Origin of the sequence: Allobosea sp. LC85, assembly GCF_000735605.1 — a bacterium.
Classification (GTDB): Bacteria; Pseudomonadota; Alphaproteobacteria; order Rhizobiales; family Beijerinckiaceae; genus Allobosea.
This window is the reverse complement of record NZ_JPKG01000052.1, coordinates 1-56,256: the sequence shown is the minus strand read 5'-3', so window position 1 is coordinate 56,256 and position 56,256 is coordinate 1. Positions and strand designations below refer to the sequence as shown.

General features: G+C 64.8%; 54 protein-coding genes (1 of these 54 only partly in view). 15 read left to right on the top strand and 39 right to left on the bottom strand.

Features of this window, described 5'->3' with window-relative positions; translation table 11 throughout:
• Both FG93_RS22785 and hisD read right to left on the bottom strand, forming a co-directional pair.
• A protein-coding gene (locus FG93_RS22785) for an ABC transporter substrate-binding protein (RefSeq protein ID WP_052514071.1) crosses the window boundary here: on the bottom strand, window positions 1-521 show its 5' portion. It extends 532 nt beyond the left edge of the window; the window shows 521 of its 1,053 coding nt (coding positions 1-521); it begins with the start codon at window positions 519-521; its stop codon lies off the left edge, out of view.
• A 124-nt stretch (window positions 522-645) separates the two neighbouring features.
• Complete coding sequence (gene hisD, locus FG93_RS22780; protein WP_043238875.1) at window positions 646-1,953, bottom strand: histidinol dehydrogenase; 1,308 nt, start codon at window positions 1,951-1,953, stop codon at window positions 646-648.
• 138 nt (window positions 1,954-2,091) lie between these two features.
• Between hisD and FG93_RS22775 the strand changes: the two genes are divergently transcribed.
• Window positions 2,092-2,637 carry a cupin domain-containing protein gene (locus FG93_RS22775; protein ID WP_043238873.1) on the top strand — a complete coding sequence of 182 codons (546 nt, stop codon included), beginning with the start codon at window positions 2,092-2,094 and terminating at the stop codon, window positions 2,635-2,637.
• A 491-nt stretch (window positions 2,638-3,128) separates the two neighbouring features.
• On the opposite strand, the gene ehuA is transcribed toward FG93_RS22775, so the two are convergent.
• The 9 genes from ehuA to FG93_RS22730 all read right to left on the bottom strand — a co-directional run bounded on the left by ehuA (window position 3,129) and on the right by FG93_RS22730 (window position 12,243).
• Window positions 3,129-3,908, bottom strand: a complete 780-nt coding sequence (gene ehuA / locus FG93_RS22770; protein ID WP_043238870.1) for an ectoine/hydroxyectoine ABC transporter ATP-binding protein EhuA — start codon at window positions 3,906-3,908, stop codon at window positions 3,129-3,131.
• On the bottom strand, window positions 3,905-4,597 hold the full coding sequence (gene ehuD, locus FG93_RS22765) for an ectoine/hydroxyectoine ABC transporter permease subunit EhuD (RefSeq protein WP_043238867.1): 693 nt from the start codon (window positions 4,595-4,597) through the stop codon (window positions 3,905-3,907). Before ehuD ends, ehuA begins: the two co-directional genes overlap by 4 nt.
• 10 nt (window positions 4,598-4,607) lie before the next feature.
• Window positions 4,608-5,273: an ectoine/hydroxyectoine ABC transporter permease subunit EhuC gene (gene ehuC, locus FG93_RS22760; protein ID WP_043238864.1), complete on the bottom strand. Its 666-nt coding sequence runs from the start codon at window positions 5,271-5,273 to the stop codon at window positions 4,608-4,610.
• Between the two features lie 193 nt (window positions 5,274-5,466).
• Entirely contained in the window at window positions 5,467-6,324 is an 858-nt protein-coding gene (ehuB, locus tag FG93_RS22755) for an ectoine/hydroxyectoine ABC transporter substrate-binding protein EhuB (RefSeq protein ID WP_043238862.1), read from the bottom strand.
• Between the two features lie 104 nt (window positions 6,325-6,428).
• Window positions 6,429-7,442, bottom strand: a complete 1,014-nt coding sequence (gene doeB, locus FG93_RS22750; protein WP_043238859.1) for a N(2)-acetyl-L-2,4-diaminobutanoate deacetylase DoeB — start codon at window positions 7,440-7,442, stop codon at window positions 6,429-6,431.
• Between the two features lie 5 nt (window positions 7,443-7,447).
• Entirely contained in the window at window positions 7,448-8,626 is a 1,179-nt protein-coding gene (gene doeA, locus FG93_RS22745; protein ID WP_043238855.1) for an ectoine hydrolase DoeA, read from the bottom strand.
• Window positions 8,623-9,636, bottom strand: a complete 1,014-nt coding sequence (gene eutC / locus FG93_RS22740; RefSeq protein ID WP_043238853.1) for an ectoine utilization protein EutC — start codon at window positions 9,634-9,636, stop codon at window positions 8,623-8,625. Before eutC ends, doeA begins: the two co-directional genes overlap by 4 nt.
• On the bottom strand, window positions 9,633-10,655 hold the full coding sequence (eutB, locus tag FG93_RS22735; RefSeq protein ID WP_043238851.1) for a hydroxyectoine utilization dehydratase EutB: 1,023 nt from the start codon (window positions 10,653-10,655) through the stop codon (window positions 9,633-9,635). The genes eutC and eutB overlap by 4 nt, the downstream gene beginning before the upstream one ends.
• Before the next feature lie 133 nt (window positions 10,656-10,788).
• A complete protein-coding gene (locus tag FG93_RS22730; protein ID WP_052514070.1) occupies window positions 10,789-12,243 on the bottom strand; it encodes a PLP-dependent aminotransferase family protein in 1,455 nt (484 codons plus the stop codon).
• Between the two features lie 60 nt (window positions 12,244-12,303).
• Between FG93_RS22730 and FG93_RS33325 the strand changes: the two genes are divergently transcribed.
• The 3 genes from FG93_RS33325 (at window position 12,304) to FG93_RS22710 (ending at window position 14,331) form a co-directional block, all read left to right on the top strand.
• Window positions 12,304-12,396: an AsnC family transcriptional regulator gene (locus FG93_RS33325; RefSeq protein ID WP_200878144.1), complete on the top strand. Its 93-nt coding sequence runs from the start codon at window positions 12,304-12,306 to the stop codon at window positions 12,394-12,396.
• Between the two features lie 267 nt (window positions 12,397-12,663).
• Window positions 12,664-12,978 (top strand): hypothetical protein, encoded by a 315-nt coding sequence (locus FG93_RS22720; protein ID WP_043238849.1) that lies wholly within the window; start codon window positions 12,664-12,666, stop codon window positions 12,976-12,978.
• 471 nt (window positions 12,979-13,449) lie between these two features.
• Window positions 13,450-14,331, top strand: a complete 882-nt coding sequence (locus FG93_RS22710; protein WP_152579576.1) for a hypothetical protein — start codon at window positions 13,450-13,452, stop codon at window positions 14,329-14,331.
• 121 nt (window positions 14,332-14,452) lie between these two features.
• On the opposite strand, the gene FG93_RS22705 is transcribed toward FG93_RS22710, so the two are convergent.
• Both FG93_RS22705 and FG93_RS22700 read right to left on the bottom strand, forming a co-directional pair.
• Complete coding sequence (locus FG93_RS22705) at window positions 14,453-16,054, bottom strand: MFS transporter (RefSeq protein WP_043238841.1); 1,602 nt, start codon at window positions 16,052-16,054, stop codon at window positions 14,453-14,455.
• Entirely contained in the window at window positions 16,051-17,085 is a 1,035-nt protein-coding gene (locus FG93_RS22700) for an HlyD family secretion protein (protein ID WP_043238838.1), read from the bottom strand. The genes FG93_RS22705 and FG93_RS22700 overlap by 4 nt, the downstream gene beginning before the upstream one ends.
• A gap of 89 nt (window positions 17,086-17,174) precedes the next feature.
• Here FG93_RS22700 and FG93_RS22695 point away from each other — a divergent pair, with 89 nt between their 5' ends.
• The 3 genes from FG93_RS22695 (at window position 17,175) to FG93_RS22685 (ending at window position 23,613) form a co-directional block, all read left to right on the top strand.
• Window positions 17,175-17,798 carry a TetR/AcrR family transcriptional regulator gene (locus tag FG93_RS22695; RefSeq protein ID WP_052514069.1) on the top strand — a complete coding sequence of 208 codons (624 nt, stop codon included), beginning with the start codon at window positions 17,175-17,177 and terminating at the stop codon, window positions 17,796-17,798.
• A gap of 224 nt (window positions 17,799-18,022) precedes the next feature.
• The gene (locus tag FG93_RS22690) at window positions 18,023-20,359 is read left to right on the top strand and encodes a xanthine dehydrogenase family protein molybdopterin-binding subunit (RefSeq protein WP_200878143.1); all 2,337 of its coding nucleotides are present in this window, start codon (window positions 18,023-18,025) and stop codon (window positions 20,357-20,359) included.
• A gap of 293 nt (window positions 20,360-20,652) precedes the next feature.
• Window positions 20,653-23,613 carry a hypothetical protein gene (locus FG93_RS22685; RefSeq protein WP_052514068.1) on the top strand — a complete coding sequence of 987 codons (2,961 nt, stop codon included), beginning with the start codon at window positions 20,653-20,655 and terminating at the stop codon, window positions 23,611-23,613.
• A gap of 197 nt (window positions 23,614-23,810) precedes the next feature.
• Here FG93_RS22685 and FG93_RS22680 read toward each other — a convergent pair whose 3' ends face one another.
• Both FG93_RS22680 and FG93_RS22675 read right to left on the bottom strand, forming a co-directional pair.
• A complete protein-coding gene (locus FG93_RS22680) occupies window positions 23,811-24,179 on the bottom strand; it encodes a YciI family protein (RefSeq protein ID WP_043238836.1) in 369 nt (122 codons plus the stop codon).
• 143 nt (window positions 24,180-24,322) lie between these two features.
• On the bottom strand, window positions 24,323-25,273 hold the full coding sequence (locus tag FG93_RS22675) for a LysR family transcriptional regulator (protein ID WP_052514067.1): 951 nt from the start codon (window positions 25,271-25,273) through the stop codon (window positions 24,323-24,325).
• Between the two features lie 108 nt (window positions 25,274-25,381).
• Here FG93_RS22675 and FG93_RS22670 point away from each other — a divergent pair, with 108 nt between their 5' ends.
• The 4 genes from FG93_RS22670 to msrA all read left to right on the top strand — a co-directional run bounded on the left by FG93_RS22670 (window position 25,382) and on the right by msrA (window position 28,602).
• Window positions 25,382-26,203 (top strand): SDR family oxidoreductase, encoded by an 822-nt coding sequence (locus tag FG93_RS22670; protein WP_043238833.1) that lies wholly within the window; start codon window positions 25,382-25,384, stop codon window positions 26,201-26,203.
• A 37-nt stretch (window positions 26,204-26,240) separates the two neighbouring features.
• Entirely contained in the window at window positions 26,241-27,542 is a 1,302-nt protein-coding gene (locus tag FG93_RS22665) for an epoxide hydrolase family protein (protein ID WP_043238831.1), read from the top strand.
• Between the two features lie 128 nt (window positions 27,543-27,670).
• Complete coding sequence (msrB, locus tag FG93_RS22660) at window positions 27,671-28,090, top strand: peptide-methionine (R)-S-oxide reductase MsrB (RefSeq protein WP_043238829.1); 420 nt, start codon at window positions 27,671-27,673, stop codon at window positions 28,088-28,090.
• Complete coding sequence (gene msrA, locus FG93_RS22655; protein WP_043238827.1) at window positions 28,087-28,602, top strand: peptide-methionine (S)-S-oxide reductase MsrA; 516 nt, start codon at window positions 28,087-28,089, stop codon at window positions 28,600-28,602. Before msrB ends, msrA begins: the two co-directional genes overlap by 4 nt.
• A 239-nt stretch (window positions 28,603-28,841) precedes the next feature.
• Here msrA and FG93_RS22650 read toward each other — a convergent pair whose 3' ends face one another.
• Window positions 28,842-30,185 carry a sorbosone dehydrogenase family protein gene (locus FG93_RS22650; RefSeq protein WP_081881745.1) on the bottom strand — a complete coding sequence of 448 codons (1,344 nt, stop codon included), beginning with the start codon at window positions 30,183-30,185 and terminating at the stop codon, window positions 28,842-28,844.
• Window positions 30,186-30,446: 261 nt separating this feature from the next.
• Between FG93_RS22650 and FG93_RS22645 the strand changes: the two genes are divergently transcribed.
• Both FG93_RS22645 and FG93_RS22640 read left to right on the top strand, forming a co-directional pair.
• On the top strand, window positions 30,447-30,653 hold the full coding sequence (locus tag FG93_RS22645; protein ID WP_043238825.1) for a CsbD family protein: 207 nt from the start codon (window positions 30,447-30,449) through the stop codon (window positions 30,651-30,653).
• Between the two features lie 193 nt (window positions 30,654-30,846).
• Window positions 30,847-31,296 carry a hypothetical protein gene (locus tag FG93_RS22640; RefSeq protein ID WP_152579575.1) on the top strand — a complete coding sequence of 150 codons (450 nt, stop codon included), beginning with the start codon at window positions 30,847-30,849 and terminating at the stop codon, window positions 31,294-31,296.
• Between the two features lie 269 nt (window positions 31,297-31,565).
• Here FG93_RS22640 and FG93_RS32555 read toward each other — a convergent pair whose 3' ends face one another.
• The 17 genes from FG93_RS32555 to FG93_RS22560 form a co-directional block, all read right to left on the bottom strand.
• Window positions 31,566-31,763 (bottom strand): hypothetical protein, encoded by a 198-nt coding sequence (locus tag FG93_RS32555; protein ID WP_152579574.1) that lies wholly within the window; start codon window positions 31,761-31,763, stop codon window positions 31,566-31,568.
• A 303-nt stretch (window positions 31,764-32,066) separates the two neighbouring features.
• Window positions 32,067-32,483, bottom strand: a complete 417-nt coding sequence (locus FG93_RS22635; protein WP_043238958.1) for a GFA family protein — start codon at window positions 32,481-32,483, stop codon at window positions 32,067-32,069.
• 78 nt (window positions 32,484-32,561) lie between these two features.
• Entirely contained in the window at window positions 32,562-33,026 is a 465-nt protein-coding gene (locus FG93_RS22630) for an SRPBCC family protein (RefSeq protein ID WP_043238821.1), read from the bottom strand.
• Window positions 33,023-33,343 carry a helix-turn-helix transcriptional regulator gene (locus tag FG93_RS22625; protein WP_043238819.1) on the bottom strand — a complete coding sequence of 107 codons (321 nt, stop codon included), beginning with the start codon at window positions 33,341-33,343 and terminating at the stop codon, window positions 33,023-33,025. The genes FG93_RS22630 and FG93_RS22625 overlap by 4 nt, the downstream gene beginning before the upstream one ends.
• 500 nt (window positions 33,344-33,843) lie before the next feature.
• Complete coding sequence (locus FG93_RS22620; RefSeq protein ID WP_161783868.1) at window positions 33,844-34,683, bottom strand: amino acid ABC transporter substrate-binding protein; 840 nt, start codon at window positions 34,681-34,683, stop codon at window positions 33,844-33,846.
• Between the two features lie 209 nt (window positions 34,684-34,892).
• Window positions 34,893-35,795, bottom strand: coding sequence for a ribokinase (locus FG93_RS22615; RefSeq protein WP_043238814.1), 903 nt, complete (start codon window positions 35,793-35,795; stop codon window positions 34,893-34,895).
• Between the two features lie 12 nt (window positions 35,796-35,807).
• On the bottom strand, window positions 35,808-36,254 hold the full coding sequence (rpiB, locus tag FG93_RS22610; RefSeq protein ID WP_043238811.1) for a ribose 5-phosphate isomerase B: 447 nt from the start codon (window positions 36,252-36,254) through the stop codon (window positions 35,808-35,810).
• A gap of 68 nt (window positions 36,255-36,322) precedes the next feature.
• Window positions 36,323-37,090 (bottom strand): transporter substrate-binding domain-containing protein, encoded by a 768-nt coding sequence (locus tag FG93_RS22605; RefSeq protein ID WP_244448703.1) that lies wholly within the window; start codon window positions 37,088-37,090, stop codon window positions 36,323-36,325.
• 50 nt (window positions 37,091-37,140) lie between these two features.
• Entirely contained in the window at window positions 37,141-37,878 is a 738-nt protein-coding gene (locus FG93_RS22600; RefSeq protein WP_043238805.1) for an amino acid ABC transporter ATP-binding protein, read from the bottom strand.
• A gap of 17 nt (window positions 37,879-37,895) precedes the next feature.
• On the bottom strand, window positions 37,896-38,564 hold the full coding sequence (locus FG93_RS22595; protein WP_043238802.1) for an amino acid ABC transporter permease: 669 nt from the start codon (window positions 38,562-38,564) through the stop codon (window positions 37,896-37,898).
• Window positions 38,565-38,569: 5 nt separating this feature from the next.
• A complete protein-coding gene (locus tag FG93_RS22590) occupies window positions 38,570-39,253 on the bottom strand; it encodes an amino acid ABC transporter permease (RefSeq protein ID WP_043238800.1) in 684 nt (227 codons plus the stop codon).
• A 14-nt stretch (window positions 39,254-39,267) separates the two neighbouring features.
• Complete coding sequence (locus tag FG93_RS22585; RefSeq protein WP_348270494.1) at window positions 39,268-40,299, bottom strand: NAD(P)-dependent oxidoreductase; 1,032 nt, start codon at window positions 40,297-40,299, stop codon at window positions 39,268-39,270.
• Complete coding sequence (locus FG93_RS22580) at window positions 40,187-40,927, bottom strand: FadR/GntR family transcriptional regulator (protein WP_043238795.1); 741 nt, start codon at window positions 40,925-40,927, stop codon at window positions 40,187-40,189. Before FG93_RS22580 ends, FG93_RS22585 begins: the two co-directional genes overlap by 113 nt.
• A 720-nt stretch (window positions 40,928-41,647) precedes the next feature.
• On the bottom strand, window positions 41,648-42,859 hold the full coding sequence (locus FG93_RS22575) for an ABC transporter substrate-binding protein (RefSeq protein ID WP_043238793.1): 1,212 nt from the start codon (window positions 42,857-42,859) through the stop codon (window positions 41,648-41,650).
• Between the two features lie 25 nt (window positions 42,860-42,884).
• Entirely contained in the window at window positions 42,885-43,925 is a 1,041-nt protein-coding gene (locus FG93_RS22570) for an SMP-30/gluconolactonase/LRE family protein (RefSeq protein ID WP_043238790.1), read from the bottom strand.
• An 8-nt stretch (window positions 43,926-43,933) separates the two neighbouring features.
• On the bottom strand, window positions 43,934-44,860 hold the full coding sequence (locus FG93_RS22565) for a 3-keto-5-aminohexanoate cleavage protein (RefSeq protein WP_043238788.1): 927 nt from the start codon (window positions 44,858-44,860) through the stop codon (window positions 43,934-43,936).
• 49 nt (window positions 44,861-44,909) lie between these two features.
• Entirely contained in the window at window positions 44,910-45,680 is a 771-nt protein-coding gene (locus FG93_RS22560) for a cyclase family protein (protein WP_043238956.1), read from the bottom strand.
• 103 nt (window positions 45,681-45,783) lie between these two features.
• Between FG93_RS22560 and FG93_RS22555 the strand changes: the two genes are divergently transcribed.
• Window positions 45,784-46,491, top strand: a complete 708-nt coding sequence (locus FG93_RS22555; protein ID WP_052514065.1) for a TetR/AcrR family transcriptional regulator — start codon at window positions 45,784-45,786, stop codon at window positions 46,489-46,491.
• Window positions 46,492-46,615: 124 nt separating this feature from the next.
• The gene (locus FG93_RS22550) at window positions 46,616-47,047 is read left to right on the top strand and encodes a hypothetical protein (protein ID WP_043238786.1); all 432 of its coding nucleotides are present in this window, start codon (window positions 46,616-46,618) and stop codon (window positions 47,045-47,047) included.
• Window positions 47,048-47,392: 345 nt separating this feature from the next.
• On the opposite strand, the gene FG93_RS22545 is transcribed toward FG93_RS22550, so the two are convergent.
• From FG93_RS22545 to FG93_RS33000, 6 genes are all read right to left on the bottom strand, one after another.
• Complete coding sequence (locus tag FG93_RS22545; protein WP_152579573.1) at window positions 47,393-48,292, bottom strand: hypothetical protein; 900 nt, start codon at window positions 48,290-48,292, stop codon at window positions 47,393-47,395.
• A 69-nt stretch (window positions 48,293-48,361) separates the two neighbouring features.
• Window positions 48,362-50,536 (bottom strand): type I secretion system permease/ATPase, encoded by a 2,175-nt coding sequence (locus FG93_RS22540; RefSeq protein ID WP_052514064.1) that lies wholly within the window; start codon window positions 50,534-50,536, stop codon window positions 48,362-48,364.
• 24 nt (window positions 50,537-50,560) lie between these two features.
• A complete protein-coding gene (locus FG93_RS22535; RefSeq protein WP_043238781.1) occupies window positions 50,561-51,985 on the bottom strand; it encodes a TolC family protein in 1,425 nt (474 codons plus the stop codon).
• 350 nt (window positions 51,986-52,335) lie between these two features.
• A complete protein-coding gene (locus tag FG93_RS22530; RefSeq protein WP_043238778.1) occupies window positions 52,336-52,725 on the bottom strand; it encodes a hypothetical protein in 390 nt (129 codons plus the stop codon).
• Window positions 52,726-52,822: 97 nt separating this feature from the next.
• Window positions 52,823-53,140, bottom strand: coding sequence for a hypothetical protein (locus FG93_RS22525; RefSeq protein ID WP_152579572.1), 318 nt, complete (start codon window positions 53,138-53,140; stop codon window positions 52,823-52,825).
• A gap of 147 nt (window positions 53,141-53,287) precedes the next feature.
• On the bottom strand, window positions 53,288-56,256 hold a 2,969-nt coding region (locus FG93_RS33000), incomplete at its 5' end, for an S-layer family protein (RefSeq protein ID WP_043238774.1).

Genomic DNA, 56,256 nt, shown 5'->3' with positions numbered 1-56,256 from the left:
GCGAACTCGAGCGCATATTTCGGGCCCCGGCGCAGGGCGCGCTTGCCCGGAAATTTCTTGGTGTCCCAGAAGTCCGCCCAGGAGGTCGGCGCCGTCTTCAGCTTCTCGGAATCGTAGGAGAGCAGCGTCGACCAGACGATCGCCCCGACGCCGCAATCGCTCACCGCACTCGGCAGGAACTTGTCCTTGCCGCCGAGCTTGCTCCAGTCGAGCTTCTCGTAGAGGCCGTCGGCGCAACCGATGGCGAGTTCATCGGCCTCGACCTGGACGGCGTCCCAGTTCGGCGTACCGGCCTTCACCTTGGCCTGGATGACGCCGACGCCGCCGTCCCAGGATTCGTCGAGGACCGGCTTGCCGGACTTTTCGGCGAAGGGCTTGAAGTAGATCTTGCGCTGCGCGTCCTGGTAGTTGCCGCCCCAGGATACGACGGTGAGATCGCGGGCGGAGGCTGCACCGAGGCCGGCGATGACGAGGCCTGCTGCGAGCGCGGTGCTGCCCAGTATCGACTTCAGAAACGTCATGGATCTTCTCCCTGCTTATGCTGCAGCGATCCCCCGCCCCTCGCGGTTGGGATCGTCGTTGCCCCTATTGGAGCCCCCTTTATCGCGGTGCGATAGAGGGATTCCCGAAAAATTCTCGCGGCGCTCAGGCTCCGATCTCGCGCAGCAGCTGCGCCGGGGCGAGCCGCAGCGCCGCCGCGCGCCTGTGTCCTTCCAGGCCTTCGCTCGCGCTCTGGCGCATGGCCGGCGGGGCCACAGCCGCCACGCCGCGCTCGTCGAGCCATTGATGCGTGCAGGTCTTGAGATAGGAGCCGACCCAGAGACCGCCGGTATAGCGCCCGGCCGCCATGGTCGGCAGCGTGTGGTTCGTGCCGCAGCACTTGTCGGAATAGACCACGCTCGCGGCGACCCCGATGAAGATCGAGCCGAAATTGCGCAGCTTCGCGGCCGTGGCATGCGCGTCGCGCGTATGCACCTCGAGATGCTCCGCGGCGATATGGTCGGAATAGGCCAGCATGGCGGCCTCGTCGGCGCAGACGACGATCTCGCCATAGTCGCGCCAGGCGGCGGCGGCGACCGGCGCGGTCGAAAGGTTGCCGAGCTGCCGCTCGATCTCGACGAGCACCTTGTCCGCCAGGGTTCGGTCCGTGGTGATCAGGCCGACGCGGGTGCGCACGTCATGCTCCGCTTGCGCCAGCAGGTCGACCGCGATCGTCACGGCATCGCCGGTCTCGTCCGCGACGACGAAGATCTCGCTCGGGCCGGCGAGCTGGTCGATGCCGACGAGCCCGAAGACCTGGCGCTTGGCCTCGTTCACATAGGCGTTTCCCGGGCCGACGATCTTGTCGACCGCCGGAATGCTCTCCGTGCCGAAGGCCATCGCGGCGATCGCCTGCGCCCCGCCGACGCGAAAGATCCGGTCGGCGCCGGAGAGATGACAGCCGGCGATCATCGCCGGATGGGCCGCGGGCGGCAGGCAGGCGATGACCTCGTCGCAGCCCGCGACCTTGGCCGGCACGATCGTCATGATCGGCGCCGAGAGCAGCGGATAGCGCCCGCCCGGCACATAGGCGCCGACGCGGGCGATCGGGATGATGCGGTGGCCGAGATGCAGGCCGGGCAGCGGCTCGATCTCCAGGGGCAACAGGGTCTTGCGCTGCGCCTCGGCGAAGGCCCGCACGCGCTCGATCGCGAACTCGGTATCGGTGCGGGTCTGCGTCTCCAACCCGTCCAGCGCGGCGGCGCGCTCCGCGGCTGTGACTTCGAAGGCGTCGAGCTCGAGCTTGTCGAACTCGCGGGAATAGTGCCGTACCGCCGCGTCGCCGTCCCGCCGCACCGCCTCCAGAACCGCCTTCACCGTGGTCTCGACCGGGGTGTTGTCGCTCCAGGCGCTGCGCTGGGGCGCCTTGATGCGCGTGAGCCGGGCTTCCAGGGCGGGGTCGGATTTGGACATGCAGGACATTCCGGTGAGCGGGAGAGAGCTGGCCAAGCTTCTGCGCCACGCGGCGGCAAGGCAAGGAGGGCCCGCGGAGGCGTTGAAGATATTCACCAGCTGGGCTCAGATGCAGCTCTCGCGTGAAGGAGGCCCTCCATGAAGATCGGCGACCGTTTGAGGGAGCTAAGGCTCCGCCGTCAGCTCAGCGTCCGCGCCGTCGCCTTGCGGTCCGGCATTTCCCATTCCTCGATTTCGCTGATCGAGCGCGACCTGATCAGCCCGTCGCTCGACACGCTGCATGCCGTGCTCGATGCGCTCGGCACGACGCCATCGGGCTTCTTTCTGGACTTTCACGCCGTCTCGCCGCCAAATCCCTTCTGCCGGGCCGCTGAAATGACGGAGATCGGCCGGGCTGACGCCATTTCCTATCGTGTCATCGGAACCGGCTTTCCCAACCGCGCGATGCTGATGCTGCACGAGACCTACGCGCCGGGCGCCGATACGGGCGAGGCCTTCTCCCACTCGGCCCAGGAAGGCGGCCTCGTCATCCGCGGCGCGGTCGAGGTCACCGTCGGCGGCCGGACATCGATCCTGCAGCCCGGCGATGGTTATTATTTCGACAGCCGGGAGCCGCACCGCTTCCGGAACGCCTCGAACGAACCGAGCGAAATCGTCAGCGCCATCACGCCTCCGACCTATTGATCCCAGGACGGTGCGCTCCGATGGCGGAGGCGTGGTTCCGTAGCAGGCGCTATCATTGGGTCGGCCTGCTTCCGCTCCCGCCCCTTAGCTGCCCCTTCCGTTTGCGCAGAGGCGAAAGCCCAGATCGTCCGGAAGCCGGGGTGGCTTCGACGGCGATTGGTTACCAGGCAACCCGCGCCGCAACGTGCGAGACGAGCGTCCCCGTTGGGAAGACGTCGCCTCCGGGAGCCGCTGTCCAGCGCCCGTCGATATAGGCGTCCTGTCTCAGCAATCAGCGATCGGCGAGGCGCGACAGGCCCGGATGCTCGGCTGTGGCGCCCGCCTGTTCGCGCTCCCGGTTCGCTGCGCCCATCACTGCGTTCATGACTATCCTTCCGTCGGCTGATGTCGAGCCTAGGGGGAACGCTGGCGAGACCGGTTTCGAAGAACCGGCCTCGCGCCGTGGGGATCTCGGAAGATCTGGGCGGGGCCGATAGATTTTCGGATCGGTTTCATCGCAGCACCGATGCCAGGAATTCGCGCGTGCGCGGCTGCTCGGGCGCACTGAAGATGCGCTCCGGTTCGCCCTGCTCGCAAATCCGGCCCTTGTCGAAGAAGCAGACCCGGTCGGATACCTCGCGGGCGAAGCGCATCTCATGGGTGACGAGCAGCATGGTGAGGTCATGCTCGCTGGCGAGGCCGCGGATGACCGAGAGGACCTCCCCGACGAGCTGCGGATCGAGCGCGGAGGTCGGCTCGTCGAAGAGCAGCACGCGCGGGCGCATGGCCAGCGCGCGGGCGATGGCGACGCGCTGCTGCTGGCCGCCGGAGAGCTGCGCGGGATAGTGGTCTTTCTTGTCGGCGAGACCGACCATGGCAAGCAGATCGACGGCCCGGCATTCGGCCTCGCCGCGCGGCAGCCCGAGCACCCGCACGGGCGCCTCGACGACATTGCGCAGGACAGTCATATGCGGGAACAGGTTGAAGCTCTGGAAGACCATGCCGACATGGCTGCGGATCTGCCGCAGATGCCGGTCGGAGGCCCTGAAGGGACCGCGTTCGCCCTTTTCGTGATAGGGCATGCCGGCTAGCGTCAGCACCCCCTCCTGGAAGGGCTCCAGCGTCATCAGGATGCGCAGCACCGTCGACTTGCCCGAACCGGAGGGGCCGATCAGTGTGACCTTCTCGCCCTGCGCAACGCTGAAATTGAAGTCGTCCAGAACGGTCAGCGCGCCGAAGCGTTTGACGACGCTGGAGAACTCGATGATGGGCGCCTTGACGGATTCGGTCATCGCAACGGGATCCCTGCTTTTGGCAGCGCCTTTTGCAGCCGGTGCAGGCCGGCCGAGCAGATCAGCGTGAGGAGGAGGAAGATCAGGCCGACCAGAGTCAGCGGGACCAGGTATTCAAAGGTGCGCTCGCCGATCATGTTGGCCAGCCCCATCATCTCGAGGACGGTCACGACGGAGAGCACTGGCGTCTCCTTGATCATCGCAACAAGATAGTTGCCCATGGCTGGCAGGATGCGCGGCACGATCTGCGGCACGACGATGTCGCGGTAGGTCTGCAGGCGGCTCAGGTTCAGCGCGGTGGCCGCCTCCCATTGCCCGCGCGGCACGGCGTCGATGCCACCGCGGTAGACCTCCGAGGTATAGGCCGAATATTGCAGCCCCAGCGCGATCGCTCCGGTGAGGAAGGCCGGCAATGTGACCCCGTAGTCCGGCAGGACGTAGTAGAGGAAGAAGAGCTGCACCAGCAACGGCGTGTCGCGGAGGAATTCGACGACGATCGCCGTGGTCCAAGACACGCTCACGAAACGGCTGCGGCGCAGCAGTGCGAAGCCAAGGCCGAGCACCAGCGCGATCGCAAAGCCGGCCGCGGCCGCCTGCAGCGTTACGGTGAGCCCGATGAGCAGGATAGGCAGGATCGATGATGCGTAGGTCAGCGGCGTCGTCGTATCCCATTCGAACCCGTACATCATGCCGGGCGCCTCACGAATGGGCCGCGCGCGGAAAGGCCGCGCCGCGCCGGGCCAGTTTCTCGATCAGCCGCATGACCAGCATCAGGACCAGCGACATCACGAAATATCCGACGAGCGTCAGGCTGTAGACGCCGGCGCTGTCGAGGGTGAGGTTGCGGATCGATTGCGCGCGGAAGGTGAGGTCGGCGATCGAGATCAGCGAGACCAGTGACGACAGCTTCAAGGTCTCGATGGCGAGATTGCCGAAGGCCGGCATCATCTCGACCAGCGCCTGCGGCAGGGAGATATGGAGGAGCGTCTGGACGCGACCGAAATTCAGCGCGCGCGCCGCTTCGTGCTGCTGCGCGGAAACCGATTGCAGCGCGCCGCGCACAATCTCGGAGCCATAGGCGCCGACATGGAGGGAGAGCACGAGAATTCCCGTGGCGACGGGCTCGAAGCTGACGCCGACGAGCGGCAGGGCGTAGTAGAACCAGAACAGCTGGACGAGCAGCGAGGTGCCACGGAAGAGCTCGGTATAGCAGAGCGCGATCATCGCCAGCACGCGCCCGCCCTCGACGCGGGCGATGCCGGCAGCGAAGGCGGCGACTGCGCCGATCGCGATCGCCGACAGCGTGATGGCCGCGGTGACGAGTGCGCCGCGTGAGAGCGCAGGCAGATAGGACAGCCACTCCATCCAGGACTCCCCGAAAGCGTCGAAACGGGCACAGGGTTCTGCCCGCCGGTCGGGCGGGCAGAACGACATCGTCTGGCGCGCCTGTGATTCAGCCGGACCTCGCTGAACGGAAGACGTCGCTCCAACTCACCAGCTCAGGGCATGGTTTCGTGGCCGACGGGGCACATACCGCGGCGGACCATGTTCCGGTGCCTCATTTGCCGGCGCAAAGGTCCTCGACCTTGCGCTCCGCCGCCGCCTTGATGCTTGCCTCGGACAGCCCGTAATTGCCGAGGATCTTCTTGTACTCGTCCGTCGCGCGGAATTCGACGAGGGCGGCGTTGAAGGCGTCGCGCAGTTCCTTGTCCTCGGGCCGGAACGCGAAGCCGCCGAAGTTGCGGACCGGCTTGCCGTTGACCACCGGGTCGGTGAAGGGCGCAACCTGCTCGACATTGGCCTGGCCCTTGGCGAGCGAGGCGACCGTGAGCTCGGTCGCGGCATAGGCGTCGGCACGGCTCTGCACGGTCGCGAGCGCATCGGCATTGGCGGTGATGAAGATCACCTGGCTGTCCTTGACACCGACCGCGCGCAGGAAGTCGATATTGTTCGCGCCGGACACGACCGCGACCTTCAGCGACGGGTCCTTGGCGATGTCGGCATAGGTCGTGAGCTTCTTCGGATTGCCCTTCTTCACCAGCAAGCCCTCGCCATAGGAGGAGTTCGGCTCGGAGAAGGAGACCTGCTTGCAGCGCTCCGGCGAGATGTTCTGCTCGGCGGCAACGAAATCGAAGCGCTTGGCCTTGAGGCCAGGGATCAGGGTGCCGAACGGCGTGACGGACCAGTTGGCCTCGGCGACGCCGATCTTCTTCAGCACGGCATTGGCCACGTCGGGCCCGATGCCGGCCGAGGTGCCGTCGTCCTTCATATACGAATAGGGCACCTCATTGGCGGTCGCGACCCGGATATAGCCCTGGTCCTTGACGTCCTTCAGGCTGGTGGCGCCGGCGGCGGAAAGGCCGATGGCGACAGCGACAGCGAAAGTGGACACCCCGGCAATTTTCAGAAACGGCATGTGCATTCTCCTCTGGTTGATGTTTTTCCGCATGCCGATTGCCTCGGATCTCTGGCGTCTTCGCGCCGGCGGATGGGTTTGGGCCGGTCGCCCGGCCGAACGGATCACGGCGCCTCCTTCAGCACGGCGAGGACCGAGAGGCAGTCGCCCGCCTTGATCAGCCCGGGGACGTGGCGCGCGGCGAGGACACCGTCCATGGCGGCCCGGTACTCGGCCGGGGCGAGCCCGGTTTTGCCCACGGGGTAGAGTCGCGCGATCGTCTCGCCGGCGCGCACCTGATCGCCGAGATCGCGCTCGAAGACGATGAGCCCATCATCTTGCGCGAAGGCGAAGCAGTCGCCCGAGGGCATGTCCAGCCAGCGGGTCGGTGCCATCTCGGGCGGTCCGGCGAGGATGCCGGCATGCTTGAGCAGGTTGCCGGCGCCGCGCCGGGCGATGTCGATCGTCCGGGCACTCGCCGTTCCGGCCCCGCCGAGCTCGGTCGTCACGAAGACCTTGCCCATCTCCTCGACGGTGGTGTCGAGCATGCCGACGGCGTCGATCTCGATCATCTTCATCGAATAGGGAGCGGAGAAGGCCGCAACCGCCGCAAAGCAGCGCGCCTCCTGCGCCTTGTCCGGCAATTCATGGGCCGCGGCATAGGGCAGGAAGTCGAGCGTCTTTCCGCCCGAATGGTAGTCGAGCACGATGTCGGCGAGCGGGACGAGATGGCGTGTGACGTAGTCTGCGATCTTCTCGGTCACGCTGCCATCCGGCCGGCCGGGGAAGCTGCGGTTGAGATTGCCCTTGTCGATCGGCGATGTGCGGGTCCCGGCCCGGAAGGCCGGATAGTTGAGCGCCGGCACGATGATGACCCGGCCCGAAACCGCTGCCGGATCGAGCGTGCGCGCCAGCTCGAACAGGGCTGCCGGACCCTCATATTCGTCGCCATGGTTCGCGCCGGTCAAAAGCGCCGTCGGGCCAGCGCCGTTCGCGACGACGCAGATCGGGATCATCACCGAGCCCCAGGCGCTGTCGTCGCGGCTATAGGGCAGGCGCAAATGGCCATGCTGGACGCCGCGCGCCGACAGATCGACCGTGGGGGTCACCGGCGAGGAGCGCGGAGAGGCGGTCAACATGCGATTCACCCCTTGACGAAGAGCTGGCGTGGCACGTTCGACAGGCATTCGACGCCAGTCTGCGTGATCGCGATGCTCTCGGTGATCTCGAGCCCCATGTCCTCGAGCCAGAGGCCGGTCATGAAATGGAAGGTCATGCCGGGCTTGAGCTCGGTCCGGTCGCCGGGGCGCAGGCTCATGGTGCGCTCGCCCCAATCGGGCGGATAGGACAGCCCGATCGGGTAGCCGGTGCGGTTGTCCTTGATGATCCCGTATTTTTTCAGCACCGCGAAGAAGGCGTTGGCGATGTCCTCGCAGGTGTTGCCGGGCTTTGCCGCGGCGAGCCCGGCTTCCATGCCTTCGAGCGTCGCCTCCTCGGCGTCGAGGAAGGCCTGCGTCGGCTTGCCCAGGAAGACGGTGCGCGACAGCGGGCAATGGTAGCGCTTATAGGCACCGGCGATCTCGAAGAAGGTGCCTTCGCCGATGCGCATCGGCTTGTCGTCCCAGGTCAGATGCGGAGCAGACGCGTCCGCTCCCGAGGGCAGCAGCGGCACGATCGCCGGATAATCACCGCCGAATTCGGGCGTGCCGCGGATGCCGGCGTCATAGATCTCGGCGACGAGGTCGCATTTGCGCATGCCGGGCCGGGCAACCTCGACGATGCGCTGGTGCATCAGCTCGACGATGCGGCCGGCCTTGCGCATATAGTCAAGCTCGGTCTGGCTCTTGACCGCGCGCTGCCAGTTCACCAGGCCGCCAGCATCCTTGAAACGGGCATTCGGCAGATGCGTCTGCAGCGAGGCGAAGGCCGCCGCCGAGAAGTAGTAGTTGTCCATCTCGACCGCGATCGGGAGCTTGTCCCACCCTCGTTCGGCGATGATCTGCGCCAGCAGGTCCATCGGATGGCGCTCGGTCGATTGAACGTAGTGGTCGGGATAGCCGATGATGTTGTCGTGGCCGAGATAGGCGGTGCGCTTCGCGCCATTCCCATCCTGCTTGCGGCCGTACCAGATCGGCTCGCCCGAGGGCGGCACGATCACGCATTGGTGGACGTAGAAGGACCAGCCGTCATAGCCGGTGAGCCAGTGCATGTTTGACGGATCGGTCACGATCATCAGTTCGACGCCGGCCCGCTCCATGGCGGTACGGGTCTTGGCGAGGCGCTCGGCGTATTCCTCGCGCGTGAAATTCAAGATTACGGTCACGCGGCGTCTCCCGCTTCGGCTTTGGTGTCGATGGTGTGCCCGGCGCCGGCAGCGCGGGCGCGGGCGACGGCGAGATTGGCGATCGCCGTGTCCTGCACCCCGGTCCCGGTAAGGTCCACCAGGGTGATCTCGTCAGCCCTTGTCCGGCCGGTGCGTTTGCCGGCGATCACCTCGCCGATCTCGGCGAAGGCCTGGTCGGCCGTCGCGGCGCCGGCGCGGATCGCGGAGGCCAGCTCGCCGAGACGCCGCGTCTGGGTGAGACGGTCGGCGACATAGCTTGCGCGGGCGAAGATCCCGGGGTCGATTTCGTTCTTGTGTTCGCTGTCGGAGCCCATTGCAGTGATGTGCTGGCCGGGCTCGAGCCAGTCCGCCATCAGGATCGGCTGTTCGGCGGGCGTCGTGGTGACGATGACATCGGCGCCCCTTGCGGCGGCTTGCGGATCGCTGACGGCGGTGACGACGAAGCCGAGCCGCCGAGAGAGCTCGGCAGCGACCTTGTCGGCCTTTTTCGCGTCGCGCGCCCAAATCCGCGCCTCGCGGATCGGGCGGACCAGTGTCAGCGCTTCGAGCTGGAGCCTTGCCTGCATTCCGGCGCCGAAAACGGCGGCGACCGCCGCATCCGGTCGGGCGAGATGGCGTGCCGCGACCGCCCCGGCGGCCGCGGTCCGCACATCGGTGAGATAGCCGTTGTCCAAGAGCAGCGCCTCGACCAGCCCGGTCCTGGCACTGAACAGGATCATCAGCCCGTTCAGGCTGGGCAAGCCGAGTTTGGGATTGTCGAAGAAGCCGGGGCTGACCTTGATCGCGAAACCGTCGAGGCTCGGCACATAAGCCGTCTTCACGTCGACCTCGCCGCGATGTTCGGAGATGTCGAGCCGCAGGATCGGCGGCATGACGACGGCTTTGGTCGCGAGCGCCCCGAAGGCCTCCTCGACACAGGCGATCGCGCTCAAGTCGAGCCTGACGACGCGGCGCAGCTCGGCTTCGGTGAGGATGAGCATGCGGCTCATCCGGCGGCTCCGGAGATGATGCGCCGGTGTACGGCTTCGTCGATATTGCCGCCCGAGACGATGATCGCCGTCGGGCCGTGCGGGCTGACCTTGCCGGCAAGCAGCGCCGCGATACCGACCGCGCCGGCGCCCTCTACGACCTCGCCCTCCTCGCGCGCGGCGTGGCGGATGCCCGCGGCGATCTCCGCCTCGCTCAGCAGCACGATCTCGTCGAGCAGGTCACGACACAGCGCGAAGGTGACGCGATTGGAAAGGCCGATGCCGCCGCCAAGCGAATCCGCCAGCGTTTCCGTTTCGACCACCGCGACGGGCCGGCCGGCCGCGACGGAAACTGCCATGGCAGCCCCTCGTTCCATCGAGATGCCGACGACGCGAACCTCCGGGCGCCATGCCTTGACCGCGGCGGCGATCCCGCCGGCAAGCCCCCCGCCCGACAGGGGCACCAGCACCAGCGCGAGCTCGGACAGGTCCTCGACCAGTTCGAGGCCGATCGTGCCCTGGCCCGCCACGACATCGGGATTGTCGAAGGGCGGGATCGGGGTGAGTCCGTGCTCGGCGACCAGCCGTTCGACCTCAGCCTGCGCATCGTCCTGCGAGCGGCCGACAATGCGGATCTCGGCGCCGAGCGAGCGGATCGCTTCGACCTTGTTCGCCGGCACCAGCGCCGACATGCAGATCGTGGCGCGCAGCCCGAGCTGCCGGGCGGCGTAGGCGACCGCGCGGCCATGATTGCCGGTGGATGCGGTCACCAGCCCGTGCCGGCGCCGGTCGTCCCCGAGCGCCAGCACCGCGTTCATCGCGCCGCGGAGCTTGAACGCGCCGATCGGCTGGCGGGTCTCCAGTTTGAGGTGGACAGGCTGCCGGCACAGGCGGCTCAAGCTCGGCGAAACGACGAGCGGCGTGTGCGCCACCTTGCCGGCGATGCGCGCCGCGGCGGCCTCGATGTCCGACAACGCGACCGGCACCGGCGGCTCGGCCGGTCGATCTGCTGCAACATTGGCGAGATGCGGTTTTGTCACCGTGGCCCCTCTCGCTTGTCATGCTGCGAGGGGGAAAAATTCATGTCAATTATTATATTGTCATGATCCAATCATGACGGATGAACTGCAGATCGCGAAGGGGGAAGGCCACCCGCCCGAGGTCACCCGGCTCTCAGCCGATGGCGCCGATGTCGAAGACCGACGGAAGCTGCTCGAACGTCTGCCGCACGCTCGTCAGCGTCCGGGTCAGCAGCTCATGGCTCAACCGCCCTCCGAGGCAGATTCGGATGCCCCCGCCATGGCCGGCGCCGGCTACGAAGGGATCGGACGGTGTCACGGCGATGCGCCGGTCGGCGAGTGAGCGGACAAGGCTATCCTCGGTCCAATGGGCCGGCACCCTGAGCCAGGCGCAGAGCGAGAGCGGATGACTCGACGCGACATGAATCCCGAGCGTATCCGCGACGATGCCCTGCCGTGCCCTCGCCTCCTCGCGCTGGATCGCGAGCAACCTCTGCGCCGTGCCGTCCTCGACCCAGCGCGTCGCGATCTCGGCCGGCAGATAGGTGCCGCTCCAGCTCGTCACACGCAGGATCGAGGTCGCGCGGATCGAGTATTGCGGCGGCACGACCAGATAGCCGACGCGCAGGCCGGTCAGCACCGTCTTGGTGAAGCTCGTGAGGAAGAAACCGAGATCGGGCAGCATGGACGTGATCGAGGGCAACGGCTCCTGGATCAGCGGCTTGTAGACCTCGTCCTCGACGACGAAGACCCCATGGCGCCGCGCGATCTCGGCGATGGCGTGGCGGCGCTCGGGACCCGCGACATGGCTCGTCGGATTGTTGAGGGTCGGGATGAGGACAAGCGCACGCACACCGCCGGCACGGCAAGCCGCCTCGAACGCATCGGGGCGAATTCCCTCCTCGTCGGTCGGCAGGCCCTTGAGGCTGAAGCCGAGGACATTGGCGAGGCCGATGACGCCGTGATCCGTCAAATTCTCGGTCAGCACGAGGTCGCCGGCGCGTATCACGCAGGCCAGAGCCAGGAAGAGCGCATGGGCGGCGCCGTTGGTGATCAGGACGCGCTCGGCGGAGGTCTCGACTCCGAGCGGGCCCAGCCAGAGGCGTGCGGCTTCGCGGTGGCGGTCGAGACCCGCGATCGGCCGGCAAGGCCGCATGAAGGCGCCGTTGTCGTCCTCGGCCAGGGCCGCCAGTGCCTGCCGCGAGGCCGCCTCATGCGCGTCGAGATAGACCCCGCGCACGATCGAGAGGTCGACGACCTCGGACGAGCTTCGGTCGAGCATCAGGCGCCCCGCCTGCTCGGTGACGCGCAGCTTCACGAAAGTCCCGCGTCCAACCTCCCCGCCAAGATAGCCCAGGCGCTCGGCTTCCTTGTAGCTGAGGCTGACGGTCTGCACCGAGATGCCGAGCTTGCGGGCAAGGTCGCGATGCGTCGGCATCCGGTCCATCGGCTTCAGAACGCCGGCGTCGATATCGGCGATGATCCGCTCGGTGAGCGCGCCGTGCTTGGTCTCGCCCTTTTGCTTCGTCAGGGTCGGGCGCCACTCGACGGCCTTCCCCAGAGCCGGAGAAAGCCGGTTGTCAGGGGGCCGCGCGGCTTGACGGAGCATATGATTGTCTCGTTCTTAGGAGGCATCGTTCATGACATTATGCACGCACGGCCAGCGAAGATGAAGCTCGATACCATCGACCTGAAGATCGTCGCCGCCCTGCGACGCGACGGCCGCATGACCAAGCTCAAGCTCGCCCAAAAGGTCGCATAGTCGCCGGCCGCCGGCTGGGAGCCGCTGCGCCGTATGGAAGAGAGCGGCGTGATCAAGGGCTACACCGCGATCGTCGATCTGCAGCCCGACGCGCCGCGCACCGCGGTGCCCGGGCATCTTGCGCGGGCCCTCGCCTCCCGGTCGCGGCGGAGTTCGCGGCAGTCCCTTCCCCGGGGACGTTCTGGCTCGCCTTTCTGATTCGTTGGACTCGTCAAGCCATCTTTTGGTCGCTAGCGTACGAGCGTGGATCCTGAACGGGAGGTGGCTATGCCGAACGCCGACACCGTGCTGATTTGCTCGTACGAAGAACGCAAGGCCGCCGTTTTGAGAGCCGCCCAGTTGCTCCAGTACGCAAAAGGCTCCGACGAAGACCGTGAATTCGAGATGCTGACCGAGGCCATTGCCGAGTTCGACATCCTTCAGGAGTCTCTCGGGCCGGTCGAGATCCCGCCCGCCTTCATGCAGTTCATCCACGGAGCGGGCCGGCGCTCGGCTGCCACCAGCGTTCGTGAGAGATCTCGCCGCCCCCTCCGGATCGCGCCGGTTTCAAGCGGACCCCTGGCGCGCTCGACGCGACGCTGACGCCACAGAGCTTCAGGCAATGTACGGCTGCGGTCGCAGGCATTCGCACCGCCCATGCGCGGCGGCATGGGCGTTTCCCGTACCGACATGTCGCAAGTCCCGCAGGCTCGCCTTGAGTCGCGATCCGAGAATGACTTATTACTCAATGGGTTCGAGGCGCGTCCTGGAGAATAGGTTTAAGGGGATCGCCATCGGCCTCGCGCCAATCTTGGCAGCACGCCGAGGCGATCGAGATCTCGCTCACCTTCCGCACCTAGATCGGCTTTTCCGAAAACCGCAATCCACTTTTCGGGCCGATGCTTTGGGTGCCTAAGGATGTCGTCAATCGCGGCGAGCAGTTGAGCTTGCAGGCTTCGATCAGCGAGGCGATGACTGCCCCGTGCTCGGCGCCACCGCCGGCGCAATTGTCCCGCCACCCGGCGCCCAAGATTTCGTTGGACAGATCAAAGGTCACAGAGACAGTGTAACCGCATGATCCGAGTGCGGGGGCACGTCAAAGTGCAAGTTCGGTCGTTAGCGTCGCATTTCGTGCCGGGGCTTTGTGCCCTTTTGCTTGTCTTGCTGTCATCGGCAAGCGCACCAGCGCAGCAAGCCGATGTGGTGCTGGCGGTCGGCACAATCACCACCAACAACTATCCCGGTCAGGAGTCTGCTGGCAATGGTCTGGGCGAGGTCATCTTGCACCACGTCGTCACCATGCTGGGCGACGGCGAGGACTTTGCCTGGTGCGCGGGAAAGGTCGTCGAATGGCGGCGGATCGACGAGGTGAACAAGGAACAGAAATTTCAGCAGTCGGAATATGCTGACCCGGCCACGGCGATAAAGAAGCTGGGCACCATGGCACCAGACTTTCTGATTGGCGGCAGCATCAGCTTCGGCGCCGGAAAAGCCGACTGGACCATGGAGATCAGAACCAACCCCGGCGGCGAGCTTGTTGACCGCTTCACCGGCTTTGCAGATGACGATGCGGTTGTGGACGAGGCTGCCCGGATTGCCGAACGGGTGCTGGACAGGCTTTGCCCCGGCCCGTGGACGGTCACCGGCGGCGGCGCCCGGATCAAGGTGAGCGGAACCGTGGTGAAATTGAACGAGGCGTTCAAGACCGTCGGCACGTTCCCCGGTGGCACTGCGAATTTCGTGTACTCGCCAACGTCGCGCTCCGGCGGGACGGTGAAATATGTGCTTGCCGGGGGCGGTTTCTCAGGCGCCGGCAGCGGCACCTATACGATCGGTCCGTCGGGCGACGGCTCTACGTTGACGATCAAGCAAACCACGACGGGCTGCATCAACCGCGTACCGGGTTCGTGCAAGACCAACAGCGAGGCGCTGACCCTGACCCCGGTTTCGCGCTGACGGTCCGCTCGGCACCCGACGGTCGACTGTTCGGGTCTTAATATTCGCCGCCGCCCGGCGACAGCAAAGTAAAGCCTTGTCCTCGATCGCATGCGCAGCCCGGACTGACGGATCCGGAGCTTCAGCCTGCCACCGGCAGCCGCGCTGCGCGCGCCTTCGCATATTTGGCGAGGCTGATCTTGACGGTCACCAGCACGGGTGCGGCGACGACGAAGAGCACGGCGACAGCATAGAACGCCGTGTCGAAGGCGATCACCGTCGACTGCTGGGTGACAGCCCTGCCGAGAAGGCTCGTCGCTGCACGGCCGGCCGCCGCAGCCTCCATCCCCCTGCCCGCCAGCATGGCAGCCGTCGCCGTCAGCCGTTCGCTGACGACAGGAGCGCTGGCGGTGATGCTGGCGCCGAGCACGGCGACATTGGCTGCGATACCATGGTCGATCAGCGTCTGGAGCCCCGCCACGCCGATCAGGCCGCCGAGCTGGCGCCCGGTGTTGAAGATGCCGATGGCCGAGGGCAGGTCTTCGCCGTCCAGATTGTCAAAGGCGATCAAGGTAATCGACAGGAACAGGAAGCCGAGGCCAAGACCGCGCAGCAGGACGGCCGCCATCATGTCCTGCGCCCCGCTCTCGCTGGTCGAGCCGGACAGCATCCACATCGCAGCCATCACCATCAGAATTCCAAGGGGGACGGTTGCGACCGGAGGAACGCGGCGGATGCCGATGAGCACGGCTGCAATGACGAGCGCAGCGACGAACAGCGCGCCGCTCGGCAGCAGCAGCTGCCCGGCGGCGGTCGGCGTGAAGGCGAGGACGGACACGGCAAAGGACGGAATCAGGTAGGCACTGCCGAACAGCGCGGCTCCGGCGACGAAGCTGACGATGAAGGCGAAGGAAAAGTCCTGCGAGCGGAACACGCCAAGATCGAGCAGTCCCCGCCCCCCTGCCAGCCATTGCCGGCCAAGGAACGCGAGAAGAGCAGCCGTTCCGATCAATGTCAGCCAGGTGATCCGCGCCTCCTCGAACCAGTCCCAGCGGCTGCCCTGGCTCAGCACATAGGTGAAACAGGCGAGCGCGCTCGAGACGAGCGCAAGGCCCATCCAGTCCAACGAGCCGGGCGCAGTTTTGACGGGCGTCGTGCTGTCGCCGAGCAGTAGAAGGCCGAGCGCGGCCAGCGCCACCGGGATGACACTGAGGAAGATCCAGTCCCAGGATTGGCTGTCGAGCAGCCAGCCCTGGAGGGCCGGCGCGATGGTCGCGGGCGCCACGACGGCGCCCATCGCGAAAAGAGCCTGAAGATACGGCTGGAGGCGCCGCGGATAGGCGAGAAAGAGGAGCGTCTGCCCCGCGACGAGCAGGGTTCCTCCGGAGAGGCCCTGGATGATGCGCAGGGCGACGAGCAGATCCAATCGCGTCGTGATCGCGGCAGCGGCGCAGGCTGCCCCCATCGCCAGGGTCGCAGTCATGACGAGACGGCGCGGATCGATGCGGCCCATCAGGGCGTGGACGGCGAGGAAGCCGATCAGCTTTGCCGTGGTGTAGCCGATATCCAGCCAGGCAAACTCATCGGGCGTTGCGTAGGAGTCGCCGATGATGTCGCCGCGGCCGAGCGACAGCACGGTGCTGGCAATCGCCTCCGTCAGGGTGGCAAGCACGATGCCGGCCATGAGCGCGCCGCCCGCTCCCGCCTGTTCCCGGATAGGGACGTCGAGGGCTGCCGCGGTCATGCGCCGCTCCCGAGATCGATCTCGACACGCGCGGACAGGCCGGGCACGAGACGGCCGGGCAATGGATTACCAAGAAACCGGATCTTCACCGGCACGCGCTGAACGACGCGAACGAAATTTCCGGTGGCGTTGTCCGGCGGGAGCAGGCTGAAGGCGGAGCCGCTGCCCGGCGCAAAGCTATCCACGACGCCCTGGAACGCCTCGTTCGGATAGCCATCGATCCTGATGCGGATCTGCTGGCCGGGCTTGATCTGCTCGATCTGCGTCTCCTTGAAGTTTGCCACGATCCAGAGGTCATCGACCGGGACGAGATCGAGCAGCGGGGCGCCAGGCGCGACAAGCCGGCCGATCCGTGCCTGCCGGTTGCCGACGACGCCGCCGATCGGCGCACGCACCACGGTGTTGTCGAGATCGATCTGGGCGAGATCGCGTGCGGCCTGGGCCTGCGCGACCGCGGCAAGAGCCGCTTCGCGCTGGGTGGCAAGGACGGCGATGCGCTGCCGCTGCGCCTCGACGGTGGCCGTCGCCGCTGCCAGGCCCGCCTCGCCCCGCGACCGCGCCGCGTCGCTTTCATCGAGCTGGGCCTGGCTGATCGCGCCGCGGTGAATCAACTCGCGGCGCCGGTTCGAGGCCCTGACCGCCAGGTCCAGCTCCGCCACGGCCGAACGCTTCTGGGCCTCGGACTGGCGGATGAGCGCGTGCTGGAGCTGAGTGTCGGCGTCGACATTGGTGACGCGGGCCTGGGCTGCCTCGACATTGGCAACGGTCTGGGCGAGCCGTGCGCGGTAGTCCCTGTCGTCGATCCGGAACAGGACGTCGCCGGCCCGGACGGCCTGATTGTCCTCGACCTCGACCGCCGTGACATAGCCCGCGATCTTTGGTGCGAGCGAGGTCACATCGCCGCGGACATAGGCATTGTCGGTCGATGCCCCGCCGGCACGAACATGGGCCCATCCCGCAGCAGCGGCCCCCACGGCCACGGTGCACAACAGCAGGCCGGCGAGCTTTCTGAGTTTTGGGGAACGGGCCACGGCAACCTCCGGTAATGATCGTTACCATTGACCCATATGGTAATAATCGTTACCAGTCAATGGACACGTTCATGGAGGGATAGAGAGCTGTGATCGAGGAGAAGACCCGCAAGCCCGCCAATCGCCGCGACGCGCTGCTGAAAGCGGCGGCCACGGAGTTTCTTGAAAAGGGCTATGTCGCGACGAGCATCGACGCGATCATCGAGAGATCCGGCGGCTCGAAGCGCAACATCTACAATGAATTCGGCAACAAGCAGGGGCTGTTCCTGGCCATCGTCAAACACAATGTCGACGAGATGCTGGAAACGCTCTCGGTCGACGACATCGAGATGCACGATCTGCGGGAGACGCTGACGGTGTTCGGCGAACGCCTGATGAAGGTCTACATGTCTCCGACCTTGATCGGGATCTATCGCACTGTCGTCACCGAGGCCTCTCGGTTCCCTGAGCTGATGAAATCCTTCTACGAGCAAGGCCCTGCCCGGACCACGCTCCGGCTTGCCGAGGTTCTCGAGGCGGCCAGGGCGCGCGGCGAAATTCGCGGGGATGATTGCCTGCGGCTGGCCGGGCACTTTGTCGGCATGATCCGCGATAATCTCCATCTGCAGGTCATTCTCGGGGTGCGCCCACCACCATCGGACGACGAGGCGCGAGCGGCGGTCGCCTCCGCCGTCGAAGTCTTCCTGAATGGCGCAGGACGCGGCAGGCCGTGAGCGCATTGCCCTTCTGACGATACGGCCCCAGGCGCAGACGGTATCCGGAGTATGTTTCGACGTTCCACCTCGGTCGGATGGGACCGGCCAGGGGTGGACATCTCTAAACGTGGGCGGTCATGCTCGTTCCAGCGCCCGTTGAAGGGGTACCCTGAGCATCGCCGGGGCAACCCCGCAGGTCCACACTTCAGCTGGACGGGAAGGCTGGGAGTTGGCGAGACGATATGAACGATACCGGCGTGGCGACAATCGGCATGGTTTCACATGCAGCAACAGATTCGAGATCGCTGCGTCGTTTCGAAGATGAGCGCTTCCTCACGGGCCGGGGACGCTACCAGGACGATGAGCAGGTGCCCGGGGCCTTGCACGCCGTGGTGCTGCGCTCACCCCATGCCCATGCCGCGATCCTTGCGGTCGATGCCGAGGCGGCGAGGCGCCTGCCGGGTGTCAGCGCCATCTATACCGCAGCGGAGATCGACGATCTCGGCCTGCTGCCCTGCTCGCTGCCGCTGAAGAACGAGCCGCCGCTGATCGTGCCGCCGCGATCGCCCCTGGCGCGCGGGCGCGTCCGCCATGTCGGCGACCCCGTGGCCTTCGTCGTGGCCGAAAGCGCGGACGCTGCGCGCCAGGCCTGCGAGTTGATCGCCGTCGCGTACGAGATCCTCCCCGCGGTCACCGACCTCGCTGCGGCGGCCGAGCCGGGCGCTCCCGAGATCTGGCCGCAGGCTGCCGGCAATCTCGCTCTGCGCTACCGTCTCGGCGATGACGATGCGGTCGCCACCGCATTCCGCCGTGCCGCGCATATCGTGACCTGCCGGCTGGTCAACAACAGGATCCTTGCCGCCGCCCTGGAGCCGCGGGCGGCGCTCGGGCGCTTCGACGCGGAGAGCGGCCGCTACCGGCTTTCGCTCAGTGGTGCCTCCGTCCATGACATCCGCCGCGAGCTTGCCGCCGTTCTCAAGGTCGCGCCGGAGCGGATCGATGTCGCCTGTCCCGATGTCGGCGGCGGCTTTGGCATGAAGAACGTCACCTACCCCGAATATGCGCTCGTGCTGATCGCGGCGCAGCGCCTGGGCCGACCCGTGCGCTGGCTTGCCGAGCGAATCGAGGATTTCGCCAGCGGCACCCATGCCCGCGACAACCTGACGACGGGCCGCCTCGCGCTCGATGCCAAGGGCCGTTTCCTTGCGCTTGCCGTGGAAACCGTCGCCAATCTCGGCGCCTATGTCTCCTCGCTCGGGCCAGGCAGCGCGACGACCGCGCCGACGCCCGCCATGGGCGGGCTCTACGACATTCCGGCCATGACCATGGATGTCCGCTGCGTCTTCACCAATACCGCGCCGGTCGACGCCTATCGCGGCGCCGGCAAGCCGGAGGCGAACTACCTGATCGAGCGGTTGGCGGATGAGGCGGCGCATCGGCTGCGGATCGATCCGGCCGTCCTGCGCAAACGCAACTTCATCCGCAGCTTCCCCTATCGAAAACCCTTCGGTGCGGTCCTCGACTGTGGCGCCTTCGCGGGAAATCTCGACCGCGTTCTGGCCGCCTCCGACCGCGCCGGCTTTCGCCGCCGCCGCGCCGCATCGCGCCAGAGCGGTAAGCTGCGCGGCTTCGGCATCGGCTGCTTCCTGGAAACCGCGCGCGGCGGCCCCAATGAGAATGCCTGGCTGACCTTCCGCAGTGACGGCCGGGTCGAGATGGCGGTCGGCACCCAGTCGAACGGCCAGGGCCACGAGACGAGCTTTGCGCAGGTCCTGTCGCAGCAACTCGGCCTGCCGGCCGAACACTTCCATCTCGTGCAGGGCGACACGGAGCGCGTCCCGACCGGCGGCGGCCATGGCGGCGCCCGTTCGCTGCATATGGGGGGCGGAGCTCTCGTCCTGGCGGCGCACGCCTTGATCCGGGCAGCAAAACCCGCGGCGGCACAGTTGCTCCAGGCGCCGGCCGACGCCGTGCTCTTCCAGGATGGCTTGTTCCGTGCGCCCGGCGCCGGCGAAGTCGATCTCGCGACGGTCGCGCGCCATGCACGGGAAACGACCGGCCTGCCGCTCTCCGGCCATGGCGCCAATCGCAACGCACCCCTCACCTTCCCGAACGGCGCGCAAACGGCCGAGGTCGAGGTCGATCCCGAGACCGGAGCGGTGACGCTGCTGCGCTATGTCGCCGTCGATGACTACGGCACCCTGGTCAACCCTCTCCTGACGGAGGCCCAGGTCCATGGCGGATTGGCGCAGGGCATCGGCCAGGCGCTGATGGAGGAAATCCGCTACGACCCGGAAGGCGGCCAGCTCCTCAGCGCGACCTTCATGGACTACGCGCTGCCGCGCGCAGCCGACCTGCCCGGTTTCGAACTCGCGCTGGTCGAGCTGCCGACGAAAGCGAACCCGCTCGGCGTCAAGGGCGCCGGACAAGCCGGCTGCATCGGCGCCCCGCAGACGGTGATCCACGCGATCCTCGATGCGCTGCGCCCGCTCGGCGTCACGCATCTCGACATGCCGGCGACCCCGGCCCGGATCTGGCATGCGATCCAGGAAGTCAGGACTGCGCGGACGCAGCGCTGAAGGCGCTGGTTGCGCTGCCCCCCGGTCACGCCTGCCTGGGGCGTTGCCCGGCAGGACGGAGGAACGGATACAGTTATGTCAGGGATGCGGCGAATGCTGCGGGTCAGCGACATGGATACTGGGCGACGGCATGGCTTCCACATCCGACCCTGGACATGACCGGGACGGTATCCGTGTCAGGCGCGAAACGCCGGTCCGCGACGGCACGCCCTCGAGGGGATGACCCGGGTTGTGCGCTTGCACTCTGCTCGTCCTGTGCGCAGCCTCTAACGGACTGTCGCCCGGGTTGATTCATGCTTCGCAAGATCGCGTTCTTTGGCTTGCTCTGCCTCGTGCCGGGGCTTGCGCTCGCCTCCCAGTGTCCCGCCGAACGCCCGACGCCGCTCGTGCCAACCGACGCTGCCCTTTGCGCCGCACTCGACCGGGATATCCGCAGGCCGGGTGCTTTTCCTCTCGATGTCTACCAGGAGAAGCTCGGCCGCTATCTGGGTGCCTTCTGCCACCGCAATCTCGCCGCGGGCTGGCGCGTCGACAAGACGGTTCGCGATACCGGGCCGTTCACCGCGACCCTGCGCAACGACAAGACCAGCGGCAACTACCATGGCACCCATGCCCCGGTCGTGATCTGGTATTCGCCCGACATGTTCGGCTGGCTCAAGGCCAACCGGACGCAGGCCCATGAGGGGACAGCGGAGGCTCCCGTGCCCGACGGGGCCCTCATGATCAAGGAGATGTTCCCGGCTCCTGCCGCTTTGTGCCGCGATGTCGATCCGCTGCGGCTGCTGCCGACGAGCGGCGCGGCCGTGATGGTGCGCGACGCGAAGGCCTCGCATGACGGCTGGTTCTGGGGCTGGTTCGGTTGGAGCGACTGGAAGCCCGATTGGCCGGCCGGGCCCGGCAACGGCTACCCGAACATGGGTTTCGGTCAGTACTGCGTGAACTGCCATGCCAGCGCCAAGGCCAACGCGACCTTCGCGGACCTCAAGAACATCAAGGGCGAGCCCGGCCGCCCGCTGGTCTTCCTGAGCCAGAACGCCTTTACCGACCGCTCGACCCAGGCTCATGACGACCTTTCCGCGATGCTCAACCACCTGCGCATCGTGCAGGAATCCGACGATGTCACGCTGCTCGGCGCTCCGGCCCGCGAAAGCCCTGCGCCCGAGTTCACCGCTTTCTACGGCATCCCCTTTGCGCATCCGACTGCGGACAAGGTGATGCGGATGCCATCCCAGAGCTATGACGTGGTCTGGGCCAATGCGAACCGGCGCGAGGCCCGGCAGCAGTTCCTGACCTCGGACCAGTGCCTCGGCTGCCACGATGCCGGCTCGACCGGGCTGCATTTCGACATGACGCTGCCGGGGCCCGGAGGCCGCTTCCTCAATCTCTCGCCCTATGGCACCTGGAGTTCGTCGCCCATGGGCCTGGCCGGACGCGACCCGGTCTTCTTCGCCCAACTCGCAAGCGAGACCGACACCTTCCATCCCGAAGCCGCCGCCCTCGTGCAGGACACCTGCCTCGGCTGCCATGGCGTGATGGGGCAGCGACAGTTCAAGATCGACGAGAGAACCCGCGGAGAGGGCTGCAAGCCGTTCTCGCGCGCGGCCGTCGCTGCCATACCCTGGCCCGCCGGCCATTCCGGCTTCGAGGCCCGGCACGGTGCGCTCGCCCGCGACGGCGTCTCCTGCACCACCTGCCACGGCATGGCGCTGAGCGAGGCCGAACGGAGCCGGGTCAAGACGCAGCCGCAGAACAGCTGCGTCGAGGAGCGGCAGCAGCAGCTCAACCCGCGGAATACCGGCTTCGCCAGGACCTTCACCGGCAGCTTCCTGATGGGCGAGATGACCGAGATGAAGGGCCCGTTCGAGAGCCCCAGGGCGAAGCCGATGGAGAATGCGCTCGGCATGACGCCGGTGCAAAACCCCGCCATCAAGAGCTCGGAGGTCTGCGGTAGCTGCCATACGGTTCACCTGCCGGTGCTCGACAGAGGCAAGGTCATTGGACACACCTACGAGCAGACGACCTATGCCGAATGGGCGTTCAGCGATTTCCGCACCGGCCGGTCCCCCGACGGGCCGCTGCCATTCGGCGCCGGCAAGAGCCCCGAGACCTGCCAGGGCTGTCACATGCCCAGCCGCGATGCGGACGGACACCCCTATCGCAGCAAGATCGCCAGTATCCAGGAATATTCAAACTTCCCGCAGGCAGAGCATAGTTTGCCGCCCGAGGACATCGACCTGCCGGTGCGCTCCGGCTTCGCCAGCCATGTTCTGGTCGGGCTGAACTCGTTCTTGATCAAGATGGCGCAGCAATTCCCGGAGCTGATGGGGATCAGGACGCAAGACCCGATGCTGACGAAAAAGGGCATCGATCCGCTGCTCTTCACCGAGAAGGCGATCGACCACCAGGCTGCGGAGCGCACCGCCGCTATCGCCATCGAGAGCATCAGGATGACTGAATCGGCGCTGCAGGCGTCGGTGCGCGTCACCAACAAGGCCGGGCACAAATTCCCGAGCGGTGTCGGCTTCCGGCGCGCCTTCATCGCGCTCAAGGTGCTCGACGCCGACGGCAGGACGATCTGGGCTTCGGGGCGCACCGATGCGCTCGGCGTCATCACCGATGGGACGGGTGCGCCCGTCGCCGGCGAAGTCTGGTGGAATGGCGATTGCTCGGCCAGGCTCGACCCGCTTGCGCATCAGCCGCATCGCGAGGTGATCACGCGGCAGGATCAGGTCCAGATCTATCAGGAGCTGGTCTCAAGCCCACCGCTGTCCGGGCCCGCCCAGTGCGGCATCGGCTCCCGGCCCGCGGGGCAGTTGACGACGAGCTTCCTGTCGATCTGCTCGAATGTGAAAGACAACCGCCTGCTGCCGAAGGGCTATCTCGCGCGCGACGACCGGGTGAAGCTCGCGGCCTCCCTCGGCGCCGGCCCGGAACTGGCTGACGAGGCCGGACCGGTGCAGGTCGGCGACGACCCCGACTACCGGGAGGGTGGCGGGGATGCGACGCTCTATCGTATCGCCCTGCCCGAGATCGACGGCAAGCCAGCAGCTATCGAGGCAACGCTCTACTACCAGGCGACGCCGCCCTTCTACCTTCAGGACCGCTTCTGCACATCAAAGAGCGAGGATACGAAACGGCTGCATTTCATGGCCGGGCGTCTCAACCTCGCAGGGTCCCGATCCGAAGGTTGGAAGCTCAAGACTGTGACGACCGGAGCCGTTACCATTGCGGACAGTTCTCGGCATCGAGATTGAGAGAAGCACATCCATCCTTTCCCGGAACATTGGCCCTTGGCTTCACGACGCCCGCACTGGCCAATGACGGTGCCGGCACCTCCGGGGATCTGACCTACGGTGGCTCGGCGGGTTCCGTGACGGGCGCCAGCGGGAACGGGAGAACGCGGTTGGCATCGGCGGCGCAGGCACTGTCGTGCGAATCTGGCGTCAGGGTCTCATCGCAAATCGGCCGTCTCGTAGAGCGGCCGGATTTCGATCTCGCTCGGCCCCGGCATGGGATTGGGGCAGCGCTTCACCCAGGCGACCGCCTCGTCCATGTCCTTGACCTCCCAGAGCCAGAAGCCGGCGACCAGCTCCTTGGTCTCGGCGAAGGGCCCGTCGATGACTCTGCGGTCAGGACCATCGAACGCAATACGCTTGCCTTGCGAGGAGGGCTTGAGCCCGTCGGCGACGAGCATGATGCCGGCTTTGGCCAGCTCCTCATTATATCGGCCCATCGCCTCGAGCGCTTCGATCGCCTCCTCCGTGGGGAGAAAGCCCTTTTCGCTGTCTTCGGTCGCCTTCACCAACACCAGGACGCGCATCGTCGGTCTCCTTGCTTGAGCCGGCCTCATCGGCCCGGCATCGAAACGACGAACGGAGTTTTCGGACATCGACATCGTCCTGCAATTTTTTCCGGCGGTCGAGGTGCGGGTGCGAATGGCCGCGTCCGGTCGAGCGGGACCCATCATCCAGGAGCAACAGGACGATCCGGCCCTTGGCGCGGAGCAACCCCTTTTGGCAGCTCGGCCAGGCGGGCCCTCAGGCGCGGTACGGTGAAATCGAGGAAGGCGCGCAATTTCGCCGGCATGAAGCGGTTTGGCGAATACACGAAGTTGACGGGTTGCGGCGGCGGCTGAAACTCCTGCAGAAGGGGAACGAGTTCTCCGGATCTGATCGGCTCGACCACCTGGTAGGAGAACGCCACGGTGATCCCGATGCCCGCGCGCGCCGCATCGCAGGCCGACTCGAGATTGCTCGCGACGAAGCGCGACCTGACGGGCACCGTATACTCGGTCTGGCCCCGCTTGAATCTCCAGGTGTCGGCTGACTGGATCGGCGGATAGCTGATGCAGTCATGGGCCGAGAGGTCGCCGGGCGAGTTGGGCGTTCCGCGGGCTTCCAGATAGGCCGGGCTGGCGCAGACCACGCGAAAAATCTCCCCGACGCGGACGGCGATCAGGCTACTGTCGGCGAGATGCCCGATGCGGAGCGCGACATCGATGTGCTCTTCGAGAAGACTGACCGTCCGATCCTGCAAGCTGAGCTGAACGTCGACCTCCGGAAACGCCGCCAGGAACTCCACCAGAACCGGCTGCAGATACAAGCGGCCGAGCGCGACGAGGGTCGACACGCTCAGCTCCCCGCGCGGGGTCGTGTACTCTCCGGAGGCGGCGCGCTCGGCTTCGGCGATATCGGCTAGGATTCGCTTTGCGGCGGCGATGTAGGAGCGCCCCGCATCCGTTGGGACGAGCGCCCGGCTTGAGCGATTGAACAGCTTGGTCCGCAAGTGCGCTTCGAGCTCGGTCACCTTCCGGCTCACCGTCGCAAGAGGTGTCTTCTGCTGGCGCGCCGCAGCCGAGAGACTGCCAGCCTCGGCAACCGCGACCACGACCGACATGGCTTCGAGCCGATCCATCGATATTTCCATTTGGCGGAAGGATGCATCTCGATTTTGCCAGATACTCCGAATTTTGGAAGGAACTATTTTACCGGCATCGGAAACGACCCACCGGAGGATACCGAGATGAACACAGTCCAGCCCAAGGGCATCGCCGTCGTCACCGGAGCCTCGACCGGCATCGGTGCGATTTACGCCGACCGGCTCGCCAAGCGTGGTCATGACCTCATTCTCGTCGCCCGCAACGGGGAACGGCTCGCGACGTTGGCGCGCCGGATCGCAAGCGACACCGGCCGGAATGTGGAGACAGTCAGGGCCGATCTCACCTCGCCTGCCGATCTGCGACAGGTCGAGGACATCCTCCGGACCAACGCCAACATCTCTGTCCTGGTGAACAACGCGGGCATCGGCGCAACCGCCCCGCTTGTCGCCTCCGACGTCGACGCGATGGAGGACATGATCCGCCTGAACGTCACTGCGTTGACGCGATTGACCTACGCAGCCGCGCCCGCATTCCTGAAGCGCGGCAGCGGTGCGATCATCAACGTGTCATCGGCGGTCGCGGTCGCCCCCGAGCTTCTGAACGGCGTCTACGGAGCCACGAAAGCCTACGTGCTCGCACTCACCCATTCGCTCATCCACGAATTCGCCGACAAGGGCGTTCGCATCCAGGCGGTCTTGCCCGGAGCCACGGCGACCGAGTTCTGGGACATTGCCGGCACGCCTGTTCACCAGCTTCCGGCAGAGATCGTCATGTCGGCGCAGGATCTGGTCGACGCCGCTTTGGCGGGGTTCGAGCTCGGCGAAACCATCACCATCCCCTCGCTGCCGAACCAGGCGGACTGGGATCGCTTCGAGGCCGCACGCCGCGCCTTGGTAGGCAAGATTCCAAACGCGATCGCAGCCCCTCGCTACACCCTGCGTCAACGCCAGCAGCTCAGCGCCTGACCCCGGGAATCACGGGTGAGCAACAAGGGAGAGAGCCATGCGTACCAGCAACACCAGCGATGTCATCGACCAGGATCGCCGCCGGCTCCTGGGCATGGCCGCAACGGCCATCGTGGCGAGTGCGGCGAACCTGCTTCCGTCAGGGTTGGCGGCCGCTCCGCTCGGCGAGGCCATTCGCCCCTTCCGCATCACTGTGCCGGACGCGCAACTCGCGGATCTTCGCCAGCGCATCGCCGCCACGCGCTGGCCGGACCAGGAAACGGTGAGCGATCGGTCGCAAGGCAATCAGCTTGGCACACTCCGGGAGATCGCTCGCCACTGGGGCACGGATTACGACTGGCGGACGGTGGAGGCGCGCCTGAACGCCCTGCCCATGTTCATGACCGAGATCGATGGCGTCGAGATTCACTTCATTCATGTTCGCTCGAAGCATGAAGACGCCCTGCCGCTGATCGTGACGCATGGATGGCCGGGATCGATCATCGAGCAGCTCAAGATCATCGATCCGCTCACCAACCCGACCGCGCATGGCGGCAACGCGTCCGACGCCTTCCATCTCGTGATTCCGTCGATGCCCGGCTATGGCTTCTCCGGCAAGCCAAGGGAGAAGGGCTGGAATCCCGATCGCATCGGACGCGCCTGGGCCGAATTGATGCGACGGCTCGGGTATACCCGCTACGTTGCCCAGGGCGGAGACTGGGGCTCGCCCGTATCCAGCGCGATGGCGCGCCAGGGCGTCGCCGGGCTGGTTGGCATCCATATCAACCTGCCCGCAACGGTGCCGCCGGAGGTCGCCGCGTCGCTTGCCACCGGCGGGCCCGCGCCAGCTGGCCTCTCCGACAAGGAGCGCGCCGCCTTCAACGCGCTCGACACGTTCTACAAGATGTACAGGGCCTATGGCGCGATCATGGGCACGCGGCCGCAAACGCTCGGCTACGCCTTGGCCGATTCCCCGGTCGGGCTGGCGGCCTGGATCTTCGACTACAACAATGGCGAACCCGAGCGCCGGCTCGACAGGGATGACGTGCTGGACAACGTCACGCTGTACTGGCTGACGAACTCCGCGACCTCGGCGGCGCGCCTGTACTGGGAGACCGCCGGCCAGAGCGTCCTCCTCTCGGCCGTGCAGAAGACCAGTGAGATCTCGCTTCCGGTCGCGATCTCGGTGTTTCCCGACGAGGTCTACCGCGCGCCGGAGACCTGGGCGCGGCGCGCCTACCGCAACCTCGTGTATTTCAACGAGCTCGACAAAGGCGGACACTTCGCCGCCTGGGAGCAACCCGCGCTCCTTGTGGCCGAGCTTCGCTCCGCCTTCAGACCGCTGCGCCCGGCCCACTGAATCACGCTGCCGGACGCGCTTGCCACATGCTGCGCCGGAAATAGCCGACTACTTGCCGCGCAGGGCACGCGAACGAGCCCGCGCCTCATCATCAGACCTGAGGGGATCATCGCAAGAACCCGGATGCTTTGTCCAATCTGACTGCGGAGCAATACCGGGTGACGCAGACGGACGGCACCGAAAGGCCCTTCGCCAACGCGTATTGGGACAACAAGGAGCCGGGGCTGTATGTTGACGTCGTCTCGGGCGAGCCGCTTTTCGCCCCGTTCGACAGCGGCAGCGGCTGGCCCAGCTTCGTCAAACCGATCGATGCCGGGAACATCGTGGAGAATCGCGATATGAGCCACGGCATGGTCAGAACCGAGGTGCGCTCAACCCATGGCGACAGTCATCTCGGACACCTGTTCCCGGATGGCCCGCGTGAAGCAGGCGGGTTGCGCTACTGCATCAACTCGGCTTCGCTGCGGTTCATCCCTCTCGATGACCTGGCGAGCGAGGGCTATGGCGAGTTTCGCAGGCTTTTTGCAAGGGAAGGAGAAGGCGCATGACTTCTGTAACTGAACGGGCTGTCCTGGCCGGTGGCTGCTTCTGGGGCATGCAGGATCTGATCCGGCGTCGCCCGGGCGTCATCTCGACCCGCGTCGGATACTCCGGCGGGGACGTGCCGAACGCAACCTATCGCAATCATGGCACGCATGCCGAGGCGATCGAGATCATCTTCGATCCGGAGAAGACGAGTTTCCGGGATCTGCTCGAACTCTTCTTCCAGATTCACGACCCCACCACGAAAAATCGGCAGGGCAACGACATCGGCACAAGCTATCGGTCAATGATCTTCTACGCGTCCGAAGAGCAACGGACGGTGGCGCAGGACACGATCGCCGATGTCGATGCCTCGGGCCTGTGGCCGGGCAAGGTCGTCACGGAACTCGCGCCAGCGTCCGACTTCTGGGAAGCGGAGCCGGAACACCAAGATTATCTCGAGCGCTATCCGGGAGGCTACACCTGCCATTTCGTCCGCCCGGATTGGAAGTTGCCGCGCCGCAGCCACGCTGCATGACGATAGCAGGCAGGCTGATGCAGAAGGGTTCGGAGCAATCCGAGCCCTTCCGCAGGTCAGCGGATCGCCGCCTGCGCCAGCGGCGATGATCGTGCCGGGCTCGAGGCCACGGCCAAGCGCCCCGGGAACAATGGACCTCTCCCGCAGTCCAACCAGCTTCCAGCACGCCTACCCATCAGGTCATCCAGTTTTCGGGCCGATGCTTTAGCAGCGGGGTGCTTTAGCTGCGAGGCTTGGCATCAGCGCTTGGGCGCGGTCGGCTTGATCGAGCCGGTTGCAGGCGGATCCGTCTTGGGTGTGACCCGCCAGATCGTTCCGCCCGTGTCGTCCACCACGTAGATCATGCCGTCGGGGGAAAGCGCTATATCGGCCGGGCGGCCCCAGACCAATGCTCGCTCTTCACCTTCCGCCCAGAAGCCGGTCATGAAATTGTCGTACCAGCCAACCGGCCGGCCCTGCTCGAATTTCACACGCACGACCTTGTAACCGGTGGGCTTCGAACGGTTCCACGACCCCTTCAGCGCCACAATGGCGTCGCCACGGTAAGCTGGCGGCACACGCTCTCCGGTCAGGAACACGAAATCCATTGCGGCGGAGTGTCCCTCGAACAACAGATCAGGACCAATCGAGGCTGCGACCTTGTCAGGCGCCATGGCCGCGAACCCGGGCTGAGGATGAGTCCCGGTATAGGCATACGGCCAGCCGTAGAAGCCACCCTCCTGCACCCGGATCAGGTAATCGGGCACAAGCTGATCCCCGAATCCGTCGCGTTCCTGCACCGTGGCCCAGAGTTCTCCCGTATCGGGATGGAAGGCCAGGCCGACGGGATTGCGCACACCCGACACGACTGTCTTCTGGTCCTTGCCATCCGACGAGAACCTCTGGATCGTAGCCTTGGGTTCAGGTTCAATTCCAAGGTTGCCGGTTGAACCGACCCCAACAAACAGCTGGCCATTCGGCCCGATCTCGAGATCGCGGTTCGCATGCCCCTGAACAATTCCGAAGACCCCGCGTGCCGTGACGAGCTTCTGGCCGTCCATGACGGGGTCAGGCTTGCGCTGGTCTGGCGTGACGTCCGATGCGCGCTGAGGTGGCAATCCTTGACTGCGAACGGCGCCATCCTGATAGGCGAGGCTCCAGACGCCTTCCTGGTCTGCCACCAGCAGTTCACCCTGCCGGTGAGCAATGCCGTTGGGCTTGTTGAAACCGGCCGCGTAGCGTTCGATCCATTCGGCCCTCCCGTCTCGATCGGCATCCCGCAGGATGAAGATGGTGCCCGATCCCTGACTGACGACCGCCAGATCTCCATTAGGGAGCACGAGCGCCTGACGGGGGTTGTCGAGTTTCTCGGCGAAGAGCGACAGCTCGAAAGCGTCGGGTACGGCGGGTACCCGGTTGTCCCGCTCCAGGATCAGGGGGGAATTCCGCACGATCGGTCCGTCGAACGGCTTCGGGAGCTGAGCCGCCTTGATCTCGAACCGCTGGCCGATGGCCTGGTCGGTTCCGGGCCCAGGCGCCTGCGCCAACGCCGATAATGGCAGTGCGAGGAGCACTGTTGCAGAGAGCTGCGTGGTGCTGCGCATGCGAACCTCCCAGGCAGGATTTCACATTGAAAGCAGTGCTCGAACGGCTCTGTTCCTGCCCTGGTCGCCTATGGCGCATCACGAAGCCGTGACAGGCGTCGATGCAGGATCGCTCAACCGCAAGAGGCCGTGACATGCCCCGCTGCCACTCCCCCAGCGGCAAGATCCAACGCCTTTGCAAGATCCACCCTCGTTGACTGAACAAATCGGGCGGGCCACGCGTTTCCCTTGCATCCCATTTTCGACCAAAGGAGATGTCCGATGGATTGGAATCGCGTCGAAGGAAACTGGAAGCAGCTCAAGGGCAAGGTCAAGGAGCAGTGGGGCAAACTCACTGACGATGATCTGGATGTGATTGCGGGCAAGCGCGATCAGCTCGAGGGCAAGATCCAGGAGCGCTATGGTCTGGCCAAGGATCAGGCGAAGACAGAGGTCGACACCTGGTATGGCCGTCAGACCTGGAACTGACCCATAGCGGTCAAGTGCAGAGCCCCGCCGGCGAAAGCCGCGGGGCTTCTCGTTGGGCGGTAGGGACAGGTTCCTCGCAAGGAAATCCTCCGACCGCTCCCTTTCCCTGCGCTCCATTTCCCTGCAGAGGGATCGAAATCGCCCGTCGCGGGTTAAGCCCTGGCGCCACTCAAACGAGCGCGAGGAGCAGACGATGATGACGACGAGGCAGACAGCCGTTTCTTTCGCGGCCCTTCTGATGCTGGCATCACCAGCCATGGCGCAGTCGCCCCCGCTCGGGCCTTCGACGGGTACTGTTCGCATCGAGCAGGTTTCCGCCGGTTTCATTGCCTCTGGTGAGGCCGGCGGCGGCACCTTGCGCTTTCAGGGCCGCTCGTATCCGATCAGCGTCGGTGGCATCGGCCTCGGCTCGATCGGCGCCTCTCGGACGGTCGCCTCCGGGACGGTCTACGGACTCCGCAAGGTGTCCGATTTCGCCGGCGCATATGTCCAGCTGAAGGAAGGCTGGGCCGTTGGCCGGCAGGGCGGCGGCAACGTCTATCTGCGCAACGACAAGGGGGTGACCCTGCGATTGGCCACGCGCCGGCAAGGGCTTCAACTCTCTCTGGGCGCGGACGGCGTGCTGATCGGCTTCAAGCAATAGAAGAAGAAGAATCGCCAGCTGAGGATGGAGGCCCCCATGGCCGGAGCAATAAGACCCGGCCCATAGGGTGTACCGCGTACAAACATGGGACGCTCTATCGGCAAACCCGGCTTATCAGCTACGAGCCGATCGATTCCCTTTCTCAATGCGGGGCATCTGCGGTGCTGATCACACGGTGAGACTGAAACCGCTTCAAGCGCGCGACGCCACAACAGAATTGGCCCGCGGCGTCGTCCCACAGCAGGCCAGGCGGAAATCTCCCACGACGGTCAGAAGCCGTAATTCCGGCTTTCGCGCGACGTCTTTTCGTCCGGGTTCGCATCTGGTTTGTCGGCAGACCCGGTGCCTTTATCTGTCTCTGGATTGATCGATACCTTCTTCAAGGAATCCTTGCCGGGCGCGCCTTGGATAGACTTCACTTTCCGTTCTTCTTCCGGGGACAGTCTGTTTCCGCGTCCATCACGCATGGCGGTCTCCTTTCCTTCTGATCGGCAAACCGCTCAAGAGCCCGGCGGTTCCGCTGCCAACGCAACGAGACGACCGTGCGTTCGAGATGGAGTGTGATCACCACGAGAGTTAGCCAATGCCCCTGGAGATGCAATCCGAGACGTTCAATCCCGCTACGGACGATCATGACAGCCTGCCACCGCTCGCGACCCGGGGATGCTGGGTGGGCCAAGCCAAGCAATTGAAGGCTCTTTTCCGGGGTCCGCAAGCTGGCATTGCCTGACATAAAATGCGTGCGCCCTTCCCGTTGCGCCCGCCATCATTCACCCTGGCGGCATGCGCTCGAATACCTGCAACGAGGGATCGATCATGTCCCAGGCATGGCCGCGGATGCGATATGTGACCAGTTGCGGATTGAACTGGCTGGGGTCGTCGAGGCTTGCGGCGTGGACCGCGATCACGTCCGGCATAGCCTGGAATGTCACGTAGACCGGCGTTCCACAGGTTGGACAGAAGGCGTGGACCTTTTCGTTCCCGCTGTCGCCCGCGACCCGCCAGGTTTTCGCTTCGCCCGTCATCGTCACATCGCCGCGCTGCGGGAAGGTCAAATAGGATCCATGCCCCGTGCCGCTCCGTTTCTGGCAGTCCCGGCACTGGCAGTGGATCTCGACGATGGGTTCGCTGCTCGTCTCAAAACGGATCGCGCCGCAGGCGCATCCGCCGGTCAAAGGCCTGGTCATTGTCATTCTCCTGCTGGCAGACTTGCCGCTTGGCCCTGGATCGCCGTGCGCCCGTTCGGACGCAGGTGCGCTAAGGGCTCAGGCCGCTTTCGGCTTGGCGAACACGTCGAGCCCACGGCCAGTCTCCAGGAAGGATTTCAGGCTGGACAGAACCGCCGGCCACCCCTTGCTGACCCCTTTCGCCATGCCGCTGCCGGCTTCGAGCTCGTCATGGCTGACCGTCAGCCGAACCATCCCCTCATAGGCCTCGATCTCGAAGGTGACCCGGCTATGGCTCGCCGGATCGGCGGCCTGCGCAGCGCTCGCCCAGGTGATGACGAGGCGTGACGGCGGCGAGACCTCGACGACCTTCCCGACCAGTTCGACGGTCCGCTCGTCATTGGCGCGGATATGTTGCCATTCCGATCCGGGCTGCCAGTCGGAGACGTTCTCGTGGCCCCAATAGCGCCGTGCGACCTCCGGCTTCGTGATGGCCTCGAACACCTTTTCCGGCGTCGCGACAATATAGGTCACATAGACAAAGCTGGTCGTTTCCCTGGTCATTGTTCTTCTCCTTCGATTTCTGTCTTCAGATCGTGCAGCAGGCTGAGCCTGTGACGTTCGAACTTGCGCACCCACCGCTCGTAGACCTCGTGGAGCGGTACCGGATTGATGAAATGCAGCTTTTCCCGGCCACGCCTGACCGTGCTCACCAGATTGGCCTCCTCCAGGATTCCGAGGTGCTGCGTCGCGGATTGGCGGGCCATGTCCAGGTTTTCGCAGAGCTGGCCGAGCGTCTGCCCGTTCCTTTCACAAAGAAGGTCCAGCAGCTTCCTGCGCGTCGGATCGCCCAGTGCCTTGAACACATTGTCAGCGTCCATTGCCCTCACTCATTTGCGAGAGGACGATATGCAGGTAAATACCTGCATGTCAAATCTCAGCTGCAACCGACCGAACCGGCGGCCCGGCCCTTCCTCGGGTTGCACAGGGGATCCGAAGGCGCCTTTGCCAGGCGGGCATCGCGCGGAGCTTCGCTCGGCTCAACCCAGGAGAGAACTACGGCCTCCCCTGCTTCAAGCGCGGCTGCCGCGTGAAAAATCGGAGCTGCCCGGCGGCGGCGCTCAGGAGAGTCAAGCGCGGGTTCGGCATGGAACCGGGCGCCGTTCGCAACATCCCGTCGTCAGGAAGCGGTGGAGCTCCGCGCTACTGCTGCGCGCTAAAGCATCGGCCCGAAAAGTGGATTGCGGTTTTCAGGAAAGCCGATGCAAACACAAAGGGTTAGATCATCGTGCGTCCGTTCGGACGCAGGATGGGCGATCTATCTCTTTGTTTGAGCATCGGATCTTTCCGAAAACCGGATTCCACTTTTCGGTCCGATGCACTACTTCGGCACGCCATTGATGACGAAGAGGGCACGGATGAACTGATCGGGTGGGAAGCTTCCGAAGCTGCGGGCATAGATCTGCTTCACGCGATCCGTGCGATAGAGCTCAGCCAGCGTGGCATCGACAAGCAAGCGCAGCTTTTCATCGCCGCGCGGCAGGGCCAAAGCATAGGTCTCGAACGTGAAATACTGGTCGGAAAGCTTCATGCCGGAGCGGTTCTCGCTGTTCAGCAAGTGATAGCTGAGGATCCCGCGATCAGCGAAGTAAGCGTCGATCTTTCCTGCCGACAGGCTGCGGACCCCGTCGGGATGAGCCTGCATCGGCGTGATCTCGGCCTCGATCCCGAGCTGCGCCAAAGTCGCCTTCAGGACCTCCTCGGTCGTCGTGCCTCGGAGCACGCCGATCTTCTTGCCGCGCAGATCCTCGAGCCGGGACAGCTCATTGGTCCGGTGGAGAACCCCGGCGCCATCGATGAAGGTCGGGAGCGAGAAATCGACCATGGCCCGGCGCGACATGGTCATCGACGTCGGATCGCAAAGAATATCGATCTTGCCGTCACGCAGCGCTTCCAGCCGGGCCGTTGACGAGACCTCGACATAGTCGATCTTGAGCGAAGGGATGCCCTGTGCCTTCTTCACGCCGGCAGCGACCTCGCGGCAGAGATCGACGATATATCCGGATGGATCACCGCTGGTCGTACGATAGGAATACGGCGGCGCATCAGCCCGGAAGCCGAGCCGCAATGTCTTCGTCTCGCGCGCCCGTGCCAGGGTGTCCGCCGCCAGGCTTGCCGTCGATATCGCCGTGCCTAGAAGCGCGATCAGAAAAGCTCGCATCGTCGCCATCCGCCCTTTGACCAGGGCGCACATTAGATCATCGGACCGGATATCGTAACTGGGCCGACGATCTATTCTTCTGTATGTGCAGCGGCCTTCCCGAAAGCCGCAATCCACTTTTCGGGCCGATGCTTTGAGCCAGCCCAAGTCGGGCATTGATCATGGCTCTGCGCGTCACTCGCTCGATCTCGCCTGGCCTCCAGGTCTTGTCAAACCGCGCCGACAGCGTCGCGGACAGGCATTCCGTCTTGTGCTCCGGCCGAAAGACAGGAGAGCGCGGCGGCCCTGCAGCCGAAGCGAAGGGCATCGCCGAGGACGCGTCCTTCGTGCAGGGCCACGGCAATCGAGCCGACGAAGGTGTCGCCCGCTCCCGTGGTATCGACCGGCACGATGGCCGGGGCCGATGCCTCGCAAACCTGTCCGTCGGCCGTGTAGGCGAAGGCTCCCCGTGCTCCTGCAGTCACGATGCAGGTTGTGGCCGAGCCCTTCGCGAGCTGCGCCATGTCGTCGCCGCAGACGCTCAGGATCATGGCGATGTCCCTGGCCTCATGCTCGTTCACGACGAGGATATCGCTCGCTTCCAGCAGAGCCGTCGCCTCGTCGCGTGTCATCGCCGGGGGAACCGGGGCGCAGTTCCAGATGACGCGGCCGCCGGCCTTGCGGGTGCGGCGCGCCACGTCCAGGGAGGCCTGGAACGGCACTTCCATTTGCAGCACGAGCACGGTCCCGCTTCCGAGCATGGTGTCCGGCACATCCCCGGCGGACAACACGCCATTGGCGCCGCTCGCGACGGTGATCGCATTCTCCGCCTTCGCATCGACCGCAATGAAGGCGCAGCCGGTCGCTGTGTCGCAGATCCGGACCAACTCTGCCGATACGCCGTTGCGACCGAGATTTTCGATCGAATCCCGCCCGAACGCATCGCCCCCGACGCAAGCCGCCATGACCACAGTTCCCGGTGCCGAGAGGCGAGCCGCAGCGACCGCCTGATTGGCTCCCTTGCCGCCGAAATGGCGCTCATAGGACCGGGCGAGCACCGTCATCCCCGGTCCCGCAATGGTGGTGACCCTTGCGACCAGATCGACATTGATGGAGCCAAAGACCAGGATCATCGGCTGGCCCGCTCAGCCTTCCGCGTCCATCGCGTGCAGCTTGTCGACGCGGCGGCGAAAATCCTCGTCGGTGGAAAACTCGGCCGCCAGGTACGCGTCGATGAGATCGCTCGCCAGCCACGGGCCGATGATCTTCGCGCCGATGCACATGACGTTGACATCGTCATGCTCGACGCTCTGATGGGCCGAGTGAACGTCATGGCAGACGGCCGCGCGGATGCCCTTCATCTTGTTGGCCGCGATCGAGGCGCCGACGCCGGTGCCGCAGACCATGATGCCCCGCTCGGCCTCGCCGGAGGTGACCTTCCGCGCCACCTCGCGCGCGATGTCGGGGAAGTCGACCGGCTTGTCATCGAAGGAGCCGACATCGAGCACGTCGTGCCCAAGCGTCCTGATGTGGTCGATGACGTGCTTCTTGAGAGACCAGCCGGCGTGGTCCGAACCAATGACGAGGCGCATGGGTAGTAAATCCTTGTTTCGATGAGGGAGCCGGCGGCCGCGAGGACGCGCCGCCGGCCTGTCTGGCGTCAGCCCCGCATGTTCTCGGGCAGTTCGGCGCCGTGGAACTTCTTGTAGATGGCGTTGAGCTTGCCGTTCCTGAGGTTCTCCTGAACCCAGGCATCAAGCTTTTCGAGCAGCTTCGGCTCGCCCTTCTTCACGCCGATGGCGAGATCGAAATTGGTGATCGACACTTTCGGCTCGAAGACGCGGGCTGGCGCCTTGACGCCGATCTGGCTGACGATCGTCGCCGAGCTCGCGATGCAGTCGGCCTGCCCGGAGACCGCCGCCGTGACCATGGTCGCATCGTCGTCGTAGCGAGCCAGCTTGAGGTCGCGTTCTTTCATGTTGGTGAGCGTCGTGTCCTGCGTGGTGCCGCGCGAGACGCCGATCGTCTTGCCCTTGAGGTCGTCCCAGCTCTTGACCGGCTCGGACTTCAGGCAGCCCACCACCGATTGCAGCGCGGCATAAGGCTTCGAGAAGTCGATCACCTTGGCGCGCTCGGGCGTGACCGACAGCGTCGAGATGATGATGTCAGCCTTGTTGGTCTGCACGTTCGGAATGCGCGTCGCGCCGGTCGTCTGGACGAATTCGAGCTGAAGGCCCCAGTCCTTGGCGAGAAGCTCGGCGGTTTCGACATCCGAGCCCGTCGGCTTCATCGCGCCGTCGATCATGCCCGAGGGCGGGATCGCCAGATCCGTCGCGATGCGGATCTTCTTCGCTTTCATGATGTCGTCGAGCACATCGGCGCGAGCACCGTGCCCGGAGAGCGTCGCGAGCCCGGCCGCGAGCAGCATGGTGGCGATTGTCTTGGATTTCATCCCTGGATCTCCCTTGCTTTTGATTGTCAGAAGCCCGTTCCGACGAACTGGGCGAGTTCCGGCGTTGCCGGGGCGGCAAGGATCGAGGCTGTTCCCGTCTCGTGAACCTTGCCGGCATGCATGAACACCACCTTGTCGGCGATGCCCCTGGCAAATCCCATCTCGTGCGTGACCATCACCATGGTCATGCCGTCCGCAGCGAGCGCTTCGATGACCTTGAGCACTTCCCCGGTCAGTTCGGGATCGAGCGCCGAGGTCACTTCGTCGAACAGCATCACCTTGGGCTGCATGGCGAGCGAGCGCGCGATCGCCGCGCGCTGCTGCTGGCCGCCGGAGAGCTGTTCGGGATAGGCATGGAGCTTTTCCGCCAGGCCGACCTGGGCCAGCACCGCTTGGGCGCGGTCGCGGGCCTCGGCCTTCGCCATCCGCTTCACCGAGACCGGCGCCAGCGTGATGTTCTGCTCGATCGTCAGATGGGGAAAGAGATTGTAGCTCTGGAAGACGATGCCGACATCCTGGCGCAGCGCGCGCAGATCGATGTCGGGGGCATCGACCCGGTGGCCGCAGACCTGGATCTCGCCGCTGTCGATCGTCTCGAAGCGATCGATGCAGCGTAGCGCGGTGCTCTTGCCGGAACCGGAACGGCCGATCAGGACGAGCACATCGCCGCGCGCCACCGAGAAATCGACGCCATCCAGCACCTTCAGGCTGCCGAAGCTCTTGTGAACATCCTTCAGGGAAACGACCGGGCTGTCCTGGGTCATGTGCGTCTCCTGCCTGGTCAAGCCGGCATCAGTTTCGTGCGACCATTGCCCATGCGTCGCTCCAGGCGACGGCTGAGCGCCGAGATCGGGAAACAGAGGGCGAAATAGATCACTGCGATGATCGCGTAGATCAGGAAGGGCTCGAACAGCGAGTTGTTGATGATCTGACCGGCGCGGGCGAGTTCGACGAAGCCGACGACCGAGGCCAGCGAGGTGTTCTTGATGATCTGCACCATGAAGCCGACCGTCGGCGGCGTCGCGATCCGCATCGCCTGCGGCAGGATGACCTTCAGCATCCGCTGCGTCCGGCTCAAGCCCAGGCCTTCGGCCGCCTCCCATTGCGGTTTTGGCACGGACTGGATGCAGCCCCGCCAGATCTCGCCGAAATAGGCACCGACATAGATCGTCAGCGAGGCGCTGGCCGCCATCAGCGCCGAGATCGAGAAGCCCAGCGCCGACAGGCCGAAATAGCCGAGGAACATGATCACCAGCAGCGGTGTTCCCTGGATCAGCTGAACGTAGCCGCCACTGAGCAGGCGGATCGTGCGGCTCGGTGACACCCGCGCGAGCGCAATCAGGAAGCCGAGCAGACCGCCGCCGATCAACGCGATCGCGGACAGGCCGATTGTCCACAGCGCGCCATGGCCGAGGAACAGCAGATGATTGGCGTTGAGAGATCCACCCATCGCCGTCACAACGCCGTGCCAAGGCGCCGGCGGCGCGGAAACAGCGCAAACCCCAGTGCCCAGAAGCCGGCCCTCAGCACGAGCGAGAGCACGACATAGGCAAGCGCAACCAGGATATAGGTCTCGAAGGCGCGATAGGTGTCCGACTGGATGTAGTTGGCGACGGCGGTCAGCTCCTCGGCCGAGATCTGCGAGGTCACGGACGAGGCCAGCATCAGCAGCACGAACTGGCTGGTCAGCGCCGGATAGACCTTCTCGGTGGCCGGCAGCAGGATGACGTGCCAGTAGATCTGGAAGCGCGACAGGGCCAGGCCCTCGGCCGCCTCGATCTGACCGGCGGGAATGGATTCGAAGCCCGCGCGCATGATTTCAGCGGTATAGGCGCCGACATTGATCGCGAGCGCGGCAGCCGCGACGGAGAAGGCCGAGAATTTGAAGCCGACGCTGGCGAGCCCGAAATAGACCAGGAAGATCTGGACCAGCAACGGCGTATTGCGGATCGCCTCGACATAGAGCGTGCAGACCCGGGCGATCAGGCGGTTTCCGCTGTTGCGGCCGACGGCGCAGAAGGTGCCGATGACCCCGCCAAACAGGATCGCGAGAGCGGCGAGTTGCAGCGTCATGACCGCGCCATCCCAAAACAGGGGCCAGCGTTCCAGGACGACGGAAAAGTCGAGGTTCAGGCCCATCGCAGCCGCCCGCCTCAGCTTCGGTTCGTCATGCGGTCGTAGACGCGGAAGAGCGCCTGATTGCCATTGGCGCCTTCGCCATGGGCACGAGCCTCGATATACTGGCTGGTGACCAGGGCGGTTCCGGGCAAGGGGACCGAAAGCGCCTGGGCCTGCTCCTGGACGAGCCTGAGGTCCTTGAGCATCAGGTCGATGCGGAAGCCTGCGCCGACGTCGCCTGCGATCATGGCCGGACCGAGCTTTTCCAGCATCCAGGACGCGGCCGAGCCGCCGAGCAGGACATTCCGGAGCTGTTCGAGATCGACGCCCGATGCACGGCCCAGCGCAATCGCCTCGCAGATCGCCTGGATATTGATGCCGCAGATCAGCTGATTGCAGAGCTTGACCGCCTGGCCGGCGCCCGGCGCACCGACATGGGTGATCGTCGTCCCCATCGCCCTGAAATAGGGCTCGGCACGGGCAAAAGCTTCGGCCTCGCCGCCGGCCATGATCGACAGGGCTGCGTTCTTGGCGCCGATCGGTCCGCCGGATACCGGCGCGTCGATGAAATCGGTGCCCGTCGCCTTGAGGTCGGCATGGATGCGGCGCACGGCAACCGGCGAGATCGTGCTCATGTCGACGACGAGGCGGCCGGCAGGTGGTGACGCGAGCAGGCCCTGGGGGCCGTAGACGACCTCCTCGACCTGCGGCGTGTCAGGCAGCATCGTGATGGCGATATCCGCGTCTGCGGCGGCCTGCGCCGGGCTTGTCGCCGCGATCGCGCCTGCCGAGACAAGCTCTTCGACGGCGCTGCCGACGATGTCGAAGGCCGTCACGCTGTGTCCGGCCTCGAGGAGATTGCGCGCCATCTCCCGCCCCATCGTGCCGAGGCCGATGAAACCGACGCGCCCCTTGTCGTTTCGTCCCATAGCGGTTCTCTTTTTGTGAAAAGCTCTAGCCGGTGGTCGGTTCGCCTCGGTCCCCGTCGCCCAGCGCCGCGCGGCGCCGGTATTCGTCGCCGATGGCAAAATGCCGTCGCAAGGTGACTTCGGCGCGATCGGGGTCACGCGCGACGATGGCGTCGAAGACCCTCCTATGGTCCTCGATCAGATAGGTCTTCATCGAGCCGAACATCTGCACCAGTTCGCGCCGGCTGCGATGCGAGCGGGCGAGCAAGGTCGACATCGAGTCGTGCAGGACAGCGAGTGTCTGCGAGCGCGAGGCCAGCACGATCGCCCGATGGAAATCGTAATCGGCCAGGCTGCCGGCCTCGGCCTCGTCGATCGTCGCGCCGATGCGGACGAGCGCGCGCTGCAGGCGCTCGAAATCGGCAATCATCGCGCGCTCGCATGCGAGCCGGATCGCCTGGCATTCGATGGCGATGCGGGCCTCCATGACATCATCGATGAGGTCGGCCTGCTGAGCCAGCGCCAGCGCGAAGAAGTCCTTCAGCATCGAGATGTCGGGGCGCTTGACGATCGTGCCGATGCGATCCCGGATCTCGACGATGCCCAGCATGTGCAGGGCTCGCAGCGCTTCACGCACGATCGGCCGGCTGACGCCGAGTTGCACGGCGAGTTCGCGCTCGGCGATCAGTCTGTCGCCGGGCTTGAGGGTGCCGTCGAGAAGCTGTTCGCGCAAGAACGCAAAAACCTTCTCGAACCCTTTCGGGTCCTCTGCAGCGTGAGCGTCCATCCCAAGATCACTTGTTTTTTGTTCTGGTCAGACCAATACGATGACCAGGCGCAGGCGTCAACGCCTAGCCATGAGACCCCTCAGGAACGGTGGCCGCGAGAGAGGCGCGTGGCGACGACGCAGGGAGCAAGGAAACCATCGGAATGACGCGATGAAGAGCCTGCCACCGGTCTGCGCTTGCGTTTCTTGCGCCTCTTGTGCCGCGGGACGTGGCTTGCGCAGTGGGGCCTATGAAGGACAGGTCTTCCCCTCCAGCCCGGAGGGAGCGGGCGCGCTGGCACGAAAGGCGGGAAGGAACCGCGTCCGGCCGGGTTGGCCACGCTGCGATCAAGGCATCGACCAGGCGAGCAGCGGTGATCTCAGCCAATGCGGCGAGCCCACCGGCCGATGTCGCCTCGCGCCAGCAGCAAATATCGGGCGGCGGCCCGGAAGCGGACGGCCGGGGGCGTCGAGCTGGACCGGCCACGGGCCAGCCGCGATTGGCGCTGTTGTCAGCGAACTGCACGCGCCGCATGCAAGGGCTTGCGCCAAAATGGGCGAGGCGGCGCGCTTTCCTGAAAGTCTGGGGCCAGGGAGATGACCTCCTCGGCCCCAGACCTGGATCACGCTGCGTTTGGACGAAATCGTCCAAACGCAGAAAACGTGATCGATTCTCATCGTTTTGAGCATGCGAAAAACCGTTGCCAGTCTTTCGCAGCATGCTCTTGCGTCGACGCCCCCCTATTTCTTGATGGCCGGGCAGGCGCCATCCGCGAGTGAGCGGAAGGCCTGGTCTCCGGGGATGGTCGCGACGAGGTTGTAGAAGTCCCAGTCGCCCTTCGACTCCTCCGGCTTCTTCACCTGGAAGACGTAGAAGTCATGGACCATGCGTCCATCCTCGCGCAGCTTCGCGTTCCGCACGACATCGTCCTGGATCGGGATCTCGCGCATCCTGGCGATGACCGTCTTGGCGTCGTCGGATTTCGCGGCCGCGACCGCCTTGAGATAGTGCCGGACCGCCGAATAGATGCCGGCATGGATGGCCGAGGGAACGGTGCCGTTCTTCGCCTTGAAGCGCTCGGAGAAGGCGCGGGTCCGCTCGTCCAGGTTCCAGTAGAAGCCCTCGGTCAGCACCGTGCCCTGCGCGCCCTGGAGGCCGACGCTCTTCACATCCATCACGGTCATGAAGAAGGCGACCAGCTTCTGGGCGCCCTGCCCGACGCCGAAATCCCGGGCCGTCTTGATGCCGGCGATCGTGTCGCCGCCGGCATTCGCCAGCGCGATGATATCGGCACCCGACCCTTGCGCCGTCAGCAGCTGCGACGAGAGCTCGGTCGCGGGAAAGGCATGCCGGACCGAGCCGAGATAGCTCCCGCCCTTGGCCGTCACCAGGGTCTTGGTATCGGCTTCGAGCTGGTGTCCCAGCGCATAATTCGCCGTCACGAGATACCATTTCGAGCCCGGCTTGGTCAGCGCATTCGCGACCCCGGAGACCTGGACATAGGTGTCCCACATCCATTGCACGATATGATCGGGCTGGCAGGCGTCGCCCGTCAGCCGCGCCGTGCCGCCCGGAAACAGGCCGACCCGGTTCTTCTCCTTCAGCAGCGGCGGCAAGGCGAGCTGGAGCGAGGCGTTGGACATGTCGGCGAGGACATCGACCTTCTGCTGGTCGATCCATTCGCGCGCGATCACCGAGGCGATATCGGCCTTGTTCTGATGATCGGCCGAGACCGTCTCGATCGTCATGCCGGCGCATTCGGCCGCAAGGCAATCATCGATCGCCATCCGGGTCGCCAGCACCGAGCCCTTGCCGGTGATGTCGGAATAGACGCCGGACATGTCGGTCAGGACGCCGATCTTGACGACCCCGTCGGAGACCTCCGCCCGGGCCGCGAGGCCGGGCCACCCGAGCGCCAGCGCCACGGTCGCTGCTACGAACTTGATCCGCATTCCAATCCTCCCACTCCGTCGACCGTCAGGCGGGTCGATCGATTCCGTACCAATGAGCCAGCGGCAATCCGGCGACAGGCGACCGGAATGCCGGGATGCGCGTGCCCCGGAGGCTGCCGATATAGGCCGTGCCCAAATCGGGACCGCCGAAGGTGATGCTGGCGAACCAGGGGGCGATGCTGCCGCCGCAGGCGAGCATCAGCTCGGGCGTCGCCTCATCGCGGGCGAAGGCCGCCATCAGCGCCCTGCCCGGCTCGCTGCCGCGATCATCGTCGAGCAGGATGCGCAGATCGCCGTCGGGCGTGATCGCGAAGATGCGGTCGGTCATGACATGGGTGCCCCAGAGATTGCCATGGGCGTCGAAGGCGATGCCGTCGATGAAGGCGCCATGGTCGCTTGGGCCGAAGGTCTCGCGCCGCGAGAGGCTGCCATCCCCGCCGACGCGCAGCCGCGTCACGCGGCGGCCGCAGGTCTCGACGACATAGAGCCACTCCTCGGCTGCATCGAGCCTGATCTCGTTGGTGAAATGGAAGCCGTCGGCGACGACGCGCAGGCGCCCGCCGTCATAGAGCGCGACGTAACCGTCCCGGATGGCGGGGCTCATCGCCTTCATCCAGTTCTTCGTGCGGGTCGAGATCGTCAGCCAGATCCGGTCCCGGCTGTCGCGCAGCACGAAATTGACCTTGCCGATCGGCTCGCCGCCGATGTTGTCGATGAGGACGCGCGTCTCTCCGTCCCGGGTCATCACCTCGAGCCGGTCGGTCCCGAAATTCGAGATCAGGATGTCGCCATTGCGGGCGAAGGCCAGCCCGTTCGGCAAGGTCCCGGCGACGAAGCGCTCCGCGTCGTTTCCAGCCTCGGCAAAACCCCGGCTCGCCTGCTGCACGATCAGGTGCTGGCGCCCGTCCGGGGCGATGCGCACGACCCCGCCGCGCGCATCGGCCGACCAGAGCGTGCCGTCCGGCTCGGCCAGGATGCATTCCGGGCGCTGCAGGCCTTCGCCGACATAGTGGATCGCCGCGGGATCGACCGCGAAACCGTCGATCGGATTGGATGTCCCCGCCATCACGCGCCTCAGAAATTCACCTGGTCGCCGCCCTTCAGCCCGAGCGCGGCGCGTGCTTCCGCCGGCGTCGCTATCTCCATCCCGAGTTCCTCGACGATGCGCCGGATCTTCGCGACCTGCTCGGCATTGCTGCGGGCGAGCTGCCCGCGGCCGATGAACAGGCTGTCCTCGAGGCCGACGCGGACATTACCCCCCATCATCGCGGCTTGCGTGCAGAACGGCATCTGGTGCCGGCCCGCGGCCAGGACGGACCACTGATAGTCCTTGCCGAACAGCTTGTCGGCCGTGCGCTTCATGAACATCAGATTGTCCATGTCGGCGCCGATGCCGCCGAGAATCCCGAAGATCAGCTGCAGGAAGACAGGAGGCTTGAACCAGCCCTGATCGAGGCAATGGGCGAGGTTGTAGAGATGGCCCACATCGTAGCATTCATGCTCGAACTTGGTGCCGTGCCCCTCGCCGAGCAGCTTATAGATCCGCTCGATATCGGCGAAGGTGTTGCGGAAGATGAAATCCTTCGTGCCGGAGAGATAGGGCTCTTCCCAGCCATGCTTCCAGTTGCTGTAGCGCTTGGCGAGCGGATGCAGCGCAAAATTCATCGAGCCCATGTTGAGCGAGCACATCTCGGGCGCGGCCTGCAGTGGAGCGGCAAGGCGCTCCCCGACGGTCATGTTGAGACCGCCGCCCGTGGTGATGTTGATCACCGCATCGGTCGCCTGCTTGATCCGCGGCAGGAACTCCATGAACACGGCCGGATTGGGCGTCGGCCGCCCATCCCTGGGATCGCGTGCGTGCAGATGCAGGATGGCCGCGCCGGCTTCCGCCGCCTCGATCGCCTGCTGGGCGATCTCGCCCGGCGTGATCGGCAGGTGTTCGGACATGGTCGGCGTATGGATGCCGCCCGTGACCGCACAGGTGATGATGACCTTGCCCATATGCCCCTCCCCGGGATCGGCCGCTGCTTTTCGACCTATGCCTGCGATGTCATGCGTTCAGAATGGCGACAGCCCGGGTCCAGCCGGCCGAGCCGCCCTTCACCTTCACCGGCAGGCAGGAGATGGTGAATCCCGTCGGCGGCAGCGCTTCCAGATTGTGCAGCTTCTCGATCTGGCAGTAGCCGGCCTCGCGGCCGGCCTTGTGCCCTTCCCAGATCAGCGAGGCGTCCCCGGTCTCGGCGAAGCGGCGCGCCGTATGGCTGAACGGGGCATCCCAGCTCCAGCCATCGGTGCCGACGACGCGGATGCCTTGCCGGACGAGATGCAGCGTCGCTGCCCGCCCAAAACCGCAACCGGAATGGATGTAGTCGGCCTCGCCATAGCGCTGGCCGGCGCGGGTGTTTGCGACGACGATCTCGAAAGGCGCCAAGCGATGGCCGATGCGCTGGAGTTCGGCGTCGATCTCGTCGGGCGTCACGACATGCCCGTCCGGCATATGGCGGAAATCGAGCTTCACGCCCGGCCTGATGAACCAGTCGAGCGGCAATTCGTCGATCGTCGCGGCCCGGACGCCGCCATCCATCGTCGGATGATAATGCCAGGGAGCATCGACATGGGTGCCGTTATGGGTCGAGATATGGACCTGCTCGACCGCCCAGCCCTGGCCATCGGGAAGCTGCTCGGGACGCAGGCCCGGGAAGGCAGCGGCGATTTCCGTCGCCGTCTCACCATGATGGCGGTAGTCGATCCTCACCTTCTGGAAAGGCGGATCGGCGGGTACGTCGTTTTCCAGGGGAATGGACAGATCGATCAGGGTCATCGCCGCCAGCCACAAGCCGGGCTTGCCGGCGTCGGGAATGGGATAGGATATCTTGGACGATCGTACAAGATCAACGACGAGGGGTGCTGATGGAGCAAACCGCATGACCGGACCGGTCGAGGGCAAGCGTTCGCGGAAGGCCGAGGCGGCGCAGGACAGGCGGCTCGCCATCCTCGGTGCGGCCGAGGCCTTGTTCGCCGAGCGCGGCTATGCCGGCGTTTCGGTCCGCGACATCGCGGGCGCGGCCAAGGTGCCGCTCGCCCTCGTCGGCTATCATTTCGGGCGCAAGGAGGACCTGTTCTCCGCGGTCTTCGCGCATCGCAGCGGCTACGTCACCGAGCGCATCGACCGGATTGCCGCGGTCGATATCTCCGGCGCCAATCCCCAGGCGGTCGAGGATCTGGTCCGGGCCTGGGCGGAGCCGGTCATTCGCCTGCGCGAAGCGGGCGCAGAGGCATTCTCGCTGCTTGTCGCCCGCACGGCCTGGGACCCGGGGCCGGAGGCGAGCGCGATCATCGAACGCGTCTACGACCGTCTCGCCCATAGCCTGATCGATGCGATGATGCAGGCCCTCCCCGGCCGCTCACGCGAGACGATGGTCTGGGGCTATGAATATGCGCTCGGAGCGCTCCTGATGCATGTCGCCGACCGCCGGGTCGAACGGCTGTCCGAGGGCCGTGCGCAATCGGGCGATCCGCGCATGTGCGCCTTCTTCGTGCACATGATCGCGGCCCTGTTCCGTGCGCTTCCGACTGCGGATGACGAAACCGCGTTGCGCGATGGCGCGGTGCCACCGGGGCTGCGGGCGTGACTGGTCTCGCGCGACGCAGAGGAACCGAATGCCGCACACTCGCGTTCGTCCCCGTCATGTCGGTTCCCGCCCCCCTGCGAGATAGGCTCACTTCTACAAGACAGGCACACTTGGAGAGGACGTTATGGAGACCGACGTTCGGACATTCTTCGAGCGGTACGAGAGCTTTTTCAGAAAGTCCCTCGGCGGCGACATCGACGGCGATGAGATCGCGGCGCTGTATGCGTCCGAGTTCATCGCCGCCTCCCCTGCCGGCGTGATGACCGGCAAGAACGACGATCAACTCAGGCAGGTCATGGCGCAAGGCTATGCGCATTATCGGGCGATAGGGACGAAGGACATGCGGATACGGACCATCCGCCTCTCCCCCATGGATGACCAGCATTGCGTGGCTCATGTTGCCTGGACGGCAACCTATGCCCGCAAGGATCAACCCGACATTGCTCTGGATTTCGAGGTTCACTACTTCGTCCAGAAGCTCGGTGCCGAGCCGAAGGTCTTTGGCTGGGTGTCGGGCGACGAGCAGGCGCTTCTCAGGAAGCACGGCATCATCTGAAGCCCGCTTCGCACTCAACCCGGCCGTCGCGCTTTCACCGCCGCGGCCCGGCAGCCCTGCGCCATCGCTGCGGCCGCCTGCGCCAGCCCGTTCCAACAGTGATTATTCATCCGTTTGGCCGGAACCGCCCACATCAGACGAATTGCGCATGCTGGTGAAGCCGCTCGTCGAAGCCGCAAGGCCGCTTTCTCGCGCGCCGCGCGCGGACGCCCAGCCCGTGCACTCGTGTCCCGATCACCTCGTTAGATCATCGGACCGGATATCGTATCCGATCCAATGACCGAACCTTTTTGTGTTTGCATCGGCTTTGTCCCGAAAACCGCAATCCACTTTTCGGGCCGATGCTTAGCGAGGATTGTCCGAAAACGCCCAATCCTCGAAAGCGCGCTTCATCAGGGCCTTCCCAGGCCGCGCCAGTTCCATGGTCAGCGTGTAGGCAGCTTCGCCTTTCGGCCGGACAGGAACATCGATCCACTGTCCCTTCAGGAGTGCGCCCGTGATGTTGCGGAGCGACTGCGGGTCAGCCGCCGGGATGAAGGTGAACTCATGCTCGCTCCGGCGGCGGCCGACCATATCCATCGGCTCTCCGGAGCGGTCTCCAGTTTGGCGGATTCGGGGAACGCCGAGCTCGAACTCGCCTTCGCCCCTGATCTTGATTTCGATCATCAAGCCATCGGTCCCGACAGGAGACATCGCCAGGCTCATTGCAACCTTGTATCCCTCGATGGCGAGGTTGCCATGGACGCCGGTGATCCTGCTGGTTGCACTCAGCAGCGGCGGTACTGCATTCCAGGTAACAGTACCGACCCGCACGGTTGGCTGCCCGATATCGTCGGTACCGTCTTCGACCATGCCCCCTCGAACCGTGCCGCCCAAAGCCGCCTGCTTCACCGCTGACGCGTTGGAGCCGCCACCATGACCTGATTGCGGCGGATAGAGACCGTTCAGATAGAGTGGGAAACGCTGCACAAAACGGCCCTGACCGAACTGCATGGGCAACTCCTCGCCGCGCAAGTCGAGCGCGAACAGGCGCTGCATTGGCTGTGAGGGAGCCACTTCCGTTTGGAAGAAGGGCATGAACGCCCTGCATTCCGTCAGGGCGCTGGACAGTTCCTTCTTGGTGAAATTGAGAAATCCGCACGGCCGGCCGGGCGATGGCTCCTGACCCAGGAGTGGCGCGCCGCCAACCATTGCCGGCAAGACAACAGCCGATATCAGCAGCGGAGTGCGCAGCGTGCCCACCATCATTCGGCGCCCGGTTGCTTCATCACCAGCGCTGCGATGTCCGCCCTGGGCGACTGTTTTCAGTGCTCATCAGACTCCCGCAGACTTTTCAGTGAGAATGCGCATGACCTTCTCGACCGGACCGTCGGCGACAACCCGACCGCCATCAATGACGACCACCCGGGAAACCAGCGACAGAACCGCATTGCGATGCGTCGTGACGATAAGGGTTTGATCCGGGCTTAGCCCCTCCCTGAGGCGGGTCACGAAGTCGCGCTCGGTCGCCGTATCCATCGAACTCGTGGGATCATCGAGAAAGATGATGCGTCCAGACGCCAGCAAGGCGCGTGCAAGGCCGAGGATTTGCCGCTGTCCACTCGAGAGCTGCTGCCCGCGCTCCCCAACCTGCCGTTCGAACCCGGAAGGATGTGACTGGACGAAATCCGCCAGTCCCGACAGCTTGGCAACCGTCAGCAGTTCCGCATCGGTCGCGTCGGGCTTCGAGAGCCGCAAATTCTGCCGCAAGCTGCCGTTGAAGACATGCGTATCATGCGTCACGACGTTGATCGCCGCCCGTATCTCCTGCGGATGAAACTGGCGGATATCGACGCCATCGATCAGCAACTCGCCAGCATCGAGTTCATAGAGACGCCCGAGAAGCCTGCCAATCGTCGTCTTGCCAGCGCCGATGCGGCCGAGAATGGCGACACGCTCGCCCGGGCTGACCTTGATGCTGAAACTGTTCAGCACAGGCCGCGCCTGCCCGGAATAGGTGAAACTGGCGCCGCGAAACTCGATATCACCGCGCTCCACCGGGCGCGCGACGAGCATCCTCCTGTCGCTTCGCTCGTCCGGCAGTTTCATGATCGCTGTGAGGCTATGATAGGCGCTGACCGCCTGCCGCACACGGGAGAGCATCAGCGCGATCTGCCCGAGCGGAGCGACTGCGCGGCTGCCGAGCATGGCGGAAGCGATGATGCCGCCGGTCGTGATCAGGCCCAGGTCGAAGAGATAGGCTCCGACCACGATGGTAACGATCGTCACCATGTTCTGGAGCAGATAGGACAGATTGGCCGCAAAGGCCGAGTAGTTCTTGATGCGATGCGTGGTGTTCGTCGCCACAGTCGTGATGTCGCGCCAGCGGCGCAGGAATATTCCCTCGGCGCGTACAGCCTTGATCGTCTCCAGCCCCGCGACGATCTCGACCATCAGAGATTGCCGATGCGCGCTCGACTTGTCGGCGCGTCCGATTTCCGCAGCAATCAGACGCTGCACGATGAAGCCGAGCAGGAGGAGACCTCCGATCGCCGCAATCGGGAAGAGCACCAGGTAGGGGCTAATGGCCAGGATCACGGCAAGGAAAACAAAGGCGAAAACGAAATCCACGAAGTAGATGACCGTATTAGACCCAATAAATTCCCGAAGGAATTCATATTCTGAAATACGCTGAACCGTGATTCCGGTCGTCGGCGTATTCGCCTGCAAGGTTGTATTCATAATCCTTTCAATCAAAAGGCTCGAAAGCCGGATGTCGAGTTGGCGCGCCATATGATCGACCAGGAACGCGCGCGCCGAACGCAGCAGCACATCGAACAACAGGGCGATCGCGGCACCGATAGCAAGGACCCACAAGGTCGAAATCGCCTTGTTCGGCAGGACCCGATCGTAGACGTTCATCGTGAAGAGCGGACCGACAAGCGCCAGCAGGTTGACGAAGGCCGAGGCGAACAAGACTTCGACATAGCTTCGCCAGTGGGGCCGCAGGGCGCTGAGCAGCCAGTTGCTGGCCGTATCGAGCGGCGCTTGACCGTCCGGCTCGACGCCTGAGAGCTGAGGTGAGAAGCGAAGGATATCACCGCCGTCGACCGGTTCGAGCACGGCGACCGATACGGTCGAGAAGGCGCCCGCCACGGGCGAATAGATGCGCGCCTGCAGATTCTCCTCGAGCGAGAGAATAAGGACGGGCACCCCCTGCTTGAGCCAGGCGATCGCCGGAAAATCCGTTTCGACCGGCGCCCGCAAGTCAAACCGGACCCAGTCGGCGCGCAGCCCAATCCGCTCCGCCGCACGGATGAGATTCTCCGCCGACAGCCCCTCCTCCTCGGCCGGAAGCCCGGCCGTCAGAATGGTGCCGGACGTGGGCCGCTCGAAATGCGCCGCCACCTGAACCAGGCAGGCCAGCAGCGGGTCCCGGCGCTGCTCCAGGGCAGATCCCGGCGAGCGAGCCTGCGTGTCGGCCTCGTCTGGCACTTGGGTGCCGTGCATGGCGAGGCGCCCTTCAGCCAGGGCTCAAAGCGCCGGAGCCGGAGCGGTCAGTCGCCCCCTGTTGGGCGAGTACCGCGGCAATGTTTCCGCGTCCGCAGTGGGCGGAACGACCGCTTCCGAGCGCGCATAGGCTTCTGCCTGCTTCGGCGGGCGAAGGCCGAATGCGGAAACCAGCTGCCCGGTCGATGCAAGAATGCGGTATTCTGCAAATCGTGCCGCCATTTGCGCGGTCTCGTGCAGAACCTTCGCATTGTAACGCGTGTTCTGCGCATCCAGAAGGTCGAGCAAGGACCGACGCCCTACCTGAAACTGATCGGCATAGGCCACGACCAGTCGGTCGCTCACGCTGGCCTGTTGCCCCAGGACCCCGGACAGTTCCGACTGGCTTTGACGCCGCTGGAAGGACAGCTTCACGGATTCGCGAACCTCGCGCAGAATCTGATCCCGATTGAACTGCGCTTCGGCCACGCGCCGGGTCTGCTCCTGGATTGACGCCTGGTCGATTCCGCCATTGTAGAGATTCATGCGCATGACCGCACGCGCCTGGAGATCGTTCGTGCGCCCGGTGACGCCGTCGATATCCCGCCCGGCACGGGCCCGACCCTCGACGAAGACCTCCGGCATCATCTTGCCGCGCGCCTTCTTCACCAGAGCATGCGCGGCGTCGATGTCGGCCGTCGCGATCTGGATGCGTGGATTGTTCCGGACAGCAAGCGCCAATCCGCCTTCGACCGACTTGGGCAGCCGGGTTACCATCGATGGAGGCATGGAGCCACGCGCGAAGGTCTTGCCGACCAGGCGCTGCAGACGGACCTTCGCCTCGGCGAGATTCTGCCGTGCTTCGATCACCCGGGCCCGAGCCGCTATCACGCGCTCCTCGCCCTGCTTCAGATCGGCGTCGGTCAGGGAGCCGCTGCTCACGTTCCCGCGAATGCGCTGGACGGTATCCCTGAGATAGCCGACATTTTGATCAGCAAGTCCGACGAGCCGCTCCTGAAGCAGAATGTCGAAATATTCGCGCGACACTTCGAGCGCCAGAAACTCAGATCGCTCGAGGATGCGATACGAAGCGCCATCGACCCGCGATGCCTGACGTTCCACTTCGGCATCAGTCGTGAAGCCATCGAAAAGCTTCCAGGTCCCGACGATGCCAACCTCGACGGGCGAGAACTGGCCCTGATCCCGACTGCCGGTAAACGGGTCGACCGAATTGCGCGGCCTGTCCAGATGCCGCACACCTGCGGAGGTCTCCGCATCCACGCGCGGCATGTAGAGCCCGCGGGCCTGGCGCAACTCGAACTCGATCGCCTCGCGATTTTCAACAGCAGCCCCGATCTGCGGGTTCGAGTCTATCGTCGTCGCAATCGCCTCGCGCAGCGTGAAAGCACCGGCCCCGCTCGTCGTCGAGAAAGCGACGGCAGCAAGACCGCCCCAAACCCAACAACGCATCGCCGCGGCACGCCCCAAAAAACTCATTACCGCCGTCCCCCAGAGCTTCATATCTTCCAGATTTACAATTTAAGGCGTATTTTCGTCAATAACGACAGCAATTACCAAGAACAAAACACAATCAATAACCTAGTTAGAATCCAGGATGTTTCTTGGTATTCAAAAACTACTGCACTTCAATTTAAAGAATACAACAAACTATAAGAGAAATATTAACTCATATGATGAAAATATACCGTCTTCTCAAAATTGATAAGCTTGCCTTATATGTCCAGTCATTAGATTTATTCTAGATACAATTTTTGAACATCGTCAGCATTGCTTCCGAACGGTATTCGAGCGGAGTTGACTCAGTCGCGGCGGCTCATCGTGGCGCGCATGCGTGCATGGTAGCACTCACAGTTCCACAACCGGTCCGGATCGACCTCGCGCATCGACAGCATGCCCAGCGCAATGCCGCAGGCTGTTCGAGATGCATAGGCCCAGGTAATCCGCTCCGAGCGACTGGCTTCCGTGGAGAGCTGCACTGACACGGTCCTTGCCTCTGCGTAACGGGCCTCGATTTCCTGCTGAACCACCGAGATGTTCGGCTCCCGCGCCAAGGCGGAGTCGCCCCAGGCCTGGCACGCAGCTGCTGCCGGGCGCCGTTCCACGGGGTATCCGGAAAGATCCGCAGCCTGAGCTGCGCCGCAAGAACTCACCATTACCATCGCGCCCACTGCGAGAGTCGTGAACCGCATTTTCTTCTCCCAACCGCAGGCGATCGCTTAGAACCAGAGATGATATTCGGTCGATTTACTACCGCAACCGAGTTTCAGAGATTCGACGACTTCCAGATCAACTTGGCGCGGGATCGTCACCATAAAGAGACAGTTCAATGTGGAGACCCGATGCTTCGGCAAGAGCTGCACTCGGCCCGGTTGTACTCGAAGGCCATAGGGAACCAGCATCAGCAGCCCCATGACCGCCTAGCTCTGTCATCGTCACCGTCAGATCTGTGCCCCCTTGCACGTCGCCCTGGCCAAGAATCGTAGCCAGGTCGACAATCTCGGTCGCGGCATCCGTGATCAGATCGTCGGCAGTCAGTTCAAGCACGGTCGCAGCCGCATCCCCGTCCGCGGGGGAGCGGAGCGCAAGAATGATCTCGTCCAGCATCGGAGGATCGACGTCGGGCTGCATTGGTCGAACCTGGTTACCCCCTCAACTCGGCGCGGCCTCCGCCGCCCTCAATCGACCCATCTCAATCTACCTATTTCTTGGCGGCAACGCCAAGCACAGCGCTGCCTCCAGCACATCGAAACACTAGGTCACGGTGGTCGGCGGTTGATTGTGGTCATAGAGTATCTGCACCGAAGCGACGGGAGCCGAGAATTCCGCGACCGGAACGAAGTTTCCACCGGCTGCCGTTCCGTTGTCATCGACCAGCAGTTGCGTGCCGGTGGGCGAGATATCCACGACCTGGTTTGCCTCCACGGCCGTTGTTGGCGCACCAGCGCCGAGCGAGGTCAGCAAAGCGCTGAGATCAATCGTGTCCAGCACGCCCCCGGTATTGAGATCGGTAATCAGGTCGTCTGCAGCGACCGTCAGATGCGACGGATCGATGACGAAGACGTCGCTGCCAGCGCCTCCGGTGAGCGTGTCCTGTCCAGCTCCACCGACAAGCGTATCGTTGCCAGCGGCTCCATTGAGGGTGTCGTTGCCGTCGAGGCCGTAGAGAGTATTGGCGTTGCCGTCCCCAGTGAGGCTGTCCCCGAAATTCGAACCGATCAGGTTCTCGATACCCGTAAGCTTGTCGCCACTGGCGTCGCCCGTCGAGATTTGCGCGATTCCCACCGGGCCGAGATCCACGGTGACCCCCGCAAGCGAGTTCTGATAGCTGACGGTATCGCCGATGGTGGTATTCGCCCCTCCGTCGATGATGTCAGCACCGAGCCCCCCGATAAGGGTGTCATTGCCTGCCGCTCCGTTGAGCGTTTCGCCTGCGTTTCCGGTAACCAACAGGTCGTCGCCGGCCGTGCCGGTGATCGCCGCCGCAAACGGCGTCGTGGTCACCGCAATCGTACCGGCAGACGTGTCGCCGTCGGCATCGGTCGCCGTAACATTGAAGCTCAGGGACACCGGGTCGCCAACCGTAGAGGTCAGGTAGCCCACGTTCGCAAGCGCAAATGCCTGGCCGCCGGAATAGGCGACTTCCACACGATTGTAGCCGTCCGCTGTAAACACCGATATCTGACCCCCGTCCGATGTATTGATGATATAGCCACCGGCGGAGGCAATGGCGTCCACTCCAAAGACCAGAAGAACTCCGTTCCGATATATTTGTGTAATCGTATCCTTCAAGGCGGAATCGTTGGTCAAATCCGTGTCGTTGTTGGCATCGTAAGCCGCCAGCAATATTGCACTCGTCCCCCCACTATTATCGACGGTGGCGGTAAACCCGTTGACGTTGTAGTGCGCGAGCGTGGGGGAAGTAATGCTGTTGGAGCCACCGCTACCGACGGTGACGCCGGTCGCGAAATCAAACCGCAGGAGTTCTCCCGTCCCAACGTCGACACCGCCGCCTGCACCAAGTGCGGTTATCCCGCCGCCGTTGCTTCCGTTCACGCGTGACTGCGGCGAAGCAACCGCCGAAATCAGAATGTCATCATTCTTGTCGCCTTCCACGACCTTGAAATTCTGAGACGACGTGCTGGTAAAATTCGTCGGGGTGATCGTATTGCCAGATCCGTCATCCAGCGCTCGGACGAACTGAACCGTATAGATATCGCTCGGCTCACTCGTCGTGCTGGGTGACAGCTTGACGGTGAAGACGGTTGCCTCGTCACCATTGGCGATGTTGCCGTCGAAATCGATCTTTCCGGTCAGCGTATCGGTGCCGAAACCATAGAGATGAACCGCCTTGCCGCCAGAGGTAATGGCAGTCCCGCCGCTCGTAAGTGCCGAGCCGTCCGTACCTGTGAAGACGACACTGCCGCCGTCCGCGCCGATGTTCTCATACAAGTTGAGCGCGCCGCTGCCGATAGCATTCGCACCATTTTCGATCGTCATCGACTGCGCGCTGAAGGCCCTTGGCGAATCGTCGTCGAAGGTGACGGTCAACGTGCCGAGTCCGGTATCCGCCACGCTCGTATCACCGTCGGCATCGCTGACCCGGTACTGCAGCGCCAGCGTGACATCGCCATTCTCGGCATTGCCTGTCGCGTGCAGGATATTGTCGACGAGCATCAACGTATAGGCGCCGGTGGCCGGCGTCACGGCGATCGTGAACAAGGTTCCGCCAATGCGCGAGGCATCCGGGCTCGACGTGATCGTGGCCGTCAGCAGGTTGGTCGCGCTGTTCCAGCCGAAGCTCACCGTCTCCTGGCCCGCGGCAGCCGTTGCGCCCGCAAGGTTCGCGAAGCTGAAGGAAAGTGCGCCGTCGCCCCCCGAGCCAGTCAGGGTGCCGGAGGCGGACGCCGAATTGGTCGCGGCGTCACCGGTGCCGCCGATGATCCCATGCGCCAGTCCCTCGTCATCCACCGTGGCCGCCAGGGATCCTCCGCTGGGGACATTATTGACGTTGGTGATGGTCACGATCTGGACAGCAGTCGACCTGTCGTTGTCGCCATCCGTGATCTGGTAGGTGAAGCTGCCGGTCGTGTCCGACGTGATCGGATTCACGACCGGGTCGAATGTCCATGTTCCGTCGGCCTGGAAAGTATAGGTCCCGTTGGCGTTCGTGATCGTGGTGGTTCCGCTCGAAGCGATCGCTTCCTGGCCGTTGCCGAGACCGAAATCGACCGCCGTCAGCGTCGCGCCGTCCGCGCCCTGCTCATCGTTCGTCAGCAGATTGCCGCCGATCGTCCCGGCCGCATCCTCCGCAACCGTCTGACCCGCATCGTCAACCGCATCCGGCACGTCGTCGGAGACCGCGACATTGACCGTTCCGGTCGCCGTCGTGCCGTCGCTATCGGTCGCGACCACGCCGACCGAGCCGAGTGCCGCCAGATCATCGAGGTTCAAGCCGGGATGGCTGTCGTAGTTGCCGTTCAGCGTCGCCGTCACCGTCGCGACGCTGCCGGCCACCGACAGGTCGAGCGTCACGATCGTCGCCGCTCCGTCCTTGCCGACGATCTGCGTGTCGGAGAGCCGGGTCCAGCTCAGCCCGCCACCGAGCAAGGCCAGGTCGGTCGCAAACACGATCGAGGCGATCGCATCCGAACCCGCCGTGAAGCTGATGCTGTTGGCGGCGAAGTCCGGCCCCGCCGGCGTCGAGCCGCTCGCCAGGTTCT

What these genes read in the sequence shown, in the direction of transcription:
- ehuD (WP_043238867.1), bottom strand. Translation starts at nt 4,597, where the DNA reads ATGATGTACGGGTTCGAATGGGATACGACGACGCCGCTGACCTACGCA.
- FG93_RS22640 (WP_152579575.1), top strand. Translation starts at nt 30,847, where the DNA reads ATGATGACGACGAGGCAGACAGCCGTTTCTTTCGCGGCCCTTCTGATG.
- FG93_RS22580 (WP_043238795.1), bottom strand. Translation starts at nt 40,927, where the DNA reads ATGGACGCTCACGCTGCAGAGGACCCGAAAGGGTTCGAGAAGGTTTTT.
- FG93_RS22615 (WP_043238814.1), bottom strand. Translation starts at nt 35,795, where the DNA reads ATGATCCTGGTCTTTGGCTCCATCAATGTCGATCTGGTCGCAAGGGTC.
- FG93_RS22550 (WP_043238786.1), top strand. Translation starts at nt 46,616, where the DNA reads ATGGAGACCGACGTTCGGACATTCTTCGAGCGGTACGAGAGCTTTTTC.
- FG93_RS22605 (WP_244448703.1), bottom strand. Translation starts at nt 37,090, where the DNA reads ATGCTGCTCGCGGCCGGGCTCGCGACGCTCTCCGGGCACGGTGCTCGC.
- FG93_RS22720 (WP_043238849.1), top strand. Translation starts at nt 12,664, where the DNA reads ATGCCGAACGCCGACACCGTGCTGATTTGCTCGTACGAAGAACGCAAG.
- FG93_RS22625 (WP_043238819.1), bottom strand. Translation starts at nt 33,343, where the DNA reads ATGGACGCTGACAATGTGTTCAAGGCACTGGGCGATCCGACGCGCAGG.
- ehuB (WP_043238862.1), bottom strand. Translation starts at nt 6,324, where the DNA reads ATGCCGTTTCTGAAAATTGCCGGGGTGTCCACTTTCGCTGTCGCTGTC.
- FG93_RS22575 (WP_043238793.1), bottom strand. Translation starts at nt 42,859, where the DNA reads ATGCGGATCAAGTTCGTAGCAGCGACCGTGGCGCTGGCGCTCGGGTGG.
- FG93_RS22530 (WP_043238778.1), bottom strand. Translation starts at nt 52,725, where the DNA reads ATGCGGTTCACGACTCTCGCAGTGGGCGCGATGGTAATGGTGAGTTCT.
- FG93_RS22635 (WP_043238958.1), bottom strand. Translation starts at nt 32,483, where the DNA reads ATGACCAGGCCTTTGACCGGCGGATGCGCCTGCGGCGCGATCCGTTTT.
- FG93_RS22565 (WP_043238788.1), bottom strand. Translation starts at nt 44,860, where the DNA reads ATGGGCAAGGTCATCATCACCTGTGCGGTCACGGGCGGCATCCATACG.
- FG93_RS22690 (WP_200878143.1), top strand. Translation starts at nt 18,023, where the DNA reads ATGAACGATACCGGCGTGGCGACAATCGGCATGGTTTCACATGCAGCA.
- ehuC (WP_043238864.1), bottom strand. Translation starts at nt 5,273, where the DNA reads ATGGAGTGGCTGTCCTATCTGCCTGCGCTCTCACGCGGCGCACTCGTC.
- rpiB (WP_043238811.1), bottom strand. Translation starts at nt 36,254, where the DNA reads ATGCGCCTCGTCATTGGTTCGGACCACGCCGGCTGGTCTCTCAAGAAG.
- FG93_RS22645 (WP_043238825.1), top strand. Translation starts at nt 30,447, where the DNA reads ATGGATTGGAATCGCGTCGAAGGAAACTGGAAGCAGCTCAAGGGCAAG.
- FG93_RS22775 (WP_043238873.1), top strand. Translation starts at nt 2,092, where the DNA reads ATGAAGATCGGCGACCGTTTGAGGGAGCTAAGGCTCCGCCGTCAGCTC.
- FG93_RS22630 (WP_043238821.1), bottom strand. Translation starts at nt 33,026, where the DNA reads ATGACCAGGGAAACGACCAGCTTTGTCTATGTGACCTATATTGTCGCG.
- FG93_RS22670 (WP_043238833.1), top strand. Translation starts at nt 25,382, where the DNA reads ATGAACACAGTCCAGCCCAAGGGCATCGCCGTCGTCACCGGAGCCTCG.
- FG93_RS33325 (WP_200878144.1), top strand. Translation starts at nt 12,304, where the DNA reads ATGAAGCTCGATACCATCGACCTGAAGATCGTCGCCGCCCTGCGACGC.
- FG93_RS22540 (WP_052514064.1), bottom strand. Translation starts at nt 50,536, where the DNA reads ATGCACGGCACCCAAGTGCCAGACGAGGCCGACACGCAGGCTCGCTCG.
- msrA (WP_043238827.1), top strand. Translation starts at nt 28,087, where the DNA reads ATGACTTCTGTAACTGAACGGGCTGTCCTGGCCGGTGGCTGCTTCTGG.
- eutC (WP_043238853.1), bottom strand. Translation starts at nt 9,636, where the DNA reads ATGAGCCGCATGCTCATCCTCACCGAAGCCGAGCTGCGCCGCGTCGTC.
- hisD (WP_043238875.1), bottom strand. Translation starts at nt 1,953, where the DNA reads ATGTCCAAATCCGACCCCGCCCTGGAAGCCCGGCTCACGCGCATCAAG.
- FG93_RS22545 (WP_152579573.1), bottom strand. Translation starts at nt 48,292, where the DNA reads ATGGTGGGCACGCTGCGCACTCCGCTGCTGATATCGGCTGTTGTCTTG.
- FG93_RS22535 (WP_043238781.1), bottom strand. Translation starts at nt 51,985, where the DNA reads ATGCGTTGTTGGGTTTGGGGCGGTCTTGCTGCCGTCGCTTTCTCGACG.
- FG93_RS22595 (WP_043238802.1), bottom strand. Translation starts at nt 38,564, where the DNA reads ATGGGTGGATCTCTCAACGCCAATCATCTGCTGTTCCTCGGCCATGGC.
- FG93_RS22705 (WP_043238841.1), bottom strand. Translation starts at nt 16,054, where the DNA reads ATGACCGCGGCAGCCCTCGACGTCCCTATCCGGGAACAGGCGGGAGCG.
- FG93_RS22650 (WP_081881745.1), bottom strand. Translation starts at nt 30,185, where the DNA reads ATGCGCAGCACCACGCAGCTCTCTGCAACAGTGCTCCTCGCACTGCCA.
- FG93_RS22525 (WP_152579572.1), bottom strand. Translation starts at nt 53,140, where the DNA reads ATGCTGGACGAGATCATTCTTGCGCTCCGCTCCCCCGCGGACGGGGAT.
- FG93_RS22710 (WP_152579576.1), top strand. Translation starts at nt 13,450, where the DNA reads ATGATCCGAGTGCGGGGGCACGTCAAAGTGCAAGTTCGGTCGTTAGCG.
- FG93_RS22570 (WP_043238790.1), bottom strand. Translation starts at nt 43,925, where the DNA reads ATGGCGGGGACATCCAATCCGATCGACGGTTTCGCGGTCGATCCCGCG.
- FG93_RS22620 (WP_161783868.1), bottom strand. Translation starts at nt 34,683, where the DNA reads ATGCGAGCTTTTCTGATCGCGCTTCTAGGCACGGCGATATCGACGGCA.
- FG93_RS32555 (WP_152579574.1), bottom strand. Translation starts at nt 31,763, where the DNA reads ATGCGTGATGGACGCGGAAACAGACTGTCCCCGGAAGAAGAACGGAAA.
- FG93_RS22560 (WP_043238956.1), bottom strand. Translation starts at nt 45,680, where the DNA reads ATGACCCTGATCGATCTGTCCATTCCCCTGGAAAACGACGTACCCGCC.
- FG93_RS22600 (WP_043238805.1), bottom strand. Translation starts at nt 37,878, where the DNA reads ATGACCCAGGACAGCCCGGTCGTTTCCCTGAAGGATGTTCACAAGAGC.
- FG93_RS22590 (WP_043238800.1), bottom strand. Translation starts at nt 39,253, where the DNA reads ATGGGCCTGAACCTCGACTTTTCCGTCGTCCTGGAACGCTGGCCCCTG.
- ehuA (WP_043238870.1), bottom strand. Translation starts at nt 3,908, where the DNA reads ATGACCGAATCCGTCAAGGCGCCCATCATCGAGTTCTCCAGCGTCGTC.
- FG93_RS22665 (WP_043238831.1), top strand. Translation starts at nt 26,241, where the DNA reads ATGCGTACCAGCAACACCAGCGATGTCATCGACCAGGATCGCCGCCGG.
- doeB (WP_043238859.1), bottom strand. Translation starts at nt 7,442, where the DNA reads ATGTTGACCGCCTCTCCGCGCTCCTCGCCGGTGACCCCCACGGTCGAT.
- FG93_RS22555 (WP_052514065.1), top strand. Translation starts at nt 45,784, where the DNA reads ATGACCGGACCGGTCGAGGGCAAGCGTTCGCGGAAGGCCGAGGCGGCG.
- FG93_RS22730 (WP_052514070.1), bottom strand. Translation starts at nt 12,243, where the DNA reads ATGCTCCGTCAAGCCGCGCGGCCCCCTGACAACCGGCTTTCTCCGGCT.
- FG93_RS22675 (WP_052514067.1), bottom strand. Translation starts at nt 25,273, where the DNA reads ATGGATCGGCTCGAAGCCATGTCGGTCGTGGTCGCGGTTGCCGAGGCT.
- FG93_RS22685 (WP_052514068.1), top strand. Translation starts at nt 20,653, where the DNA reads ATGCTTCGCAAGATCGCGTTCTTTGGCTTGCTCTGCCTCGTGCCGGGG.
- FG93_RS22680 (WP_043238836.1), bottom strand. Translation starts at nt 24,179, where the DNA reads ATGCGCGTCCTGGTGTTGGTGAAGGCGACCGAAGACAGCGAAAAGGGC.